Origin of the sequence: Dorea sp. MB18-49, from assembly GCF_023669465.1 — a bacterium.
GTDB lineage: Bacteria > Bacillota > Clostridia > Lachnospirales > Lachnospiraceae > Dorea_A > Dorea_A longicatena.
This window is the reverse complement of the sequence record NZ_JAMOYX010000009.1, coordinates 1-57,671: the sequence shown is the minus strand read 5'-3', so window position 1 is coordinate 57,671 and position 57,671 is coordinate 1. Positions and strand designations below refer to the sequence as shown.

Annotated in this window: 53 protein-coding genes and 1 pseudogene (1 of these 54 running past the window's edge); 5 read left to right on the top strand and 49 right to left on the bottom strand. The window is 41.1% G+C overall.

Translation table 11 applies throughout. The features are described from left to right. From NCY30_RS04750 to NCY30_RS04715, 8 genes are all read right to left on the bottom strand, one after another. On the bottom strand, window positions 1-374 hold the 5' end (the start) of the coding sequence (locus tag NCY30_RS04750; protein ID WP_195388411.1) for an FtsK/SpoIIIE domain-containing protein. Its footprint begins 1,021 nt before the window's first position; the window shows 374 of its 1,395 coding nt (coding positions 1-374); it begins with the start codon at window positions 372-374; its stop codon lies beyond the left edge, outside the window. Between the two features lie 71 nt (window positions 375-445). Further along, window positions 446-1,336, bottom strand: a complete 891-nt coding sequence (locus tag NCY30_RS04745) for a sensor histidine kinase (RefSeq protein ID WP_442873329.1) — start codon at window positions 1,334-1,336, stop codon at window positions 446-448. Window positions 1,337-1,347: 11 nt separating this feature from the next. Continuing rightward, entirely contained in the window at window positions 1,348-2,175 is an 828-nt protein-coding gene (locus NCY30_RS04740; protein WP_021739604.1) for an ABC transporter permease subunit, read from the bottom strand. Continuing rightward, complete coding sequence (locus tag NCY30_RS04735) at window positions 2,168-3,082, bottom strand: ATP-binding cassette domain-containing protein (protein WP_250818525.1); 915 nt, start codon at window positions 3,080-3,082, stop codon at window positions 2,168-2,170. The genes NCY30_RS04740 and NCY30_RS04735 overlap by 8 nt, the downstream gene beginning before the upstream one ends. A gap of 89 nt (window positions 3,083-3,171) precedes the next feature. Further along, window positions 3,172-3,834 carry a response regulator transcription factor gene (locus NCY30_RS04730; RefSeq protein ID WP_028088146.1) on the bottom strand — a complete coding sequence of 221 codons (663 nt, stop codon included), beginning with the start codon at window positions 3,832-3,834 and terminating at the stop codon, window positions 3,172-3,174. Window positions 3,835-3,916: 82 nt separating this feature from the next. After that, entirely contained in the window at window positions 3,917-4,300 is a 384-nt protein-coding gene (locus NCY30_RS04725; RefSeq protein WP_055297303.1) for a YdcP family protein, read from the bottom strand. A gap of 15 nt (window positions 4,301-4,315) precedes the next feature. Next, complete coding sequence (locus NCY30_RS04720; RefSeq protein WP_042741781.1) at window positions 4,316-4,642, bottom strand: YdcP family protein; 327 nt, start codon at window positions 4,640-4,642, stop codon at window positions 4,316-4,318. Between the two features lie 238 nt (window positions 4,643-4,880). Further along, entirely contained in the window at window positions 4,881-7,934 is a 3,054-nt protein-coding gene (locus NCY30_RS04715) for an SrtB-anchored collagen-binding adhesin (protein WP_250818524.1), read from the bottom strand. Between the two features lie 415 nt (window positions 7,935-8,349). Between NCY30_RS04715 and NCY30_RS04710 the strand changes: the two genes are divergently transcribed. After that, window positions 8,350-8,547, top strand: coding sequence for a cold-shock protein (locus NCY30_RS04710; protein ID WP_006428932.1), 198 nt, complete (start codon window positions 8,350-8,352; stop codon window positions 8,545-8,547). Window positions 8,548-8,751: 204 nt separating this feature from the next. Here the strand turns inward: NCY30_RS04710 and NCY30_RS04705 are convergent, their stop codons facing one another. From NCY30_RS04705 to NCY30_RS04655, 11 genes are all read right to left on the bottom strand, one after another. After that, window positions 8,752-9,492, bottom strand: coding sequence for an SseB family protein (locus tag NCY30_RS04705; RefSeq protein ID WP_055214686.1), 741 nt, complete (start codon window positions 9,490-9,492; stop codon window positions 8,752-8,754). 18 nt (window positions 9,493-9,510) lie between these two features. After that, window positions 9,511-9,954 carry a hypothetical protein gene (locus tag NCY30_RS04700; protein ID WP_006428934.1) on the bottom strand — a complete coding sequence of 148 codons (444 nt, stop codon included), beginning with the start codon at window positions 9,952-9,954 and terminating at the stop codon, window positions 9,511-9,513. A gap of 15 nt (window positions 9,955-9,969) precedes the next feature. Further along, a complete protein-coding gene (locus NCY30_RS04695) occupies window positions 9,970-11,301 on the bottom strand; it encodes a phenylacetate--CoA ligase family protein (protein ID WP_055180131.1) in 1,332 nt (443 codons plus the stop codon). A gap of 18 nt (window positions 11,302-11,319) precedes the next feature. Beyond that, a complete protein-coding gene (locus NCY30_RS04690; protein ID WP_055180130.1) occupies window positions 11,320-11,889 on the bottom strand; it encodes an indolepyruvate oxidoreductase subunit beta in 570 nt (189 codons plus the stop codon). Then, window positions 11,889-13,637 (bottom strand): indolepyruvate ferredoxin oxidoreductase subunit alpha, encoded by a 1,749-nt coding sequence (gene iorA, locus NCY30_RS04685; RefSeq protein ID WP_006428937.1) that lies wholly within the window; start codon window positions 13,635-13,637, stop codon window positions 11,889-11,891. The genes NCY30_RS04690 and iorA overlap by 1 nt, the downstream gene beginning before the upstream one ends. A 110-nt stretch (window positions 13,638-13,747) precedes the next feature. After that, window positions 13,748-14,224 carry a pyridoxamine 5'-phosphate oxidase family protein gene (locus NCY30_RS04680; RefSeq protein WP_243117864.1) on the bottom strand — a complete coding sequence of 159 codons (477 nt, stop codon included), beginning with the start codon at window positions 14,222-14,224 and terminating at the stop codon, window positions 13,748-13,750. Window positions 14,225-14,277: 53 nt separating this feature from the next. Then, complete coding sequence (locus NCY30_RS04675) at window positions 14,278-14,841, bottom strand: tRNA (mnm(5)s(2)U34)-methyltransferase (protein WP_139009810.1); 564 nt, start codon at window positions 14,839-14,841, stop codon at window positions 14,278-14,280. 46 nt (window positions 14,842-14,887) lie between these two features. Further along, complete coding sequence (locus NCY30_RS04670) at window positions 14,888-19,429, bottom strand: PolC-type DNA polymerase III (protein WP_250818523.1); 4,542 nt, start codon at window positions 19,427-19,429, stop codon at window positions 14,888-14,890. Then, on the bottom strand, window positions 19,422-20,483 hold the full coding sequence (gene ispG / locus NCY30_RS04665; protein ID WP_006428941.1) for a flavodoxin-dependent (E)-4-hydroxy-3-methylbut-2-enyl-diphosphate synthase: 1,062 nt from the start codon (window positions 20,481-20,483) through the stop codon (window positions 19,422-19,424). Before ispG ends, NCY30_RS04670 begins: the two co-directional genes overlap by 8 nt. 159 nt (window positions 20,484-20,642) lie before the next feature. Then, window positions 20,643-21,101, bottom strand: a complete 459-nt coding sequence (locus NCY30_RS04660) for a hypothetical protein (protein ID WP_006428942.1) — start codon at window positions 21,099-21,101, stop codon at window positions 20,643-20,645. Between the two features lie 113 nt (window positions 21,102-21,214). Continuing rightward, entirely contained in the window at window positions 21,215-21,448 is a 234-nt protein-coding gene (locus NCY30_RS04655) for a hypothetical protein (protein WP_022415359.1), read from the bottom strand. Between the two features lie 180 nt (window positions 21,449-21,628). Here NCY30_RS04655 and NCY30_RS04650 point away from each other — a divergent pair, with 180 nt between their 5' ends. Beyond that, window positions 21,629-21,988, top strand: a complete 360-nt coding sequence (locus NCY30_RS04650; RefSeq protein WP_139009449.1) for a helix-turn-helix domain-containing protein — start codon at window positions 21,629-21,631, stop codon at window positions 21,986-21,988. A 7-nt stretch (window positions 21,989-21,995) separates the two neighbouring features. On the opposite strand, the gene NCY30_RS04645 is transcribed toward NCY30_RS04650, so the two are convergent. The 13 genes and pseudogenes from NCY30_RS04645 to rho all read right to left on the bottom strand — a co-directional run bounded on the left by NCY30_RS04645 (window position 21,996) and on the right by rho (window position 34,886). Continuing rightward, on the bottom strand, window positions 21,996-22,712 hold the full coding sequence (locus tag NCY30_RS04645) for a type 1 glutamine amidotransferase (RefSeq protein ID WP_055180428.1): 717 nt from the start codon (window positions 22,710-22,712) through the stop codon (window positions 21,996-21,998). 14 nt (window positions 22,713-22,726) lie between these two features. After that, entirely contained in the window at window positions 22,727-24,067 is a 1,341-nt protein-coding gene (locus NCY30_RS04640; protein WP_250818522.1) for a MurT ligase domain-containing protein, read from the bottom strand. Between the two features lie 6 nt (window positions 24,068-24,073). Next, a complete protein-coding gene (locus tag NCY30_RS04635; RefSeq protein ID WP_006428947.1) occupies window positions 24,074-25,033 on the bottom strand; it encodes a carbohydrate kinase family protein in 960 nt (319 codons plus the stop codon). A gap of 404 nt (window positions 25,034-25,437) precedes the next feature. After that, a pseudogene (locus tag NCY30_RS04630) lies at window positions 25,438-26,478 on the bottom strand (3-deoxy-7-phosphoheptulonate synthase); the annotation flags it as partial. 7 nt (window positions 26,479-26,485) lie between these two features. Continuing rightward, a complete protein-coding gene (locus NCY30_RS04625) occupies window positions 26,486-26,998 on the bottom strand; it encodes a COG2426 family protein (protein ID WP_173792489.1) in 513 nt (170 codons plus the stop codon). A 12-nt stretch (window positions 26,999-27,010) separates the two neighbouring features. Further along, window positions 27,011-28,066 (bottom strand): histidinol-phosphate transaminase, encoded by a 1,056-nt coding sequence (gene hisC / locus NCY30_RS04620; RefSeq protein WP_173733656.1) that lies wholly within the window; start codon window positions 28,064-28,066, stop codon window positions 27,011-27,013. A 9-nt stretch (window positions 28,067-28,075) separates the two neighbouring features. Next, the gene (locus NCY30_RS04615; protein ID WP_250818521.1) at window positions 28,076-29,263 is read right to left on the bottom strand and encodes a pyridoxal phosphate-dependent aminotransferase; all 1,188 of its coding nucleotides are present in this window, start codon (window positions 29,261-29,263) and stop codon (window positions 28,076-28,078) included. Between the two features lie 42 nt (window positions 29,264-29,305). After that, complete coding sequence (locus tag NCY30_RS04610; protein WP_006428952.1) at window positions 29,306-30,217, bottom strand: DUF2156 domain-containing protein; 912 nt, start codon at window positions 30,215-30,217, stop codon at window positions 29,306-29,308. Between the two features lie 60 nt (window positions 30,218-30,277). After that, window positions 30,278-31,354 carry a peptide chain release factor 1 gene (prfA, locus tag NCY30_RS04605; protein ID WP_006428954.1) on the bottom strand — a complete coding sequence of 359 codons (1,077 nt, stop codon included), beginning with the start codon at window positions 31,352-31,354 and terminating at the stop codon, window positions 30,278-30,280. An 18-nt stretch (window positions 31,355-31,372) separates the two neighbouring features. Next, on the bottom strand, window positions 31,373-32,236 hold the full coding sequence (prmC, locus tag NCY30_RS04600) for a peptide chain release factor N(5)-glutamine methyltransferase (RefSeq protein ID WP_250818520.1): 864 nt from the start codon (window positions 32,234-32,236) through the stop codon (window positions 31,373-31,375). Further along, window positions 32,208-33,134, bottom strand: a complete 927-nt coding sequence (locus tag NCY30_RS04595; protein WP_006428956.1) for a DUF1385 domain-containing protein — start codon at window positions 33,132-33,134, stop codon at window positions 32,208-32,210. Before NCY30_RS04595 ends, prmC begins: the two co-directional genes overlap by 29 nt. Before the next feature lie 110 nt (window positions 33,135-33,244). Further along, on the bottom strand, window positions 33,245-33,448 hold the full coding sequence (rpmE, locus tag NCY30_RS04590; protein WP_022415351.1) for a 50S ribosomal protein L31: 204 nt from the start codon (window positions 33,446-33,448) through the stop codon (window positions 33,245-33,247). A 100-nt stretch (window positions 33,449-33,548) separates the two neighbouring features. Beyond that, window positions 33,549-34,886 carry a transcription termination factor Rho gene (gene rho / locus NCY30_RS04585; protein ID WP_055180426.1) on the bottom strand — a complete coding sequence of 446 codons (1,338 nt, stop codon included), beginning with the start codon at window positions 34,884-34,886 and terminating at the stop codon, window positions 33,549-33,551. Window positions 34,887-35,150: 264 nt separating this feature from the next. Between rho and NCY30_RS04580 the strand changes: the two genes are divergently transcribed. Genes NCY30_RS04580 through NCY30_RS04570 form a run of 3 tightly spaced genes read left to right on the top strand, consistent with a single transcriptional unit; the run spans window position 35,151 to window position 37,739 of the window. Then, entirely contained in the window at window positions 35,151-36,299 is a 1,149-nt protein-coding gene (locus tag NCY30_RS04580) for an NAD(P)-dependent malic enzyme (protein ID WP_006428959.1), read from the top strand. 1 nt (window position 36,300) lies between these two features. Then, complete coding sequence (locus NCY30_RS04575) at window positions 36,301-37,224, top strand: TIGR01212 family radical SAM protein (protein ID WP_173792488.1); 924 nt, start codon at window positions 36,301-36,303, stop codon at window positions 37,222-37,224. A 2-nt stretch (window positions 37,225-37,226) separates the two neighbouring features. After that, window positions 37,227-37,739 carry a DUF4364 family protein gene (locus tag NCY30_RS04570; protein WP_022415348.1) on the top strand — a complete coding sequence of 171 codons (513 nt, stop codon included), beginning with the start codon at window positions 37,227-37,229 and terminating at the stop codon, window positions 37,737-37,739. A 169-nt stretch (window positions 37,740-37,908) separates the two neighbouring features. On the opposite strand, the gene hemW is transcribed toward NCY30_RS04570, so the two are convergent. From hemW to NCY30_RS04485, 17 genes are all read right to left on the bottom strand, one after another. Further along, on the bottom strand, window positions 37,909-39,015 hold the full coding sequence (hemW, locus tag NCY30_RS04565) for a radical SAM family heme chaperone HemW (protein ID WP_006428962.1): 1,107 nt from the start codon (window positions 39,013-39,015) through the stop codon (window positions 37,909-37,911). After that, window positions 39,015-40,829 carry a translation elongation factor 4 gene (gene lepA, locus NCY30_RS04560; RefSeq protein WP_022415347.1) on the bottom strand — a complete coding sequence of 605 codons (1,815 nt, stop codon included), beginning with the start codon at window positions 40,827-40,829 and terminating at the stop codon, window positions 39,015-39,017. The genes hemW and lepA overlap by 1 nt, the downstream gene beginning before the upstream one ends. A gap of 42 nt (window positions 40,830-40,871) precedes the next feature. After that, window positions 40,872-41,852: a DNA polymerase III subunit delta gene (holA, locus tag NCY30_RS04555; protein ID WP_250818519.1), complete on the bottom strand. Its 981-nt coding sequence runs from the start codon at window positions 41,850-41,852 to the stop codon at window positions 40,872-40,874. Between the two features lie 56 nt (window positions 41,853-41,908). Then, window positions 41,909-44,101, bottom strand: coding sequence for a DNA internalization-related competence protein ComEC/Rec2 (locus tag NCY30_RS04550; protein ID WP_250818518.1), 2,193 nt, complete (start codon window positions 44,099-44,101; stop codon window positions 41,909-41,911). A 3-nt stretch (window positions 44,102-44,104) separates the two neighbouring features. Beyond that, complete coding sequence (locus tag NCY30_RS04545; RefSeq protein ID WP_237998688.1) at window positions 44,105-45,025, bottom strand: GerMN domain-containing protein; 921 nt, start codon at window positions 45,023-45,025, stop codon at window positions 44,105-44,107. A gap of 16 nt (window positions 45,026-45,041) precedes the next feature. Beyond that, a complete protein-coding gene (locus NCY30_RS04540; RefSeq protein ID WP_055214708.1) occupies window positions 45,042-46,505 on the bottom strand; it encodes a sensor histidine kinase in 1,464 nt (487 codons plus the stop codon). Then, a complete protein-coding gene (locus tag NCY30_RS04535; RefSeq protein ID WP_006428968.1) occupies window positions 46,462-47,151 on the bottom strand; it encodes a response regulator transcription factor in 690 nt (229 codons plus the stop codon). Before NCY30_RS04535 ends, NCY30_RS04540 begins: the two co-directional genes overlap by 44 nt. Before the next feature lie 15 nt (window positions 47,152-47,166). After that, entirely contained in the window at window positions 47,167-47,934 is a 768-nt protein-coding gene (locus tag NCY30_RS04530; protein WP_250818517.1) for a helix-hairpin-helix domain-containing protein, read from the bottom strand. Window positions 47,935-47,998: 64 nt separating this feature from the next. Beyond that, window positions 47,999-48,430: a DMT family transporter gene (locus NCY30_RS04525; RefSeq protein WP_055195049.1), complete on the bottom strand. Its 432-nt coding sequence runs from the start codon at window positions 48,428-48,430 to the stop codon at window positions 47,999-48,001. Window positions 48,431-48,501: 71 nt separating this feature from the next. Continuing rightward, window positions 48,502-49,677: an aspartate aminotransferase family protein gene (locus NCY30_RS04520; protein ID WP_250818516.1), complete on the bottom strand. Its 1,176-nt coding sequence runs from the start codon at window positions 49,675-49,677 to the stop codon at window positions 48,502-48,504. A gap of 3 nt (window positions 49,678-49,680) precedes the next feature. Then, on the bottom strand, window positions 49,681-50,580 hold the full coding sequence (gene argB / locus NCY30_RS04515; protein ID WP_022415339.1) for an acetylglutamate kinase: 900 nt from the start codon (window positions 50,578-50,580) through the stop codon (window positions 49,681-49,683). A 70-nt stretch (window positions 50,581-50,650) separates the two neighbouring features. After that, window positions 50,651-51,874 (bottom strand): bifunctional glutamate N-acetyltransferase/amino-acid acetyltransferase ArgJ, encoded by a 1,224-nt coding sequence (argJ, locus tag NCY30_RS04510; RefSeq protein ID WP_022415338.1) that lies wholly within the window; start codon window positions 51,872-51,874, stop codon window positions 50,651-50,653. A gap of 120 nt (window positions 51,875-51,994) precedes the next feature. Then, window positions 51,995-52,441 (bottom strand): GNAT family N-acetyltransferase, encoded by a 447-nt coding sequence (locus NCY30_RS04505; RefSeq protein WP_022415337.1) that lies wholly within the window; start codon window positions 52,439-52,441, stop codon window positions 51,995-51,997. Between the two features lie 93 nt (window positions 52,442-52,534). Next, complete coding sequence (argC, locus tag NCY30_RS04500) at window positions 52,535-53,575, bottom strand: N-acetyl-gamma-glutamyl-phosphate reductase (RefSeq protein WP_006428975.1); 1,041 nt, start codon at window positions 53,573-53,575, stop codon at window positions 52,535-52,537. A gap of 414 nt (window positions 53,576-53,989) precedes the next feature. Beyond that, window positions 53,990-55,372 (bottom strand): permease prefix domain 1-containing protein, encoded by a 1,383-nt coding sequence (locus NCY30_RS04495; RefSeq protein ID WP_250818515.1) that lies wholly within the window; start codon window positions 55,370-55,372, stop codon window positions 53,990-53,992. Then, window positions 55,365-55,700, bottom strand: a complete 336-nt coding sequence (locus tag NCY30_RS04490) for a PadR family transcriptional regulator (protein ID WP_022415335.1) — start codon at window positions 55,698-55,700, stop codon at window positions 55,365-55,367. The genes NCY30_RS04495 and NCY30_RS04490 overlap by 8 nt, the downstream gene beginning before the upstream one ends. Before the next feature lie 280 nt (window positions 55,701-55,980). Further along, window positions 55,981-57,351 carry an NAD(P)/FAD-dependent oxidoreductase gene (locus NCY30_RS04485; RefSeq protein WP_250818514.1) on the bottom strand — a complete coding sequence of 457 codons (1,371 nt, stop codon included), beginning with the start codon at window positions 57,349-57,351 and terminating at the stop codon, window positions 55,981-55,983. Window positions 57,352-57,671 lie beyond the last annotated feature (320 nt).

The following is a 57,671-nucleotide window of genomic DNA, read 5'->3' as shown; positions in this document are numbered from 1 at the left end:
CTTTGCAGGTCAGTAAAAAAACCGCTGTCTTGTACGGTATCGGCTTCATACCACTTATTTTCCAACACCATTCTTGCCAGCTTTTGACGGTGCAGGAGCTTCTTGAAACTGTCGTAACAGAAGCGGTAATACAGAAAAGCGACCAATACACAAGCACCAGTCGCTATCAGTATGGTTATGAAGTTGTAAGGGGAGAGTGTCAAGCCATTCTCTAACAAGCTGAAATGCTCCCAATCGGTACGCATGAGCTGTTTCATATTCAGTAGCAGGAGAACCGCCACAAATATAAACAGAAGCGTTCCTATGGAAAAATGGTAAACAAGGTGCTTGTCGCTGGCTCTGATACGGTGTCCTTTATTCCAAATCTTACGCATAAATCAATCACTCCTTTCTGGGTACGAAAAAAGCAGTCAATCATAAGACTAACTGCTATAAAAAGTTATTTTCACAAATCAAACACAATGCAAATATTAAGCATTTCATTGTTATACTCGGCTGAAATTGTACCATTCATCTTTTCAACTAATGCTTTTGAAATAGACAATCCCAGTCCAGTTGAATTTCTAGCATTATTAACTGTATAAAATCGGTCAAATAATTTTCCAACTTCTATTTCAGTCAAATTTGAAGCATGGTTTATAAAATGAATTTCTCCATTTTCAAATAATGTAACTTCTAAATCACCATTACTGTACTTGACCACATTATTCAATAAATTTGCAAATATTCTTGATAATGCGGAACGGTCAAGATTACGAACTATCTTTTTCTGTGGAATGATAATCTTAGGAGAAATTTGCTTTTCTTTTAAAATTGTATAAAATGAAGCGATACTTTCCTCTAATACATTGTTAATAGTAATAGGTTCAATTTTTAAATCTTCTTCTGAAGTTAAAATCACAGAATAACGAAATAATTCTTCTGTTAGTTGTTTTAGCATTTCTGTACGATTTTTTATGACAGCAATATATCTATTCACTTTTTCACTTTTTTCTTCTTGTTCAAGTAAATCCAAATAGCCATATATTGCGGTTAGCGGTGTGCGTAAATCGTGAGAAACATTTGTAACAGCATTTTTTAATTCTATATCGCCTTTTTGAAATTTTCTGCGTTCAGCTCGGAGCTTTCGTAGCTGGATATTTATTTCATTTGCTAAATGACACATATATTTATCGTTGCTTGAAATATCAATCAGAGTATTACTATCGGTTATGAGCTTTTCAGCGAATGAACATTCTATTTCTTTTGCAGATTTTCGTAATAAATGTATCTTGATAAGTAACAAGACAATCACTAAAATCAGTCCACTTATGAAAATCCATAACCATAGCATAATTTTTCACTCCTTTACTTTAAATCTTTTTTCTTGAAAATCCAAACACCTGCACCAGTTGTAAGTATAACGATTACTAAGGAATATATAGGCAATCGTGTTAAATTAACAACTTGCATTGTTGAACATTGAATTGCTTGACCGCCTGGATTTACATCATAAATGAATTGCACAATTTCTCGTTTTGTTCCGTCTAAATATTTTGGATTTTCCATTTCTTGAGCTGTGTTTTCTCCATTTTCTCCTATCGAATAAGCTGGAATAGTTTTTGGAGCGTCCAACATTCTATTACACATTGCACCAGCAAACAAAAGCCCAAATGAAAATAGAATACAAGCTACTGCAATAATAGCTTTATTTTGAGAGAGCATTGCTACAAGTGTGAAAAGAGAAGCAAATGTAACTGATAAAACCAAGACAGTTATTCCTATCATTACAATCATTTTCATATCAGCAACAAAAAATCCAAGTAAAGGAATTCCAACGCTGAGATACGGAACAAAAAACACAATACACATTGTAATTGCAATAATAGAACAAGTTACCATATTTGATAAATAAATAGTTTCTCTTTTCTGTCCTACGATAATTTTGTTTCTGATTGTTCCGTCATTATGTTCTGTACCGATAAAAAGACTACAAAATACAGCAAGAATAATTCCTATGAACAATGCACACATGAAAAATCCATTGTCAAGATTATTGATATATCCAGACTGTTTCATATCCCTATATCTCAATAGTGGGCTAGCTATTCCAATCACAAACATAAAAGCTAATGAACCCCTAAAACATTTATTTTTCCTTAATCGAAAGAAATTAGCAGATAATAATTTATTCATGTCTTGCACCCCCTACCAAGCTAACAAAATAACTTTCTAAACTTTCATCATGTTCATGTATCGAAATAACTTCACAATCTTTTTTGGATAATTCTGTCGTTAATTTTGAAATATTAACTTTTTCAAAAATATCCGCTTCTGTATTAGAAGGTATTTTATATTCAATGTTCATAGTGTCTAAAACATAAGCAAGGGTTTTTGTGCTTGATACTTTTAAATGAGTACATTTTCGGCATTTACTTTCCAATTCAATAGAGCTAATCTGTTTTATCATTTTACCATTGTCAATAAAGCCATAGTATGTTGCCAGTTTTGATAGCTCGTCTAATATATGACTAGAAATCAAAACGGTAATTCCATGTTCTTGATTGAGCTTCAAGATCAATTCCCTAATTTCTATAATTCCTTGTGGGTCAAGTCCATTGACTGGCTCATCAAGAACGAGAAAATCTGGCGAACCTGCAAGAGCAACCGCAATACCTAGTCTTTGACGCATACCAAGAGAAAAATTTTTTGTTTTTTTATTTCCCGTATTTTCAAGACCAACTAATTTTAATATTTCGGAAATTCCATCATCAGAGGGAATACCTAATACTTTGTATTGCTCCTTTAAATTTTCATACGCTGTTAAATCAACATAAATTGACGGTGTTTCTACGATTGCTCCCATTCTGCGACGAGATTTTGTAATGTCCTTATCTATGTGCTTTTTGCCATAAAGAACATAGTCGCCAGATGTAGGCTCTTGTAAACCACATATCAACCGTATAAGAGTTGTTTTGCCTGCTCCGTTTTTGCCGATAAGACCATAAATCGAACCTTTAGGCACATTCATTGATAAGCCGTTGAGTGCTTTAAAATGCCCGTAGTTCTTACATAAAGAATTTGTTTTAAGAACATATTCCATGATTTTTACCTCCTGTTTTCTGATATAGTTATTCTATCTTGTAAGAGTAAAGAAAACGGTAAAGAAAACAGTAAAGAAACAGTAAAGATTTATTCTGTTCTCATTTTAAATCCAATTCCCCAAACAGCTTCAATATAATCTTTTCCACTTATATCACGAAGTTTTTTTCTTAAATTACTAATGTGCATTTTTAATGAGCTTTCAGTACAGTCTGGTGTGTCCTCACTAATTTTTTCTAAAAGAAATGACTTTACAATAACTTGCTTCGGATTTTGTATTAACAATTTCAAAATAGCATATTCCGTTCTCGTCAGTTTTACTTTTTTGTCCTCTATGAACACTTCATAAGTAAATGTATCCAATGTAATATCTTCAAATTCTAATGTTCTGTTTAATGAGGGTGTTTTAACTCTAAGTGCAACAGTAATTCTTGCCAATAATTCTTTTGTATCAAAAGGCTTAGTAACATAATCAACTGCACCACCAAGTAAAAGAGATACCTTATCTTCAACATCTACTTTTGCACTCATAACAATAATGGGAATATCTGATATTTGTGGTAATAATTCTTCCCCAGACAATCCCGGTAACATTAAGTCTAGCAAAATCAAATCTGGTTTTGTATCTGCTAAAAATAATAATGCTTCTGTACCAGAGTAAGCATGGGAAACCATATATCTTTCATGTACTAAAACTTCGTCCAACATTTTGTTTATATGAATATCATCATCAACAATTAAGATATGCTTCATTTTCATCACTCCATTATATTTGATATGAAATAATTATACCGTTATGCAGTATGCTCTACAATATAATTTTTACTCGGCAATCCTATTTTTTCTGTTGTCCCTGCGGTGTAGGGTTCTGTGGATTACCTGCGTTCTGATTGCCTTTATTCTTCAACACAATATCCTCTGCCTTTACATACCAGTCCACATCTGCACCTGTATAGGTTTTTCGTGATACCGTATCGGCTACTGGATTGACAAGTTCCACAACTGCATTGTACGGAAATTCCCTTAACGGTACTTCTGGCGGTACGGACACGGGGATAATTCCACCATGCAGACTGCACTTCAAATCATAGATACGCTTTTTAAGCTGGGTACTCGGTGTCCCGTCCTCATTCTGCAAGAACACATCACGCACCGCTGTAAATTTTAATTCTCCAAATGTTTTCTCTTTGTCAATAACAAACCCGTTTGATAATCTCATAAATGCTTCACTCCTTTACTTTTCTTCAACTGCTACAATATCATCAGCAAGCAACACATAATCGGTATGTCCCATATCCCCGATTGCGTAACCTCTGCCGTATAACTTCGGATTGACAAGTTTTACTTTCTGTTCATACTTGAAATGCTTTTCGCCAGCCTGCACGGGAATTTCCACCACAACATTTTCCCCTCTCTGCACATCTGAATAAAGGTTATAGCTTCTTCTTGCGAAAAATCTGCGGTTATCTTTATCTCTCTCAAAAACATGGTCGCTTTCGCCTGCAAATTCAAGAGTTCCAAAAGACTGTGCCATATCTGGCACGACATATTTCATTTCCATAGTGTTTTACCTCGTTTCTTTCTATATTTGATAAGTTTTTTGATTGTGATTTCTTATTCTGGCGGTTAGGGAAGTACCAGCAATCCCACAGATAGTAAAGGGTAAAATAAATGCTTACGCACCCTTGACTATCCGTGTTCTTGCAGGTTGTTGGCAGACAAGCCAGAATAAGCGGAAGTCTGCCGTTTGACAGCTTCGGCGGAGAGCGTGATTTTCCTTTTCTCATACCATTACCGCCTTATGATTTCTTCATTTTACGGCGTTTGTAGAAGAAGATACCTGCCAGTCCAGCACCAGAAGTTAAAAGAAGTACAAGCAGTTCGTAAAGGTTGGTGTTATCGCCCGTTTTGGGACTGTCGCTAGGTCTGCTAGGCTTTTCTGGTGTCTGTGGTGTTTCGGGTTTCTCTGGTTCTTTTGGGACTTCTGGTTTTTCCTTAAAGGTAATCGTCTGTCCCTTATCCTCAATATCCTTATGCTCGGTAACTTTCTTCGGCTCGTCTGGATTGCTTAAATCGTACAATTCTTCAAAAGTTACAAGCTGTTTTCCGTTAAAAGAAGTAGCGTCAAAAGTAAAGGCAACTTCTACTTTCATGTTTTCGCTGTCAGCGGTAAAAGTGTAATCACTTTCCACACGCTTTCCATTGATAAGAAGTTCTGCATTTTCTTTTTTCAACATCTGCCAGCCCTTTAACTGATATTTTGTGCCGACTTCTAAGCCCTCTAAAGTAACCGTATCAATGATTGTAACGTCTTTTCCAGCTTCAAGCTCTTTGTTGCCGTCCTTATCGGTAGCAGTCGTATGAATTTTGATGATACGCTCTGTGATAAGTACCGTCTGCCCGTCGTCCTCAATGTCTTTGTGTTCCGCAACTTTTACGGGTTCGTCTGGATTGCTGAAATTATACAATTCTTCAAAGGTAACAAGGTTCTTGCCACCTAAAGCAGACGCATTGAATGTATAAGTAATTTCCACTTTCATTTCCTCATCATCAGCGATAAAGGTATAGTCGTTTTCTACACGTTTCCCGTCAATGATAAGCTCGGTGTTTTCTTCCTTTAACATCTGCCAGCCTTTGAGCTGATATTTTGTGCCTTTTGTAAGTCCGTCCAATTTGACTGTATCAACGATTGTTACCTCTTTTCCTGCAAGGATAGTCTTTTCGCCGTCCTTGCTGGTCGCTGTGGTATGGATAGAGATTTCTTTTTCGTATTCATCAGTCAGCGTCCCTAAATCAACCACAAGGTTATTTCTTGATACCACGATTTCAAAAGGTGGGATAAGTTCAAAGCCTTTGTTACTGTCACAACGCATTTCTTCAATGATATAGGTATCATAAGGTAATGCACCCTTGCTGTCGTCTGGTTCAGAAATCCCAAACCACACACCGTCCTCGCTGGTCTTGCCTGCGTTTGTATTGTGCTTATGAGAAGCCCAGTCAGCAGAAGTGGAGAATTGCCCGTTATCATCAGTTACCACGACATGATTTTCGCCCGTCGTCTTGCTTGTGATCCTAAAAGGAACATCAGCAAGACGCTTGTGTGTGCCTGCACCGATTTTCACGCCCTCAATATCCCCACGCTTAATCTGATTGTAGATAGAATGGGCTTTGTCGGTTAAGTCCACAATTTTTCCATTTTCTGTGATTGTAAAATCAATCGGTTTTGCACCGTCAGTCAAATATCCGTTTGGAGCTTCACTTTCAACGATACGAAACTTTCCATAAGGTAAAAGGTCGGCAGAAGTAGAAGCGACACCCTCAATATCGGTACGAATTGTCTTTACCACTTCATTTTTTTTGTATAGCTTGCCCTCAACCAATACTGCATTATCTTTTAAGGAAATGATGTCAAAGGCAGTATCTTTCAAAGTGGCACTTCCTTGTGGCTTTGTATCGCCCGTTTCTAAATCTCGTTTCTGAATTTTGACACCGCCACGGATAACCTTGTCAGAAACGGAAAACTGGTTACTTCCAGATAATACGGCAAGGTCGCCGTCCTCGGTAATCTGTGTTACATATAAGCCCTTAATCTGTTCGGACTTATCGCCAGCCTGCATATATGCACCGTCAAGTAAGTAGCCATTTGGAGCTTTCGTTTCTTCAACGGTTAGTGTTCCAAGTGGAAAAACGGCTTTACCGTCTTGCATATAGAAGCTGTCGCCAGACACCTTGTATGCGTCCGCTAATTTTGTGATGTAGTGGGTTGTCCCGTCGCTGTCTGTTTCAGCGATTGTCTTTGTAACCCATGTACGAGTAGCTTCGGCAGGGAGATTGTCTTTAGTATAGAAGCCTGCATAATACTTCCATGTAAATTCCGCACCTGCTAGAGAAGCGTTTCCTTGCGGATTGTCTTTCTGTGTTTCCATGTCAATCTTGAAAAGCTCAATCAAAGTGTCCGTTACTTTTGGCGTATCAGATACGTTCAATGTCGCTGTCTTTCCAGCTTCAATCTTTAAGGAATATACAGTTTTATCTACTTTATATCCTGCTGGTGCGGATAATTCCTTGATATAGACTGTGCCTGCTTTTACCTCTACAACATCTGTATTTCCGTTTTCATCAGTCGTAAGGGTGGCAAGCTGTTTCGTGCAGTCCTTATCAGAAAAGACACCGTAGATTGCACCAGCGACAGAGTAATTCCCGTTACCGTTTGTAATGCTGGTATTACTGGAAGTCTTTTGTAGTTTCGCATTTCCGACATTCAGTTTCGCCCAGAATTGTCCTAATTCCTGCCCCTCGCCAGAGTAGATATAACCGCCACATTCATAGCGTCCTTTATTCTCTTTGACAAAGGCTTTTGCACCAGAGAAAACTTCGTCCTGTGTTGCCTTTGGAATTTCATCATAAGAAGCTCGCACGTTATCACATTGCCAGCCAAGATGTACGCTCAATCTCTGCCAGACAACACATTGTTCCAACAGATAGACTTGCTTGTAATTCAGTTCCTTGTGAGCTTCGCCATACTGTTTGACATACTCTAAGGATAACGCCACATCTGAAATCTGGTCGGCACTCATGCGTGAGCTTGCGTCAGCTCTGGTCTTGTAACCATTTTTGAAATCTGTATTGATGTCAATACAATAGGCAGTTTCGCCCTCAACTTTCATCATGCCCTCATTGAATGTAGAACCGATAGAACCGTCATTCATTACTTTTTCAATGATACCGACACGCTCTGCACTTTCCGTCCAGTATTGCTTACTTTCTGCATGAACGGGTGTACTCGGTAAAGCAGTAACGACAGTTGCAAGAGCTAAGAAGCCCGTACACAATCGCTTTAATATCTTTTTCATAAGTCTAATGCTCCTTTCGTTTTGAGTAATAAAATAGCCGTCCAATAAGAACGGCTGGAAATAGAAAAGGAACGTCATGTTAGGCGTTCCATAGTCTATGAAATATTAAATTTTTCTTGTTTCAATACTGATGTGCTGTACCATATCTTTGCATATCTAAGAAAACTAGCGTATCAAGGCTCATTCGTTAGTAGTAAATAAGTAGTAAATTGATGTGTTTGTTTCCTTGAAAATGCTGATAGATACTGTGTTTTAGCGGATAATCAGATTTTTATTGTGTTTTTTGTATAAAAACACAAAAACATTCCTTAAATTCATTGACGTCTTTATCAATATATGCTAATCTGACAACAGTGCAATTCATAGAATACTTTTATAAATTGCACGATTTAATAATTTTTATGGAGGTATAATCATGAAAGGTACTGTAAAATGGTTTAACAACCAAAAAGGCTACGGTTTCATTTCTGACGCTGAGGGTCATGATGTATTTGTTCATTATTCAGGACTGAATATGGAAGGATTCAAGACACTTGAAGAAGGTCAGGAAGTGGAATACGAAGTTACAGAAGGTGCTAAGGGCCCACAGGCTGTTAACGTAACACCACTCTAATCGCAACAATCTAAGTTTTTAATGTACCTTTTATATATTAAAATATATCTATTTCGGATTTAAATATTTAAAAGTAATACATGACTTAATGAGAGAGGATTATGAGAAAAAGCCAGATAACTGCAGTTATCTGGCTTTTATCATATCTGCCAAACCGGTCATCTGAAGATACACAGATGACCGGTTCTTCTGTATTATTCAGTATTATTTCTGTGGTCTTGAAACATTCAGCTGAAGATCAATTCCAAATGGATTAACCACAACTCCCGTAACTTCCGAGCCCATTGCTTCCGGAATTCTGGCTGCTTCGACAACTCCCATTGTATACTTCATATCTCTGTTCTCATTCTGGAATTTCAGGAATTCCTGAACGTCTGTAAAGATCGGCATCAGTACCTGTCCGTCATCTTTATTCAAAATCGGCATTTTTTTATCTTCACTGATTGCCGTGATATATCTGCCCCTCTGATAATGTGCCATCAGTTCTTCCTGCAGTTCCTTTGTTTCATCCGTGAGTTTTAATTCTTTCTGGCTTCTTACCTTCTGCATAAAATACATTGCAGTAATCTGAAGTTCCGGATTCTCAATCGGTTCTTCGCCCGGCTTCTGTTCCGGTCTTCTAACCAGTTCCCCTAACTGAATCGCAATCTCTTCTTCTGTTCCTTTACCGATTACCATACAGTTCACCCCGATTGGGAATAAACTGCTATAGAAAGGAAGCAGGTATTTTTTTTCAATATTAAAAATTTTTAACGGATTATTCGCCTTCAGGAATTCCTGTCCTCCGCGCATTGCATCTTCTTCTGAAAAGAATATAAACACTTCATCATCATACGTCTCCGGATCACATACCACGAAAGGCATTCTTGTACAATCAGACATCAATACATAGATGGCATCCGATTCCCGTAACTTTTTTAAAACGCTGCTTTTGTCTACACTCATACTGTTCCTCTTTCACTTCTATTGATTAGCACGATATGCCTCGTCCGCGCTATACACGTCGAAACCACTACCTTTAAGAATATCGATCACCCTTCCAGGATCATCACTCTTTAATACAGCTGCTGCATCTGCTCCATTTGCAAATGCATACATATATTCAATATTCACTTCTCCATCTACAATCTGATGCATTGCTTTATTCAATGAACCGGTTGCATGTGGTACACGAAGTGCTACAACATCTGTCAGCATTGCTGTAATTCCAGCTTCTTTTAATGCTGCACGTCCTTTGTGCGGGTCAGAGACGATCAGACGAAGCATTCCATAATCTGATGTATCCGCAAGACTCAGTGCAACAATATTCACACCTTTTTTTGCCAGTACATCCAATACTTCTTCCAGACGTCCTTCTCTGTTTTCCAAAAAAACTGATAACTGTTGTACAGTATTACTTACGCCCATGTTATTCCCTCCTGTTTATAAACCTCTGTTATCAATGACACGTTTTGCCTTGCCTTCGCTTCTTTCGATTGTCTTAGGCTCTACAAGTTTTACTCTTACTGCAACACCAAGTGCCTGTTTCAGTACTGCAGCCACTTTGTTCTTCAGTTCATCCAGCTTACGGATCTCATCTGAAAAATATTTTTCATCTACTTCTACCATTACAGTCAGTACATCCAGGTTATTTTCACGATCTACGATCATCATATAATGTGGTGCAACACCGCCTCCGATAGAAAGCAGGGCTGTCTCTACCTGTGTCGGGAATACGTTGACTCCGCGGATAACCTTCATATCATCTGTACGGCCTTTGAACTTGGAAATTCTAGGAAGCGTTCTTCCACACTCACACGTAGAATGATCAATACTTGTAAGATCCTTTGTTCTGTAACGAAGTAACGGCATACCTTCTTTTACAAGTGTGGTAAATACAAGTTCTCCTGTCTCCCCGTCTGCACATGGTGTATGATCTGCCGGATTCAATACTTCCGGATAGAAATAATCTTCATATATATGCATTCCTTTATGATGGATACATTCCAGTGCAACACCCGGACCTGTAATCTCACACAATCCATAGATATCAAAACAGTTAACATTTAACAGTTCTTCAATCTTCAGACGCATCTCTTCTGTCCATGGCTCTGCGCCATTGATTCCTACTTTTAACCGAAGCTTATCTACGATGCCTGCCTCGTTGGCAGCTTCTGCCAGATATAAAGCATAAGATGGAGTACATGCAAATGCAGTCGCACCAAAATCTTCCATACACATCAACTGTCTTTTTGTATTACCTGCTGACATCGGAATAGCCATTGCTCCAAGCTTTCTTGCTCCGAAATCCAGTCCCATTCCTCCTGTAAACAAGCCATATCCATAGCAGATATGCAGACGATCCTCTGCAGTAAGTCCTGCCATCGTAAGTCCTCTTGCCACACATTCTCCCCATACATCTACATCTTTCTGTGTATAAGAAGCAAGAGTCAGCTTACCGGTTGTTCCTGATGTTCCCTGCACTCTGACGATCTTTTCCTGTGGAACAGCCAGAAGTCCGAATGGATAATTCGCTCTTAAATCTTCTTTTGTCGTAAATGGAAGTTTACCGATATCTTCAATCCCCTTGATATCTCCCGGTTCGATTCCTATATCATCCATTTTCTTGCGATAAAATTCTACGTGATCATATACATTCTTAACCTGTTTTACCAGACGTTCACTCTGAAGTGCAGTCATCTCATCCCTGCTCATGCATTCAATCTTAGGATCTCTGATCTGTTCTTTCCAGTCCTTTAATGCTACCTTTGCCATAACCTCTTATGTACCTCCTTATAAATAATAACCAACATCAAATGCCTTTTTATTTATCTCAATAGTTTTCGGAGGAACTGTCTTTTCAATCACCTCATACCATTGTTCTTTTGTAAAGTCCATGTGCTGTGCTGCAACTCCAAGCACAATCAGATTGAATACTCTGGAATTACCGATTTTTTTTGCTTCTTCTGTTGCATTTACTGTATATACTTTGTGATCTTTCCCCAGTGTTTCAATAATGTCTTCCGGGTATTCTGCTGCCCCGATCACAACCGGCATCGGATCAATTCTCCAGTCATTGATGATCAATGCTCCGTCTTTTTTCAGGAAATGTGCATATCTCAGTGCTTCCAGACGTTCAAATGCGATAATCACATCTGCCTGCCCTTCTTCTACGATTGGTTCTGCCACCTGGTCTCCGTACCTTACAAATGTTACAACGCTTCCTCCACGCTGAGCCATTCCATGTACTTCGGAAAGTTTTACGTCATATCCGCCGGTAATGGCAAGTCCTCCTAAGATTCTGCTGGTAAGCAGTGTTCCCTGTCCGCCGACTCCGACAATCATAATATTCTTTGTTGCCATTATCTGTCACCTTCCTTTACTAACTCAATCGCATCGAATTTACACAGGCTTGCACAAAGTCCGCATCCAGTACACATCGTATCATCGATGGACACTGTTCCGTCAGCATTTTTTGTCATTGCAGGACATCCAGGTTTCATGCACATACCACACTTCTTACATTTATCTGTATGCGTCTGATATAACGGTTTCTTTGATTTGTCCAGAAGTACACATGGTGTCTTCGTAATGATCACGGATACTTCATCTTTGGCAATCTCTTCTTTTACAGCCTTTTCCACAGCCTGAATATCTCTTGCATTGACTTCTACCACATTCTTAACACCTATTGCACGACATAATGCCGGAATATCAATTGCATATGTCGGATCTCCCTGCAGTGTCTTTCCTGTTGCCGCATGATCCTGATGTCCGGTCATACCGGTTGTAGAGTTATCCAAGATGATGACGGTTCCTGTTGCTTTGTTATACATCATATTCATCAGAGAATTGACACCCGTATGTAAGAATGTAGAATCGCCAATCACAGCAACCCAGTTCTTAATATATTCTTTTCCTTTTGCCTTTTCCATACCATGAAGGCTTGAAATACTTGCTCCCATACAGATGGTTGTATCCACAACACTAAGTGGTGCTACTGCGCCCAGTGTATAACAGCCAATGTCACCTGCCGCATGAATCTTTAACTTGTTCAGTACATAGTACACACCTCTGTGTGGACATCCCGGACATAAGATTGGTGGTCTTCCCGGTGCCTGCGCAGGCTTACTGATATCAAGTTCTTCTTTCAGAATTGCCTCACGGAGCATATTGGCACTGTATTCCCCCTGTACCGTGAAGATTTCTTTTCCGATCGCTTTGATGCCCCAGGATTTAACCTGTGTCTCAATCACCGGGTCCAGTTCTTCTACAACATATAAGGTATCTACTTTTGAAGCAAATTCTTCGATCAGCTTTCTTGGAAGCGGATTTACCATACCAAGTTTTAATACAGATGCTTCCGGAAGTGCTTCCTTTACATACTGGTATGGAATACCGCTGGTGATTACACCGATCTTTGTGTCATTCATCTCTACTTTGTTGATTGGAAGTGTATTAGCAGCTTCCGCAAGTTCGAGATTGCGCTTTTCAATCTCTACGTGGCGGAGTTTTGCATTTCCCGGCATCATAACATTCTTGCGGATATTCTTCTCATATGGTTTATCTTCTATTTCTTTGCGTTCGTTTAATTCTACAAGTCCCTGGGAATGTGCCAGTCTTGTTGTTGTACGGTAAACAAACGGACGGTCAAATTTCTCACTCAGATCAAATGCTACTTTGATAAATTCTTTTGCTTCTGAACTGTCTGAAGGCTCGATAACAGGGAGCTGTGCCGCACGTGCTACCATTCTTGTATCCTGCTCATTCTGAGAACTGTAAAGTCCCGGATCATCCGCAACAACAATGACAAGTCCTCCGTTTACACCCATATAAGAAACTGTATATGTAGGGTCTGCTGCCACATTAAATCCAACGTGCTTCATACAGGACATCGCACGTACCCCCGCTACAGATGCACCGATCGCTACTTCTGTCGCAACTTTTTCATTCGGTGACCACTCGCAGTATAAACTGTCTTTATATTTGACCAGGTTCTCACTGATCTCTGTACTAGGCGTACCTGGATATGCTGCCGAAACCTTTACTCCGGCCTCATATGCACCTCTGGCAATCGCCTCGTTTCCAAGCATAATTACTTTTTCTGACATACTTCTTTTCCATCCTTTCGTGTAAGCGGCATTCCATTTACGCCACCTTGTAATAGTATAACACAATACTTTCGCGAGTTAAAGCATTAATTTGGCAGAAACATGGTTTTTTATATATGTTTCTTGCAGCTATACTCATTCAGGTCTATACGAATGATTGCTACCGCTTTTTCAAGATTTGGATTTTTCTGGAATTCATCAAATGTTCTGCCGGTCTGGTGCTTCATGATAACATTCAGGGCCTTTAGCTTTTCTCTTGGATTATCGATAATACTTGCAGCTCCTTTTCCGATGATACTTGCATAGTAATAACTGTACTGACATGCGGTATCTCCTTCCACCAGTTCATGTCTGTAATCAATTTCAACTCCGACATTTGCATTTTTTCTGATCAGATCGATCTTTTTTCCTTCTCTTGCACCATGGATATAAAGGATCACTTTTCCTTCTTCCCTTACGTATCCATAGTTCACCGGCACAATATACGGCCCGTTCTCATCCATGATCCCGATTCTGCACACCTTGCATTCATCAAAAATCTGTTGGATTTCTTCCATCTCTGTTACTTCTCTGTCTTTTCTTCTCATCTGCATACCCTCATTTCTGATTTATCCTTTTCCGATTCCTGTCATCATCCGACTTATTCCTTGAAGATAAATACCGGCATCGGCGGACAGTTCTTCCGGTTATAGTATTCATTGACGATCACGGTATACTCTTTTCCCGGAAGTGCTTTCACATATTCCAGGATTTTTTCTTTCTCTTCAAACCCGGTATCTCCGCCGCTGTAAATGCACAGGCTCATCATACCACCGTGTTTCAATATGCCAAGGCCTTTTCCGATTGCCTCAATACTGGTCCTGTATGTGGTTGCAAGATTATGATCGCCTCCCGGAAGATATCCGAAATTAAAGCAGATCACGTCTGCACTCTCTTTTCCGGCATACCGGTCCATATGTTCATGACCATCCAGAATTAATTCTGCCTGCATTTCTTTTCCATGCGTTTTCAGTAATTCTTTCGTCACATCCAGAGCTTCCTGTTGAATATCAAATGCAAGTACCTTTCCTTTTTCTCCGGCAAGCTCACACAGGAACAGGGTATCATTCCCCTTTCCCATGGTCGCATCGATATAATATCCGCCTTCTTCTGCCTGCGAGCGGATGATCTCGTGACACCAGTATGTGATCTGTGACTGTTTCATTCTTCCCATCTGTTATCTTTCTCCTGCTTTTTTGCTATCTGGCACTCTAAAAATCAAACAATGACAGCTGGTTCGATGCCGGAAGATCTGCAAGGATCCCAAGCTCTACCATCGTGTCAATAACGGTCTTACTTGCTTTTGTTCTCTGTCTGAAGTCATCCAGTGACAGATAAGTTCCGTCTTTAGATGCTTCTGCAACTGCCTCGGCAGCTTTTTCTCCCATACCGTCGATACTCGAAAGTGGCGGCATCAGCTTGCCGTTTACGATCAGGAACTTTGTCGCCTGTGCTTTGTAGATATCAAGCGGCTCAAATTCGAATCCTCTTGCATACATCTCCTGCACAATCTTCATATCCTTCATCGTATCCTGTTCTTTTTTACTGAGTGTCGCAGAACGGCGGTTGTAATCATCAATATAGTACTGAAGCTTTTCCTTCCCCTGGCACATGATCTCGTAAGAAAATGCATCTGCACGGATTCCAAAATACGCCCCATAATATGCCAGTGGATAGTTGATCTTACAGTATGCAATACGGTATGCCATCATAACGTATGCTGCCGCATGCGCTTTCGGGAACATGTATTTGATCTGTTCACAGGACCAGACATACCAGTCGGGTACATTGTGTTCTGCCATGTCTTTTTTGAACTCCGGCCATTCTTTACATTTTCCTTTTGCAACGGTTCCCTTACGGACACGCTCCATAATGGTAAATGATTCCTCACTGTCCATCCCCTTGTTGATCAGATAGGTCATGATATCATCACGGGTACAGATTGCCGTGGAAATGGTTGCCTTTCCGCTCCGGATCAGTTCCTGTGCATTATTCAGCCACACGTCCGTTCCATGTGACAGACCGGAGATACGGATCAGATCCGAAATTGTATTCGGCTTTGTATCCACTACCATCTGGATAACGAAATCAGTTCCAAATTCCGGGATCCCAAGGCATCCGACCGGACATCCGCCGATATCATCCGGCTTGATACCAAGTGCCGATGTATCATGAAACAAAGAAATTACCCCCGGATCATCCAGTGGGATCTTCGTAGCATCAAAACGGTTATCCGTCTCATTGTATTCGTTGTCCATCGCCGGGGAACTGATATATTCCTCCAGTGTCTTGATCATAGTCGGATCATCATGTCCGAGAATATCAAGCTTTAACAGGTTGTGGTCTATCGAATGGTAATCGAAATGTGTGGTGACGATATCCGTCGTCATATCATTCGCCGGATGCTGTACCGGTGTAAAAGAGTTGATCTCTTCGCCAAGCGGAAGTACAATGATTCCTCCCGGATGCTGTCCGGTACTTCGGCGGATTCCCGTACACCCCTGTACGATACGGTCAATCTCACATTTTCTTTTACCCTGTCCATGTTCTTCGTAATAATTCTTTACATAACCGAATGCGGTCTTGTCCGCCAGTGTACCTACCGTTCCGGCACGGAATGTCTGACCCGCACCAAAGATAACCTCTGTATACTTATGCGCATTACTCTGATAATCTCCCGAGAAGTTCAGGTCAATATCCGGCTCTTTATTTCCCTTGAATCCAAGGAAAGTCTCGAACGGAATATCAAATCCATCTTTTATAAGCTTCTCTCCACATACCGGACATACACGGTCCGGCATATCCCATCCGCAGCCTCCGGCAAATTTTCTGACTTCTTCCGAATCAAAATCACTGTAATGACATTTCTTACAGTAATAGTGCGGACTTAATGGGTTAACCTCTGTGATTCCCGCCATGGTCGCTACAAAAGAAGATCCTACGGAACCACGTGAACCTACCAGATATCCGTCTTCCACTGATTTCCATACCAGTTTCTGTGCAATAATATACATAACGGCAAAACCATTGGATATGATTGAATTCAGTTCTCGCTCCAGACGCTCGGTAACAATCTCCGGAAGATTCTCTCCGTACATGGAATGTGCTTTATTATAACAGATATCACGGAGCATCTTGTCCGAATCCGGGATAACCGGCGGACACTTGTCCGGACGCACCGGCGTGATCTTTTCGACCATCTCCGCGATCTTCACCGGATTCTCGATGACAATCTCTCTTGCCTTTGCAGACCCCAGATATTCGAATTCTTCCAGCATCTCATCCGTGGTCCTCAGATACAGCGGCGGCTGATTGTCCGCATCACCAAAGCCCTTTCCTGCCATGATGATTCTTCTGTATACCTCATCTTCCGGATTCATGAAATGCACGTCACAAGTTCCGACAACCGGCTTATTGAACCGTTCACCAAGTGCGACGATCTTCCTGTTGATTTCTTTTAAGTCTTCCTCTTTCTGTACCTTCGTGATCTTCGGGCTTTCAATCATAAACTGGTTGTTTCCAAGCGGCTGAATCTCCAGATAATCATAAAAGTTGGCGATCTTTGCAATGCGTTCTTCTGATTTGTCATTCAGTATTGCCTGATAAAGTTCTCCTGCCTCACAGGCACTTCCCACCAGAAGTCCTTCTCTGTATTTCGACAGTTCACTCTTTGGAATTCTCGGTCTTCTCGCATAATATTTCAGATGTGACATCGAGATCAGCGTATACAGATTCACGCGTCCCACTTCATTCAGTGCCAGAATGATCACATGGTATGATGGAAGCTTGCGGACAGCATCCGCATTATTTTCGCCGAACTGATTCAGTTTTGCCAGGTCATAAATCCCCCTGTCTTTTAACATTTCTACAAATTTCACAAATATCTCTGCTGTTGCCCCGGCATCATCAACAGCCCTGTGATGATTTTCCAGCGAAATATGCAGTGCATTCGCCACTACATTCAGCTTGTACTTTGAAAGTGTCGGCAGAAGAATACGCGCCATCGCCACGGTGTCCACCGATGTGAAATCCGGCTGGATATCCTGATATCTGCAATTTTGTTCAATAAAGCTTACATCAAAGGATGCATTGTGTGCGACCAGTGCCGCATCACCGATAAATTCCAGGAATTGTGGAAGAACTGTCTCGATATCCGGTGCTCCTATAACCATCTGATCTGTAATACTGGTAAGCTGTGTGATCTGAAATGGAATCGGTACTTTCGGATTAACGAATGTGCTGAACTTATCAGTAATCTCTCCATGTTCTACCTTCACCGCACCAATCTCAATAATCTTATCCTTAATTGGACTGAACCCTGTCGTCTCAAGGTCAAATACTACATAAGTATCATCCAGTGGCTGTCCCTTTTCATTCACTGCCACATCAGTCAGGTCGTCCACCAGGTAGCCTTCCACACCGTAAATCACTTTAAACGGATCATCCTTATCCAGCGACTCAATATAATGGTTCGCATCTGTAAACGCCTGAACGACACCGTGATCTGTAATCGCCATCGCCGGATGCCCCCAGTCATGCGCCTGTTTCAGCAATGTTGTTACATCAGTTACCGCATCCATATCGCTCATCTTTGTATGGCAGTGAAGCTCCACACGCTTTTCCGGTGCCGTATCCACTCTGGATTCTGTAAAATCACTGATCTTTTTGATTCCGACTACCGACTGGATATTCAGTTCCGAATCAAAACGGTCAACCGTTGTCACACCTTTTAATTTCAGAAATGCGCCATTCTTAATATCCCCCAGGATATCTGCCAGCTGATCATTCCGCACAAACATTTTCACCATAATAGAATCCGTAAAATCCGTAACTGCAAACATAATGATCGTCTTCTCGTTACGTATCTCTCTGGTCTCCATGCTGATGACTTTTCCGCGGATGGTAATCTCTCCCATCTCTCCCAGGACATTCTTAAGTTCTATCGTCTCATCGTCAAAATCACGTCCGTAGATAAGGTTTGGATCATCGGTAGCTTTACGTACAAAGGAATATCCACCTTTTCCGAATGAGCCGCCCTTCTTAAATCCACCTGAACTTCTTCCGCCACTTTTGGTATTGTTCCCGCTTTCTCCTGCTGAGTTGCTTTTTGCTTTGGTCTTTTCGTCTTTCTTCTCTTCTTTTTGTTCCAGTTCCTGTGCTTTCTTTGCTTTTACGGCCTGCGACTGTTCTCTGATTGCTTCGATTTCCTGCTCTAATTTCGCCTCGTTGTATTTCAGCTTGCTGTCTTTTGCTTTTTCATAAAGAACACGGATCTCCACAGGCCTGTGAAACCGTTCTTCAAACACATCTGAAAGATATGTAGATAGCGAATCCTTTTTTCCCTGTGCAACAATGGTATCAGTCAGTGTCAGACAGAGGATATTTCCGTTTTCAAATTCATAACTTGCATTCTGCAGCATATTCCGCTCTACTACGCTTCTTTGATCCAGTTCCATCAGGAAGCTGTCATAATATTCATTCATCAGATTTTCCGGTGTATACTGTTCTGAAAGATCATACTGCTCTTTTACCGACACCTGGATATGACTTCTGGCAAACAGCTGCTGTTTTAGCAGGCGTTCTACTTCGTAAATATGTTTTTTCTGGATCAGATGTCTGCTGTAAAGGCTGACACGGATAAAATCCCTTGTTGAATTGGTAGAAACTTTCGTCACTTCCACACCCTGAAACATCATCTGTATATCATCTTTTACTTTTAATGTCGGAAATACCTCAAAAAACGGTTTACTCATTCCAGTGTAACAACTCCTGTCTTAACGTTTCCAATAATTCTTCTTCTTTTACTTTTTTGACAATTTCACCTTTCTTGATTAAAAGACCTTCTCCGCATCCTCCGGCAATTCCGATATCTGCTTCTTTTGCTTCTCCAGGTCCGTTTACCACACATCCCATAACAGCAACTTTTATATCCAGTGGAATATCCGCCACCATATCCTGCACCTGATTTGCGAGTCCGATCAGATCAATCTTGGTTCTTCCACAGGTCGGGCAGGATACTACTTCTATTCCACCCTTTCTAAGTCCCAGTGTCTTTAAGATCAGCTTGGCCGATTTGATCTCTTCTACCGGGTCTCCGGTAAGAGATACACGAATCGTATCTCCAATCCCCTGACTTAAGATCAGTCCGAGTCCGATCGATGATTTTATATTTCCTGCAAGTAATGTTCCTGACTCTGTAATACCGACATGCAGCGGGTATGGACATTGCGGTGCAAGCAATTCATGCGCTTTTACACACATCATCACATCTGAAGATTTGATACTTACTACAAGATTATCATATCCCATATTTTCGATCAGATGCACTTTATCCAGTGCACTTTCTACCAGTCCTTCTGCTGTCACTCCATGGTATTTCTCTACCAGATGTTTTTCAAGCGATCCACTGTTCACTCCGACACGTATCGGTATATGATATTCTTTTGCTTTTTCTACCACTGCTCTGACTCTTTTTTCATCTCCGATATTTCCCGGATTGATACGGATCTTATCCGCTCCGTTTTCGATTGCTGCAATTGCCAGACGATAATCAAAATGTATATCCGCCACCAGTGGAATATGGATCTGCTTTTTAATCTTGCTGATACTTTCTGCCGCTTCCATCGTTGGCACTGCCACACGAATGATATCACATCCTGCTTTTTCAAGTCTTAAAATCTGTGCCACACATGCTTCTACATCTTCCGTCTTTGTATTTGTCATAGACTGGATCGCAATTTTTTCTCCACCACCGATGCATACATCCCCAATTTGTACTTTTCTGGTTTTATTCCTGTAGTTATCCATTTATTTTCCTCCTTTTTCCATATCCATGCAGAGAACTTGCCACTGGCAACTTCTCTTGCATACTTTGGTATCTACATAATCTGCCACTGGCAGCTTCTATTTCATACTTTGGTATGTATAACAAACACCCCTCTATACACTGCATAGAGGGGCCCTCATCTATTTTTTATTGAACATCATCTGCTCACCATATTCACGTTCTGTCAATGTCATTGTTCCGCCATCAATACTGTATTCAAATGTCGTTCCTATCGACTGCACTGCATTCTTTAACGTCTCTTCTGTATACTGACCATTTGATTTTTCTGCAATTTCCTGAATCTTATTATCATCCTCCTGAATGGATATCGTCTTGGATTCCTTACTGAGCGTATATGTCATCGGGACTTGCGTTTCTTCTCCATCCCCGGATGCCGGAAGTATAACTGTCATCTGTCCGTTCCGACCGATCTTAAGATCCATATTACCGTCTTCATCTGTCCATGATCCCTCCAGTGGGTTTCCTGTAAACATCTTCATTAAAAGAAAGATTGCTATAATTACGATCAGGACAGATGTAACAGCCGTAACGACTGTCCATATCTTACTTCTTTTTGCCTCATCATTGTTTGCTATCATCTATCCATTTCCTTTCTTTAATAATTCTATTTTTTAGTATTACCATCATATTAAATTATATGTGGTTTTTACTTTCATGTCAACGACGGGGTGATCGTTTGTTTCTTCTTTCATTACTCATCAATCTCTACTAACAGATAAAATCCTCTGTCTGTCTGTTCGATTTTCTGTATTTTTCCCTTTCTTGACTTTATTCTCTGTCTTGTACGATAAATTCCTGACATCGCAATGGATGGCTCTACAAGATAAGTGTACTGACCTGTCACAGCACTTCTTTCACTGATCTCAACTTCCTGTCCTTCCGTTACCAGTCCTTCTCTTTCCATTTTAAAACGTTCTACTCTCACTTTATCTGCTCCCTTCTCTTAATATTCACTTCAATCTGTTTGTTCTCCACTTATGCACTTTCGCCTCTTTTTGTTCCATTTCGGCACATCTGCGACACATTTCGTTGAGAATCGACACTTTCCGTGTTCCGAAGTGCAACCCTTGGTAAAATATACCAATCAATTTAGGAGGTATCCGACATGCCATTTTCTGAAAAACTAAAAAAATTACGTGAAGAAAATCATTATACCCAGAAATATGTTGCAAAACATCTCAATGTTGCACGTTCTACCATTGCCGGGTATGAAACAAAGAATCGTCAGCCTTCTCACGAAAAACTGACGATTCTTGCTGAGCTTTTTCATGTTTCAGTTGATTATCTGCTGGACGATGATATCAGTGAAATCACACTTTCCGATAAATCAACGGCTCAAAAATCAGAGCACTATCTTCTCACCCATTTTCACCGCTTATCTAATTCTTCTAAAAAAGAATTGTTAAACTTTCTTCAATACCTGGAACAGCGGGATGAATCCACACGCAGCAAATCAGCTCTTTAATCCTGCATTATTTCACAAAACGGTGATAAATATAATCATTTGCTTCTTTTTCCTGACTGTCATCCAGAGGCATTAACTGAACTTCCCCGTACTTTCTTTCGAGCGCTTTCTGGATCAGATAGTCACTCACCTGTGGATTCTTTGGAAGCAACGGACCATGCAGATAAGTACCGATTACATTTTTGTAAACTACACCTTCATAGCCGCTTTTCCCGTCATTTCCCGCTCCGTATAATACTTTTCCAAATGGTTTATTTCCATTGAGGTATGTTCTTCCCCCATGATTTTCAAATCCAACCACCGGCATATCTACAAGATCACTGTCCAGTACAATATTATCTATGAGACGTCCCTCTTCCTGTTCCGTATAAATGTCAACCAGATTCAGTCCCTCGATCATTCCGGCATCTGTCTTATAATATTTTCCAAGAAGCTGATATCCTCCGCATACTGCAATAACAACTCCTCCGTCTTCCACATAATCCTTGAATTCACTTTGAATCTCAAGAAGACTTTTACATACGATTGCCTGTTCACGGTCTGAACCTCCGCCTAACAGTACAATATCCAATTTTGAAAAATCAATCTGATCCCCTGTATTAAACTCTATCGTCTCTGCTTCAATTCCACGCCAGATACATCGTTTCATCAGACATGCGATATTCCCTCTGTCGCCGTACAGATTCAAAAGATCTGGATACAGATGCCCTATCGTAATTTTCATATCTTTTGTATCCATTATCTTTCTTCCTCCATCTTTTTCAATACATTTCTGGTACTGAACAGAGCCGTATAATTCACCAGTACATACAGGTTGCCACAGCCATCTTCAACCCTTTCCCGGATTGCCTTTTCAACATCTGCTTCCAGCATAGATGGGATGTCCACATACTTCATACGAAGTCTCATATCCTGACAACGGATACCGCTTACTGTAATCGAATTCACATTAGCACCCTTAAATCTGTCAAAGTCCACATCCCAAAGCCACGAAACATCCGTTCCATCCTGTGCATTGTCATTGATCACAATGATCACATCCTTCATGGAATCATCCTGCATAACCGCTGAGATATTCTGATTGAATCCTGCCGGATTCTTCGCAAGATTCAGCACGATCTTTGTGCCTTTTACCTCAAACTGCTCCATACGTCCGTTTTCCGGGTTGAAATCTGTAAGCATATCCTGAAAATGCTCCAGCCCAAGCCCTTCGGTTCTTCCAGCCGCGTAGGCTGCCAGAATATTATATACATTATAGAAGCCTTTATAATTGGCCTCCAGGCGTCTGCCATCTACCGTAAACGCAAGATGGTCGCTGACTGCCACATCCGATGCATCATATTCAATTGCCGGACGCTTAAAATCACAGCCTGTACATGCATAATCGCCAAGCTGGCTGTAGTGATAGAAATTATATTTTAACGGTGCTCCGCATTTCTTACAGAAACGTCCCTCTCTAATCTCATGGGAATCCTTATCATCCACTACCTTTTCACTAATTCCGTAAGTTACATACGGATTACCGCTTTCCATTGCAAGGTAAGCAGACAATGCATCATCCCCGTTCACGATCACCTTCATCTTTGGTGCACTCTGCATCACTTCTTTTAAGATATTCATTGTAATGTCGATCTCACCGTAACGGTCAAGCTGGTCACGGAACAGATTCGTCAGTACCATATAATCCGGCTTAAAGTGTGGAAATACCCTTCTTGTCGAAGCTTCATCAATCTCGATACATGCATAATCCGCATCCAGATTACCACTTAAACCCGCACCTAATACAAAGGCTGCCACAACACCATTCAACATGTTGGAACCGGTATGGTTACAGATTACTTTATAACCTTCCTTCTCGATTGCTGCACAGAGCATATTGTTGGTTGTCGTCTTTCCATTGGTTCCACATACAATAAAAATGTCTTTTCTGACTTGTCCCGCAAGATCATGCAGGATGCTTGGATCAATCTTCAGTGCAATCTTTCCCGCCCAGGTCACGCCCTGGCGGTGAAAGATATGTACACTTGCTTTTTCACTTATCTTCGCTGCCCATACGGCCAGCATTCTGCGTACTCCCATAATTACCTATTTCCCGATCAGTTCTTTGATATTTTCCGGTTCCGGCATCGAACGGATCGCACCTTTTTTCATTGTGATCAGTGCTGCACCTGCATTCGCATATGTCAGAATCTCTTTTAATTTTGCCTCATCCAGATTATCCAGACCGTACTTTAATACACCGTTGATCGAACATCCGCAGAATGTATCTCCTGCTCCTGTTGTCTCAATTGCTTTCACAGTAAATCCCGGCTGCTCTACACGAAAGTTTTTATAGTAGGCTCTGCTTCCTTCTTTTCCCATCGTCAGGAAGATAAGAGGAATCTGATACTTTTCCTGAAGATACTTAATTCCTTCATCATAATCTTCTTTTCCTGATACAAACTGGATCTCATTGTCAGAGATCTTCAGTACGTCACAATTTTCGAAGCCATATTCCATCTGTGCTTTCGCTTCATCCAGAGTCTTCCACAGCGGCGGACGTAAGTTCGGATCAAATGTGATCATGCAGCCTGCTTCTTTAGCGACTGCAAGTGCCTTCTTTGTTGCACTCTTCACCGGCTCATCTGTCATAGAAAGTGTTCCAAAGTGAAATACCTTTGACTGGCGGATCAGATCATAATCTACTTCCTCTTCCTTCAGCATCATATCAGCTCCCGGTTTGCGGTAAAAAGAAAATTCTCTGTCACCATCCGGGAAAGTATGTACAAAAGCCAGTGTCGTGTGGATATCCTGATCCATCACAAGTCCTTTTGCTTCTATTCCGATATTTGTAATCGTATCTCTTAACAGTTTACCAAACTGGTCATCCCCAACTTTTCCAATGAATGCGGTTTTTCTTCCAAGTTTGTTCAACATTGCAAGCACATTACACGGCGCACCACCCGGGCAGGCTTCAAACAACTGATTTCCCTGCTCACTTTCCCCATTCACTGCAAAGTCGATCAGCATTTCTCCAAGTGCTGTTACGTCATATATCTTTTCCATCCTGAAATCTCCTTATCCTAAATCTTACACTTGTTTCATATTTTATTTTATCATAGAATTTTACATTTTTAAAGACACAGGCTCTTAAAGTGCATATTTGCCAATTCTTACAAAAATTCCGTTATTTTTTTGTCATTTTGCCTATTTACGAATCCGAAAATGATTGATAAAATAATAACAAATAATACAGTTACCTGATGTATTATTTTATTATGTGAAACGACGATTTCGCAAATTGTTCGTGTTTGGATGGTACTACCCCTCCCACGAACCCTCTCTTGATAGCGTTTTGTAAGAAAGTCACATGAGAAGTTTCCGCCAAAACTTTTCATGTGACTTTCTTCATTTATTGTCTACAGAACTTGCCACTGGCAGGTTCTGTAGATAATTCTTCTGTTTTTATTTTAACATTCTTCAGCAATTTTATAGATCAGCTTTTCTGTATCTTCCCATCCAATACATGGATCTGTGATCGATTTTCCATAGATCATATCAGCCGATATATCCTGTCTGCCTTCTTCCAGGTAACTTTCTACCATAACTCCTTTAATCATCTTCTTAAGATCCGGGTTATATCTGCGCGAATGCAGTACCTCACTTACAATACGGATCTGTTCTTTATATTTCTTGTTTGAATTCGAATGATTCACATCAATCACTGCTGCCGGATTCTTAAGATCTTTTTTCTGATATAATTCCCAGAGTCTTACACATTCTTCATAATGGTAATTTGGTATGCACTGTCCGTACTTGTCAACTCCGCCACGAAGGATCGTGTGTGCAAGCGGATTACCAGACGTCGTTACATCCATCGTTCTGTAAATGAACCGGTGTCCCATCTGTGCTGCTACGATCGAGTTGAGCATTACAGAAAGATCTCCACTGGTCGGATTTTTCATTCCAACCGGAATATCCATACCACTTGCCGTCAGCCGGTGCTGCTGATTCTCCACCGATCTTGCACCCACTGCCTCATAGGAAAGGATATCATCCAGATAACTTCTGTTTTCCGGATATAACATTTCATCCGCTGCTGTCAGTCCGCTTTCTTTCATTGCACGAATATGCATCTTACGGATTGCCATAATTCCAGCATACAGATCCGGAGCTTTATCCGGATCCGGCTGATGAAGCATTCCCTTATATCCTTCACCGGTCGTCCTTGGCTTATTGGTATAGATTCTCGGAATCAATACCAGGCGGTCTTTTACCTTTTCATTTACCTTCGCCAGACGGCATACATATTCACATACAGAATCTTCATTATCTGCCGAACAAGGTCCGATGATCACTGCGAATTTATCGGATTTTCCGGTAAAAATATCACGTATTTCTGCGTCTCGTTCTTTCTTTAACTGAATCAGTTTCTCTGACAGCGGATATTCTTCTTTCAGTTCTGCCGGTGATGGCAGAACTTTATTTACTTTCATAGACATATCTTTTCCCTTATCTTTATCCTAACAGATGTACCCCTCCAAGAAGTACATACGATATAAACCACATAATTACAGTTGCCATACAAATTCCAATGATAACAGCCGGAAATGCTTTCTTAAATTTCATTCCCAAAAGTGCTGCAATCAGAGACCCTGTCCATGCGCCGGTTCCCGGAAGAGGGATTCCCACGAATAACACCAGTCCCCAGAATTCATATTTTTCAATCTGGTCCTTCTGCCGCATCGCCTTGGATTCCAGTTTATCCACCAGCGGCTTGAATGTTTTTGTTCCCTTCATCCAGTTAAATACCGGTGTGATCAGAAGCAAAATAAATGGAACCGGAATGATATTTCCGATAATGCAAATTGGAATCGCAGTCGATACCTTTACTCCAAGGATCGGTCCTGCAACAAGCAGCGCCCCGCGAAGTTCAAGGATCGGGATCATCGAGATCAGAAATACGATCACTTCTTTACTCACACTTCCGCTTAACGCATCAATAATCCCATGTATTAACGTATTGGTCATAAGAAACTCCTCTTATTTATTCATATATTTTTTCAGAAATGCAAACATTGCTTCCATCTCTTCTCTGGTTCCCACAGTGATACGCATATACTGTTCAATTCTTTCACTGCCCCAGAAACGCACATAGATGTCATTCTCTTTCAGTGCTTCAAATAATTCTTTTGCATCATAATCCGGATGCATGGCAAAGATGAAGTTCGATTTGGAATCCAGACAGTGGAATCCGAGATTCTTTAACTCTTCTTTCGCCCATTCCCGTGTCTCGATAATCTTATTCACACATTCTTCAAAATATGCCTTATCTTTCACCGCTTCCACACCGCATACCAGTGATGTCTGATTCATGGTGTAAGAGTTGAAAGAATACTTTGCATCATTCAGGTACTTGATCAGTGTCGGATTACTGATTGCGTAACCAATACGCATTCCTGCCATTGATCTTGCTTTTGAAAACGTCTGAACGATGATCAGATTTTCATATTTATCGATCAGTTCCATTGCGGAACGTCCTGCGAAATCAACGTAAGCTTCATCCACGATCACAATTACATCCTGATTGTGTGCGATAATATCTTCTACATCAACCAGATCTTCATAAAGTCCTGTCGGTGCATTCGGATTTGGGAAGATCACACCACCATTTTCTTTGTAGTAATCTTCTTTTATAATCTTAAAGTTCTCGTCAAGCTTCTGGCATTCATACGGAATACGGTACAGATCTGCCCATACCTTATAGAAAGAATAGGTGATATCCGGAAAAAAGATTGGTTTCTCTGAGTTAAAAAATGTCAGGAAACACATGGATAACACATCATCCGATCCTACTCCTACGAATACCTGATCCGGATTCACATGATAAAAATCAGCCAGCGCATTTACGAGTGGTGCCGCCGTCGGATCCGGATACAGACGCAGACGGTCTGTATTCATCTCCTCCAACGCCTTTGTCACGCCCGGTGCAGGTGCGTATGGGTTTTCATTGGTATTCAACTTGATTACTTTGCGCTGTGGCTGCTCGCCCGGCACATACGGTTCTACTTTTCGAATGTTCTTTTCAAATGCTTTCATGCTGCTCTCCTAGAAATATTCTTTCGCCAGTTCTTTGAATTTTGGAAGGGAATTCACGATTGTCTCATGTGATACGCAGTACGCAAGTCTTACATATCCAGGGCATGCAAACGAACTTCCCGGCACGATCAGAATATTATATTTCTTTGCAGCCTCACAGAATTCCTTCTCATTCGGAACCGGTGATTTCACAAACAAATAAAATGCTCCCTGTGGCTTAATGCACTCAAATCCGCACTCTTTCAGTCCGTTATACAGATCTTCTCTGTTGCGATCATAGAAAGAAAGGTCTGTCTTTTCATTCAGGCATTTTTCTACTACCTTCTGCTGCAGTGTCGGTGCATTAACAAATCCGAGGATACGTGTTGCGACATTGGCTGCGGAAAGTACTTCTTCACTGTCTTTTAATTCATCCGGAATAACCAAGTATCCGATACGTTCTCCTGGAAGTGACAATGATTTGCTGTAGGAGTATCCCACTACGGTATTGTCATAATATTTTGTGAGATACGGAACTTCTACTCCGTCATAAGCCAGCTCACGATAAGGCTCGTCGGAGATCAGAACGATGTCTGTTCCGAATTCTTTCTGCTTTGCCTCCATGATAGCGGCGAGCTTTTTGATCGTCTCTTCGGAATATACAACACCAGTCGGGTTGTTCGGATTATTGACGATAACGGCTTTTGTCTTTGGTGTGATCTTTTGTTCAAATTCATCCAGTTTTGGCTGGAAGTCAACGGTATTCGGTGAGATTTCTACCAGTACACCATCGTAGTTGTTCGTATAAGAACGATATTCTCCAAAATATGGTGCAAATGCGATCACTTCATCTCCCGGATTGATCAGCGCTTTCAAGATAACATTTAATCCACCGGCTGCACCAACCGTCATGACAATATTTTTGCCTTCAAAATGCGTATCAAAACGCTTATTTAAAGAATCAGCTACTGCCTCTCTTACATCTGCATATCCGCAGTTGCTGTTGGTATATCCGTGAAGTACGATTGGATCTTCCTCACTTACAATCTCAATGATCGCATTCTTCACGGCCTCCGGTGCCGGCACGTTCGGATTGCCCAGACTGAAATCAAATACATTCTCAGCTCCGTAAATTCTTGCCAGACGGTTACCTTCCTCAAACATTGCACGGATAGCCGAACTGTTGGCTACCATATTTTTCATCTTATCCGCTATCATTTTGTTGCTCCTTTCTCACTACAAGTCTTTCATTTGTAAGTCTTAGCCCTGCGCTTTCTCTGTCACATCACCCTTTTCTACCATAAAAGCTGGACGGTAAGAAAGCTTTGCCTTTCTAAGGCCTTCTGCTCCGGTATCATCTTCCCGGTTTACATATTTATAGTTCATGCATTCATGCTCTACAAACTGCTGATTGATCATCGTATATGCGCCCTGTACATCGGCATATGCTTTTTCAATATGCACGACATAAGTGTCTTCGCATATCGGCTCTCCGATCGTAAATGCAACAACTTTACCATCGATCCTTAAGACTCCTCCCGTCAGATGAAGTTCTTCAAACAGTCTCAGGGAATTCAGTGCTACGCACATCTCTCCCCTTTTTTCATCATCATCTTCACAGTCATTCTCTGTCCGCCACTTAAGTGCCATCTGGAAACATTCTTCCAGATTATCCTTTGTCATACTTTCATAAGACCAGCGGTCTTCGAACAGGCTTTTGAATTTGTTGATATGATTCCGCTTTCCGTGAAGTTTCTTTCCCGAAAGTGTTGCCAGTTTCTCAGATTCATAGACGTAATCTGCAGAATCTCTGTCGTATTCAATCTGGAATCTTCCCGGATACCACTCCTCTAACTGGGCAAAATATTCCGGTGTCACATTGTACATCAGGAATGGCCTGCCCTTCGCTTTGGAATATTCCATCATCTCTTCCAGTGCATTCTTCACATCTTCCGGTGCTCCGGCCGGGTAGGCAAAGGATACGTGATTCTCATCCTCACTTTTGAATACCAGTGCATTCTTGATGATCGCCCATTTTACCGGATACTGTCTGGACCAGAGATACACATTGGCAAATGTTCTCTCACAGCTTCTGCTGGTATGATGTTCAAAGTAATGTGAGATAATCTCCTGATCCTCTAATTCTGCACGTTTAAACTGTGTTGCTCCCATATTCTGTATTTACCTTCTTTAATTTTCCGGATTCTTTCTAAAATCTTATATTCTGGCTTCTTACATTTCTTCATTCATATTTGCAAGTTTTGCTGCCTGATCAGCCGCGATACAAGCATCAATGATCTCCTGAATATCACCGTTCATGATCTTATCCAGTTTGTATAATGTAAGTCCGATACGGTGATCTGTCACACGTCCCTGTGGGAAGTTGTAAGTGCGGATCTTTTCCGATCTGTCTCCGGTACCGATCTGGCTCTTTCTTGCTTCTGCTTCTGCATCATGACGTTTCTGGCATTCCAGATCATATAACTTCGCGCGTAAAAGAGCGAACGCTTTGTCTTTATTCTGTAACTGAGATTTCTCTGTCTGGCTGTAGATTACAATTCCTGTCGGATAATGTGTCAGTCGTACAGCAGAGTCCGTGGTATTGACACACTGTCCACCGTTACCAGATGCACGCATAACATCGATACGGATATCTTTCTCATCAATCTGAATATCTACATCTTCTGCCTCCGGCATCACCGCTACTGTGATCGTAGAGGTATGGATACGTCCACCGGATTCGGTCTCCGGTACACGCTGTACACGGTGTACCCCGGATTCGTATTTCATCTTGGAATAAGCACCTTTACCATCGATCATGAATGTTACATTTTTCATTCCGCCGATACCGATCTCTTCACATTCTACCAGCTCGACTTTCCATCTCTGGCTTTCTGCATAATGCATATACATACGGTAGATCTCTGCCGCAAAAAGTGCAGCCTCATCTCCGCCTGCACCGGCACGGATCTCAACGATAACGTTCTTTTCATCGTTAGGGTCCTTTGGAAGAAGAAGGATCTTCAGTTCCTGTTCCAGTTCTTCTACACGTTTCTTGTTATCATTCAACTCTTCTTTTGCAAGTTCACGCATCTCTTCATCGGACTCTTCCTCTAACATCTCAAGACTGTCCTCAATTGCCTGCTTGCATTCTTTGTATTCATTATACGCCTCTACAATCGGAGTCAGATCATTCTGCTCTTTCATAAGTTTGCGGAAGCGGTTCTGGTCATTTGCCACATCCGGTTCCTGAAGTTCATTTAATATCTCATCCAGACGGATGCGCAGATCTTCTAATTTATCAAACATGGTATTTCCTCCTTAACATTACTCTTTATTGTACCTTCCCATAACTACGCGGTCAAGTCCCGCTAAATCCTTTTTTATCTCGATTTCCTCATATCCTTCATTTTTCAAAAGTTCTGATACATCTTTTCCCTGATCAAAGCCAATCTCGAACAGGATATATCCTCCCTTGTTCAGATATCTTATACTGTCTTTTACGATCAGACGATAAAAATAAAGTCCGTCCTCTTTTCCATCCAGCGCAATCCATGGATCATGAAGTTTTACTTCCTCATCCAGACGACTGATTTCTTCTGTCCTGATATAAGGCGGATTAGACACGATCATATCGTATTTTCCGGTGACAGATTCAAACAGATCACTTTTTATAAATCTTGCATCTGTTCCCAGACGGCTGTTGTTTTCTCGTGCAACTTTCAATGCCTCTTCCGAAATATCGCAGCCGGTTCCTTTCAGATGCATCTGTTTTTTTTCGCCGAATTTCAAAATACTTTCCAGAATACATCCCGAACCGGTACACATGTCCAGGATCTGCATATCTGGTCTGATCCGTTTTAAAGCCTCTTCTACCAGAATCTCTGTATCCTGTCTTGGAACCAGCACATTTTCATTCACTTTAAAATTTAATCCCATGAATTCCTGTTCACCGGTAATATGCTGAAGTGGAATTCTTCTTGCTCTTGTGCAGATATCTTTCTGATAGCTTTCTGCTTTTTCTTCTTCTACTTCTCTGTCCGGGTCTGCAAAAAACACTGCTCTGCTGATTCCGGTCTTATATTCAAGCAGATACCAGGCATCCAGTTTTGCTTCCCGTATCCCTGCCTTTTCAAGTTTTTCTGTTCCACTCTGGTAGAGATTACGAAGTGTGAAAATTTTCCCGTTCATACGCCCTCCAGTCAAATACAGCTTCTACTGCCTGTATCGCTACTTCTATCATATCATCATCCGGTTCACTGGTTGTCATCATCTGAATTGCCATTCCCGGCTTACTTAACAGATTGACCAGGGCATTTTCACTGTTCCCCGCCAGTTTCAACACCTCATAAGAGATTCCGGCGATCACCGGAAGCAGTGCAATACGGACAACCACCCGCATCAAAGGAGATTCCACCCGAATCAGCAACAGTAAAATAATACTGATCGCCAGCACAAAAAACAGAAAACTTGTCCCACATCTTTTATGCTGTCTCGAACTTTTCCTTACATTCTCCACCGTAAGCGGCAGCCCATGTTCAATACAGTTGATACACTTATGCTCCGCACCGTGGTACATAAATGTTCTCTGAATATCCTCCATTCTGGAAATCAGCAAAATATACACAATAAAAATTCCAATCCGGACAACACCTTCTATCACGGTTCTAAGATGATACGACGGAATAACCGGTTTCATAAGTGTCGACAGAAAATACGGCAATATCATAAAGATTGCAACTGCTGCAACAATGGAAAAGGCAACCGTTCCTGCCATCATCAGGTTCTCTTGCTTTTCTTTCTTTTTCAGATCTTTTCCGGAAAGCTCTTTTTCTTCTTCCTCTTCGTAAAAACTCGCCGAAAAAGTCAGCGTCTTGATTCCAAGTACCATGGAATCAATAAAATTAAAAACCCCCCGGACAAAAGGAATCGTAGTCAGTTTTTTCCAATTGCCGGTAATACTGTGAAACGTCTCTGTCTGAACAAAGATCTCTCCGTCCGGTTTTCTGACAGCCACAGCATAACGATCCTGATTCTTCATCATGATTCCCTCTAAAACTGCCTGTCCGCCGATATTTGATGATTTCATATATTCTCCTTATACCACATCTTCTGGAACAAAGACTATCTCTTGCCCGAAGATCTATTGTAATGAAAAAAGGGTTGAGATTCAAAAACCTCAACCCAATACTTGTAATCTTATTTGTCCATTCCGTATTTCTTATTGAACTTATCAACACGGCCACGAGCCTGAGTTGCTTTCTGCTGTCCTGTATAGAATGGATGACATTTAGAACAGATTTCTACGTGGATTTCTTCACTTGTAGATCCTGTTACGAATGTATTTCCACAGTTACAAGTTACAGTTGCCTGATAATAATTTGGATGTATTCCTTCTTTCATGATTTTCACCTCTTCTTTATTTTTTGACACGCACTTAATGTGCAGTAAATTTCTTTTATTTACACAGCTCGTTCATTGTAACACAAGAATCAAGTTTTGTCTAGATAAATTTTGTCTTTTTTACCATTTGTATTAATTCTTCATTATTCCGCGTTCTTGAGAACATATTCAGTATGTTATCTACCGCCTCTTCCGGACGCAGTCCGTTCAGTGCTCTTCTCATACTTTCAACAGCTTCCTGTTCCTCTTTTGAAAGCAGAAGATCTTCTCTTCTTGTTCCTGATTTTAAGATATCAATAGCAGGAAACATTCTTTTTTCGGAAAGCTTGCGGTCCAATACCAGTTCCATATTACCGGTTCCTTTAAATTCTTCATATACAACATCGTCCATCTTGCTTCCCGTATCCACAAGTGCCGTTGCCAGTATTGTAAGACTTCCGCCTTCTCTCATATTTCTCGCCGCACCAAAGAAACGCTTCGGCATGTGAAGTGCTGCAGGATCAAGTCCTCCGGATAATGTTCTTCCTGACGGAGGTACTGTAAGGTTATAAGCTCTTGCCAGTCTTGTAATACTGTCAATCAGGATCATGACATCTTTTTTGTGCTCTACCAGTCGTTTGGCCCGTTCGATCACCATCTCTGATACACGCTTATGGTGCTCAGGAAGCTCATCAAACGTAGAATAGATTACTTCTACATTCGGTCCCTCTATTGATTCACGGATATCCGTTACTTCTTCCGGACGCTCATCGATCAGAAGAATCAAAAGATGTACTTCCGGATTATTCTTTTGTACGGATAATGCAACCTGCTTTAATAAGGTTGTCTTTCCTGCTTTCGGTGGTGAGACGATCATACCTCTCTGTCCTTTTCCGATCGGAGACATCAAATCCATAATGCGCATTGCAGTACTTGTCTTTCCACATTCCAGACTCAGTCTTTCATTCGGAAAGATTGGTGTCATATCTTCAAAATTTTTTCTGTGCATAGCCTTCATAGGATCCATCTCATTGATCTTTGAAAGATATAAAAGTGCACTGAATTTTTCCTGCTGTGTTTTGATTCTTGTATTTCCTTCCAGTATATCTCCTGTTTTCAGATTAAATCTTCGGATCTGAGACGGAGATACATAGACATCGTTTTCCCCCGGCAGATAATTAGCACTTCGGATAAATCCATAACCATCCTGCATAACTTCAAGAATCCCATGTGCCGTAATTCCACTGTCCAGCTTATCTATATCATGTACTTCTTTATCTCCTGTATTAGCAGATAATTCTTTCACGGTTTCTCGTGCCGATTTCTTTTCTTTTTCATCTTCTTCCAGCATACGCTCTATCAGTTCTGCCTTTTTCATGGTGGAAATTCCCTTTAATCCTCTTGCTTTAGCGAGATCTTTTAACGTCGCCAGCGGAAGAGATTCATATTTTTCTCTCATCATATTAGTCCTTTCACATCAAACTGCTTTCATTCTAGTTTCTTCATTTATTAAGTAGCATCTCTTACTTTACTGGAAAATCACGTCAGAAATGACGATACTATTTGAAACATGGAGATATTATACTACATCTTTGTTCTTTTTTAAAGTTCTTTTTCATAACGGTATATCTATTCTACCCAATTCCTCTTTTGTGCGTATATTGACTTGAACTTCTATGAATGATATGATTAAACAAACTTATGAAAAGGTGGTATCCATAAAATGACGAATAGTGAAAAAGCCCTGAAAATGCACGAAGAATGGCATGGAAAGATTGAAACTTGTGCAAAATCCCACGTAAATTCACGTGAAGATCTTGCAATTGCCTATACCCCTGGTGTTGCAGAACCTTGTAAGGTAATCGCAAAAGATCCCGAGGCTGCCTATACTTATACTATGAAATCCAATACTGTAGCTGTTGTTTCTGACGGAAGTGCAGTACTCGGTCTTGGTAATATCGGTGCTCTTGCGGCAATGCCTGTTATGGAAGGAAAGGCTGTTCTTTTTAAAGAATTCGGTGGTGTCAACGCTGTACCGATCTGTCTTGACACACAGGATACTGAAGAGATCATCAAAACAGTTGTAAATATCGCCCCTGCTTTCGGAGGGATCAATCTGGAAGACATCAGTGCTCCAAGATGCTTTGAAATCGAAGAACGACTGAAAGAACTGCTGGATATTCCTGTATTTCATGATGACCAGCACGGAACTGCTATCGTAGTTCTTGCCGGAATCATTAATGCTATGAAAGTAACCGGAAAAGATAAGGAATCTTCCAAAGTTGTCGTAAATGGTGCCGGTTCTGCCGGAGTTGCTATTACCAAACTGCTCCTGACCTACGGCTTTAAACATGTCACCATGTGCGACATAAATGGAATTCTCGGAAAAGATTCCAAAGACCTCAACTGGATGCAGGAGAAGATGGTTGAAGTAACCAACCTGGAACAGAAAACCGGTAAACTCGCCGATGCATTAAAAGGCGCTGATATTTTTGTCGGCGTATCGGCTCCGAATATTGTTACACCGGAAATGGTTGCTTCTATGAACAAAGATGCCATCTTATTTGCCATGGCCAATCCGGTACCTGAGATCATGCCGGATATTGCAAAAGCTGCGGGCGCTAAAGTAGTAGGAACCGGCCGTTCCGACTTCCCGAACCAGGTAAATAACGTGGTTGCTTTCCCTGGTATCTTCAAAGGTGCTCTCGAGGGACGTGCTACTGCCATCACCGAAGATATGAAACTGGCTACTGCAAAAGCAATCGCAGGTCTTGTTCCTGATGAAGAGCTGAATGAAAATAATATTCTTCCTGAAGCATTTGACCCACGTGTTGCAGATGTTGTAAGCCGTGCTGTAAAGGAACTGATCTGATATGACCGTACACTGGGGAGAAAAAAGATACTATTCTCTGGATTATTATCTGAAAAAGACTTATGGTGAAAAGCTCTATAAGATATCTCTCGACGGCGGCATGACATGTCCAAACAGGGATGGTACCCTCGGAACCCACGGTTGCATTTTCTGCAGCCATGGAGGTTCCGGCGATTTTGCCGCCAGTCGTACTCTGTCTGTCACAGAGCAGATTGAAGCCGGGAAGCAGCAGTCTGCAAAAAAATATACCGGATCATCTTACATTGCTTATTTTCAGGCATATACCAACACTTATGCTTCTTTAGAATATCTGGAAACATTATATATGGAAGCAATTACACATCCTGATATCCGGATTCTTTCCATAGCTACCAGACCGGATTGTCTAAGCGAAAAGATTCTGGATCTCCTGGAAAATTTAAACCGGATCAAACCAGTCTGGGTTGAACTTGGTCTTCAGACTATTCATGAAGAAAGCGCCCGATATATCCGCAGAGGTTATGAGCTTCCGGTATTTGAAAATGCAGTATCCGAGCTTCGAAAGCGTGGAATCGATGTTATTGTCCATACAATCCTGTGTCTTCCAAATGAAACCGAACAGGATATACTCAAGACCATAGAATACCTGAACCACCAGGATATTCAGGGCATCAAACTGCAGCTTTTACATGTATTAAAAGATACCGATCTGGCCGACATCTACCTGGCCTCTCCATTCTACATTCCCACACCGGAAGAATACTACCAGCTTCTCGGGATGTGTATCAGCCACTTAAGACCGGACATCGTTATCCACCGATTAACCGGAGACGGACCAAAAAATCTTTTGATCGCCCCTTTATGGACCTGTAACAAAAGGCAAGTTCTGAATCAGTTCCAGTCTTACTTAAAAACACATGACATCTGGCAGGGAAAGGAGTGTTAACCTTGGCCAAATCTTTTACGTTATATAAATTGATCATTTTGTATATGTTGAACGAAGTTGATTTTCCTCTTACCAATTCCCAGATATCAGAATTTATTCTGGATGAAGGATATACAACCTACTTTAAATTACAGCAGGCTTTATCCGAACTTCTGGAATCAGGATTTATTCGTGAAGAATCTACTCATCACCGTACATTTTATCATCTTACGGAAGACGGAGCAGAGACCATCCATTATTTTACAAACGATATCTCTCCTGCAATCCAGCATGATATCGACGAATTTTTAAAAGAGAAACATTACGAATTAAAAAATGAGATGTCCGTAAAAGCGGACTATTTCGAGAATTCCAACATGGAATATTCTGTACGCTGTCAGGTCATCGAACAGGGACTTCCTCTGATCGACCTCACTGTAACAGCCCCGACAGAATCCGAAGCTGCAACCATTGCAAACAACTGGCAGAAACGGAACCAGGAGATTTATGCGTTAGTAATGGCGAAGTTGTTGTAGTAATTATTTTGGTGACTTACCCCGGACCTGAATAAAAGGATAGAAGCCATTTCTGTGCTGATTCAATCATGGAGAAATGGCTTCTATCCTTTTATTCAGTTACGTTTTTGTATGCCATAATAATTATATAATGGAACCTTAACCGTTGTGATATCTTGATTGGAACAATTTAAAATAGAAACTCGCTCATGACATAGTTGCTGACATCAATTCCTTTTTCTGTTAACCGGATGTATTCGCCGGTGTCTTCAAGCAGCTGCTTTTGGTACATATCGATCAGTACTTTTCCATATGCATTTTCAATGCTTCTTCCGAAAGTCTGCCTGAAGTCAGTCTTGGATACTCCTTCGATTTTTCTGAGCCCCAGAAACATATATTCTTCCATCTGATTCTGCAAACTAAGAACTTCGATCTCACCGCCTTCTACGAATCGTTGGTTATTGATAAGAGATGCCGCACCGGTTCCGATTCCCAGATATTCTGTGCGGTTCCAGTATCCAAGGTTATGCCGGCATTCATATCCTTCTTTGGCATAATTAGATATCTCATATCTGTGATAGCCGTAACTCCACAAAATATTTTTTGTAAACTGATACATCATCCGTTCTGTATCTTCATCCGGAAGTTCTCTTCTTCTTCTCGCCTCAGCGCGTTCACCCTCTCCGTACTTTTCATAGAACGGCGTTCCTTCTTCGATGATCAGACTGTATGCGGAGATATGTTCCGGACCAAGTTCTGCCACTTTTTTTAATGTATCTTCCCATCCTCCCAATGTCTGAAATGGAATTCCCGACATCAGATCTACATTGATATTCTGAAATCCCACTTCTCTTGCAAGCGTATAGGTATCCAGGAAGTCTTTATATGTATGAATTCTTCCGAGCATCTTTAATTCCTGATCATCCGTTGACTGTAATCCGATACTCAGACGATTAATCCCGACATTCCGATATGCCATCAATTTCAACTTATCTACTGTCCCCGGGTTCACTTCTACCGTGATCTCCGCGTCCGAATCAATTGGAAATGTAGCACGTATCGCATCGAAGATACTCCTCATCTGCTGAGTTTCTAATATGGACGGTGTACCGCCTCCTATAAAAATACTGCTTACATGGTACATACCGGCAAGATCATAATAAGAACGGATCTTCTGGCACAAGCCCATGACATACTCCTGTCTCGCTTCAGGTGTTGCAGGCGCAGACAGGAAATCACAGTACCGACATTTTTTTACACAAAATGGAATATGGATATATAACTCTAATGGTCTCATTATTTATCATCCAGCTTCAATACACTCATAAATGCTTTCTGCGGAATCTCTACGTTGCCCACCTGACGCATACGTTTCTTTCCTTCTTTCTGTTTTTCCAGAAGCTTTCTCTTACGGCTGATATCTCCACCATAACATTTTGCCAGCACGTCTTTACGCATCGCACGAACTGTTTCACGCGCGATGATCTTACTTCCGATTGCTGCCTGGATTGGAATCTCGAATAACTGTCTCGGGATCTCTTCTTTTAACTTCTCGCACATCTTTCTTCCGCGTTCGTATGCAGTATCTGCATGAATGATAAATGACAATGCATCGACTTCTTCTTTATTGATCAGGATATCCAGTTTGACAAGTTCTGACTTCACATAACCGGCCATCTCATAGTCAAACGAAGCATATCCTCTTGATCTTGATTTTAATGCATCAAAGAAATCATAAATGATTTCATTAAGCGGGAGCTGGTAATGTAATACTGCACGTGTCTCTTCAATATACTCCATACCTTCATATACGCCTCGACGTTCCTGGCACAGATCCATGATCGCACCGATAAACTCCGCTGTCACCATGATCTCTGCTTTTACCATTGGCTCTTCCATATATTCGATCTCTGAAGGATCCGGAAGATTCGATGGATTCGTAAGCTCTATCACATCTCCATTTGTCTTGTGTACTTTATAGATAACCCCCGGCGCAGTTGTTACCAGATCCAGATTATATTCTCTTTCCAGACGTTCCTGAATGATCTCCAGATGCAGAAGTCCAAGGAATCCACAGCGGAATCCGAATCCCAGTGCAATTGAAGTCTCAGGTTCGAACTGCAGTGATGCATCATTTAACTGTAATTTCTCCAACGCATCCCTGAGATCCGGGTATTTTGCGCCATCTGCCGGATATAATCCACAGTAAACCATTGGATTTACTTTCTTATATCCCGGAAGCGGTTCTGCACATGGATGTGCCGCATTGGTTACCGTATCACCCACGCGGGTATCCTTTACGTTCTTAAGACTTGCCGTAATATAGCCTACCATTCCGGCACTCAGTTCCTCACACGGAATAAACTGTCCGGCTCCAAAATAACCAACTTCTACTACTTCTGCCTTAGCTCCTGTCGCCATCATAAGGATCGGTGTTCCTTTTTTTACAGTTCCTTCTTTGATTCTGCAAAATACGATAACACCTTTATACGCATCATATAAGGAATCAAAGATCAACGCCTGAAGCGGTGCTTTCGGATCTCCGGTTGGTGCCGGTATCTTTGCTACGATTTCTTCCAGCACCTGATCTACATTCAGTCCGGTCTTTGCAGAAATCTGCGGCGCATCCTCTGCCTCTATTCCGATCACATCCTCAATCTCTTCAATCACACGTTCCGGATCGGCACTTGGAAGATCGATCTTATTTAATACCGGTACTACATCCAGATCATGATCCAGCGCAAGGTATACATTGGCAAGCGTCTGTGCTTCTACCCCCTGTGCGGCATCCACTACCAGAATTGCCCCGTCACAAGCTGCAAGGCTTCGGGATACTTCATAGTTAAAGTCTACATGCCCCGGCGTATCGATCAGGTTAAAGATATACTCTTCTCCATCCTTTGCCTTATATACCGTTCTGACTGTCTGGGCTTTGATCGTGATTCCTCGTTCTCTTTCCAGCTCCATATTGTCTAACACCTGGGACTGCATCTCACGACTGGTAAGAAGTCCCGTCATCTCAATGATACGGTCCGCCAGTGTTGATTTACCATGGTCAATATGTGCTATAATACAAAAATTTCGAATTTTACTCTGATCTATTCCTGACACTAATATCTTCTCCTTAATTAAATGTTTATCTTATCAATTCTATCATGCAGCACTGTATTTTACAATGAAAAGTTCCACACTCATCACATCATTCAGGCGTCCCGTCTTTACCATCTCTTCGGTATCTACAGCCTCTTCCAGAATGTTCCTTAACTCTTTCTTTTCAAATGTGCGGCATTGCTGCATATATTTTCCCGCCACAAACGGATGAAGTCCGACTGTCTTTGCGATTGATGATTTATCGTAGCGTTTCCCCACCAGATCTTTCACTTCCAAAAGCAGCTTAAACTGTCTCGTCAGAAGGTATAAGATACGCATCGGCGGTTCTTTTAATGCCAGAAGATCATAATAGTAATCAAGCGCCTTATTCTGATTCTTCATTGCAACCGCTTCTACCATATCAAAAATCTTATTTGTAATCTGTGTTGTACAGATTGCTTCTATATCTGATATCTCAATCTCTTCTTTTCCCATACAGTAACAGAAGAGTTTTTCCAGTTCTTTTTCCAGATTCTCCATATCCGTTCCTGTTGTTGACAGAAGATATCTGGCCGTCTGTTCCTTGATCTTGTAGCCTTCTTTTTTTACATTACCTGCAACCCAGTATAATAACGTCTTCTCATCCTGACGCGCCATCTCAACTACGCGTCCTTTACTCTTCACCGCTTTATACATCTTTCCTCGTTTGTCCGCCTCATTTTCCACGAACAAAAAGCATGCCGTATCCGGCATCGTCTTGATATAATCGGCCAGATCCGGTGTTGTATTTTTAAAAAATCCCGAATTTTCTACCACTATCAGACGACGCTTTGCAAAAAACGGCATTGTCTCGGCAAGATCTATGAGTTCACCCGGATTTATCCCTTTGCCTTCATAATATGCATAATTTACCGTATCCCCATCCGGAAATATTGCCTTGGTTATCCGGTCTCTGTATTGCTTTTTCAAATAAGCCTCTTCCCCATACAGGAGATATACCGGCTTAAAATTTCCTGTTTTTATATCTTCATTTAAACTTTTCATCGGTGTTCTCCTATCTTTTTCACCTCTTAAAAGTATACTGAATTCTCCTTTTAAGTTCAACCGTTTCTCCCATGAATCCGCATACTTTTTTTATTTACAGTTATTCCAAACGCACCGTTTTCCTGTGTAGAATATATTTTCGCGCCACTGTTTTCAAGTCTTTCCAAAGTATCTTTATGTGGATGTCCGTAACGATTCTTCCTTCCTGCCGAAATCCATGCATATCTTGGTTTTACATTTTCCAGAAATGCTTCCGTTGTAGAATTCTTTGATCCATGATGTGCAGTCTTTAATACCTCCCATGAAATCTTCTTTTCCTGTAGATAAGAGAGCGTATCTGTCAGACTTTCTTCTCCTTCTTTTTCCACGTCTCCTGTAAAAAGCATGTCAAATCCCTCGTATTCCAGATGTAGGATCATGGATGCTTCATTTCCGGGATTCATATTCTTTTCTTTTGGCCCCAGACAGGTGAATCTCAACTTTCCTTCTCTGATCTGCGTCCCGTTTTCCATTTCCCAGACCGTCGTTCCATTATCTTCTGCTACACTTATAAGCTCTTCTAACTTTTCATCCCGGTACGCTTCTCCTGTCACAACAAGATTCCGTATTTTTATCCCGACCTGCTGCCTTTTCAGCATTTCTTCAATTCCATTCATATGATCTATGTCTCCATGAGATACGAACACATAATCAATACTTCCTATTCCTCTGTACTTTAAAAACGGTTCTATCCGATATTTCCCGACATTTTTTATATCACTGCTGCCTCCATCGATCAGATAAGTCTTATGCTCCGGTCCCTCCACACAGATACAGTCTCCCTGTCCTACATCCAGCATCGTAACCTCTGCTCCGGTTCTTATCCAGGGGCCCGATATCAATATCAGAAATCCAACCGTATAAAGCGTTATACTTATGATATATTTTTTCCCGTTTCTTTTAAATTTTAATATCAAAATCACTGTCATAAGCACCAGATAATAGATAAAGATTCTTCTCTTATCCGGCCTTCCCGCCACCCATCTTGCCATCGGAAGCTTTATTGTAAAAACGCAGCATTTATCATACACCCATAAGATACATCTGCAGATCCACAAAATCCATTTTCCGGGTATCCACCCGGCCATCTTTATAAATGACCCGATCATTCCACAGGTTAAAACTACCGACATCAGCGGAAGTATTATAAGATTCAGCAGTATACTATACACCGGAATCTCAAAAAAATTATATAAGATCACCGGCCACAATAAAACATTGATTCCCAGGCCTGCACACAGGCTCTTACACCGCATCTCATTTTCAAGCACCGGTATCACCGTACAAACTGCAAAAACAGCTCCAAACGACAACCAAAAGCCACCATCGTACAGATAAAGCGGATGGATCCCGACCGTTAGCACAGCTGAAGCCGCAAGTGCCGTCGGCATATCATAATGTCTACCGGTAATATCCGCACCTATCCGAAATACGAACATCACCCACGCCCGGATCACCGACACGGTCATTCCGATCATCATCACATACAGACACAACAGAATCCCTCCCGTGATTCCACCTGCCTTGTATGAACCTGTCATTCTCCTTGCTATCCGGTATACTCCAAGTCCCGCAAACGATAGATGAAGTCCGGAAATCGCTAGGATATGTCCAATCCCGTTTACCTGATATAATTCTTTCATTTCCTGATCCATACCGCTTTTTTCACCAAGGAGTATTGCCGCAAGTGCTGAACCATCCCGTTCTCCCATCTCGCGTTGCAGCATTTTCTGCCAGTTCATCCGGAATTTTTCAAGTCTGTCTTTTAATTTGTTTCGTTTGTAATCCGTAATCTGTATATCATCCGATCGGACTTTCCCATGGATTCCCTGTTTTTGATAATAAAATTTCTGATCAAAATTTCCCGGATTTCTGGCCTCTTCATAAAATGATACCTTTCCACACACTTTAATCTGGTTTCCTATATGTAATTTTTGGCTGGAATTTGTATAAATGATAATTTTCGATTCTTGAAATTTTTTTGAGTTTGAATAAATAGAATTTTCTTTCAGATAGATCATCCGGCAGTTCTCTTTTTGCTCTTGCCTGTATATTTTGCCGCAAATGGTAATATTATCACCTTCTGCGGCATATCGTTCAATCGGGGAAGGGCGAAGTTCTTTTATGAACCGCTCTCTCCCCCACACAACCATAAAAGCAATGATGCATAGAACCATCAGACACACACTAAGAAGCGGTCTGTTTTTCACATGCTACTCTCCTTCCACAATATTGGGATTTCTGGAAAGAGGTTTTTCCAAATTTATCTTTCCCATATAAGTAATATCTGTTTTTCCGTCAATCAGGATCTGTACTCTGCTGATTGCACTTCCATCTACAATAGAATTCACAATTGCATATACCGGAACTTCCGGATTCATTACATTCGTCGTATCAAGGAATCCGGCGTCCAGATTCACGTAACAGATATGATCTTTTACCGATACACTAAGTACTTTTGTTCCTTCTGGGAGCACTGCTGATTCATTATCCGAATCCGGCCCCTTGATCAGCTGTTCGACCAGTGCTTTTTCTCTGGACACACTGCTACTGTATCTGACATTTACCTTTTCTTTTACAAGACGGGTGCCCTTTTTATTTCCATAATATAAAAGAAATGTCTCATTCTGATAAGCATGCAGACTGGATCCCGTATTCTGTACAAAATCCGATGGCTGCATATATCCTATCTCCTGGCCGTTCTGATCCTCCAGCGGCTCTCCTTCTATCGTAAAGAATACAGCATCTACTCCATCTATCTGTCCAAGCGACTGTACCACCGATGCCCGCAGTACAATTTCTTCCGTTACACTCAGTTTTTGATATGCACGATTAAAATCCACTGTCAGATTTTTGGAATGAAGCGACCAGTTCTTTATCTTTACACCTTTCACAAAGGCACTGCGATAATTAATATTATCTGTATTTTTCTGGACTTTCCCTAACACATAATTAATCTGCGCTTTTTTTGTCTTTCCTTTGATTCTTGTGCCCTTCTCAACCAGTGAAACTCCCTCTGAGTCTGTATAGTAAATCCTGGTGCCGCTAACCTTATCCTCTTTTTTACATCCTGATACTGCTATGATGCAAACAGCTATAAGCAGCAGGATCTTGTAAATTTTTTTCATTTTCATCTTAATCTCCTTCTGCCTAAGATACATAGTTTAACGGAATTCTTACCGTAAAAGTAGTTCCTTCCGATGGCTGACTGAATACTTTGATCGCCCCTCTGTGCATAACCACTGCACTTCTTGCGATTGCCAGACCAAGTCCTGTTCCGCCAATTTCTCTTGAATGGGACTTGTCCACCCGGTAGAATCTCTCAAATATATGTTCCTGTGCTTCAGCAGGTATACCGATTCCCGAATCCGCCACCTCAATATAGCAGTTTTTGTGATCCGCATTTAAAGATACATGCACCCATCCATTTTCCTTATTATACTTGATGGCATTCTCCACCAGATTCGATATTGCCAGAGAGATCTTCATCTCATCTACCTCTGTCGTCACCGGACGAAAACTTTCATAGACCAGTTCGATATTTCTTGTAGCCGCAATCGGACGCAGTCTCTTTAATATCTTTTCTATCAGTTCGTTCATATTTTCTGACTTTATATTCATTGTATTTGCGGTCTTGTCCATCTTGACCAGCGAAAGCAGGTCATTAATAATCTTATTTTCTCTCTCGATTTCTTCCGACATGTCCCCCATAAATTCTTTATAGAGTTCTACCGGTGCATCTTCCTGCAAAAGCAGCGAATCCGCCAGTACTTTCATGGATGTCAGCGGTGTCTTTAACTCATGTGACACATTCGATACGAATTCATTTCTCGAGTCATCCAGAGTCTTCATGCGTCCCGACATCTTATTGAACGCTTCCGATAATTCCATTGTTTCTGTGTACGTATTCTCATGAAGGTAATCATCGTCATAGCCTTCTGTAACCGCAGAAATGGATTCTGTAATGCGTTTAAAAGGTTTTAACATAGCCATTCCCGAAAGCACAGCAATCATAAGGATAACCAGGATCGATGCAAGTGCTGCCACATCTGCTTTGTTTCTTAAAATCTCCAGACTGTCCAGGACAGAATCTGTCGGTGCACTGACAAGCAATACTCCTACAATCGAATCATCTTTTCCTAAAATCGGCGCTGTCACTTCTATATATCTGTTTTTCTTATTATACTCGCTGGTTCCTTTTTCTTTGAAACAACGGATCACATTACCCGATACGATAGTTTTTCCTTCATCCATTTCATATGTATCTTCCTGGATCTTAAAATTACCATCGATTACCATTACCCGGCCGCTGTAGATATTAGATAGCTGAACCAGTTCTGTTCTGATCGTCTCTGACGTATCTCCCGTAAGATAGCCCGAACTGCTCAGCTGATTACTGAGAATGGTACATTGATTCTGTATCTCAGCAGTTCGTACCTCCACTGCTCTTTTCTCATAGCTGGTCAGGAACACCCCTCTCATAATCAATACCGGAACAATCCCTGCCAGTGCCACCAGCAGGATGATCCGGAATTTCATGCTCCTGAATATATTCTTTTTAAAATATTTTTTAACCCCTGAAATAATAACCCACTCCCCATTTCGTATAGACATATTTTGGATCGCTTGGATTCGTTTCAATCTTTTCACGAAGTCTCCGGATATGTACATCCACAGTTCTTGCATCTCCCGGATACTCATATCCCCATACGATATTCAAAAGATTCTCTCTGCTGTAGACTTTACCTGGATTCATGGCAAGCAGTTCCAGAAGATCGAATTCTTTTGCTGTCAGATTGATTTCCTTTTCTCCGATGATCACGCGTCTGCTTTCGCAGTCAATCTTCATCTCGCCTTTTACGATCACTTTTTCATTTTCCTGATTTTTATCACGCTTGCTGACACGGCGCATAATGGCTTTGATCCTTGCCTTCACTTCCAGAATATTGAATGGCTTTGTTATGTAATCATCTGCTCCATAATCCAGTCCCAGGATCTTATCCATATCGTCGCCTTTTGCTGTAAGCATAATGATCGGAACATCCGAATATTCCCGGATCTGCTGACACACTTCAAAACCGTCATATTTCGGAAGCATGACATCCAGAAGAATGATATCATATGCATTCTCCTTTGCCAGTTTCAGTGCCTCTTCTCCGTCATAAGCACAGTCCACATCATATCCATCCTGCTCCAGACTAAACCGGATTCCTTTTACTATCAGTTTTTCATCATCCACAACCAATACTCGTCTGCTCATGTTCCTACTCCCTTGTCAGATCTTAATTTGATCTTTTACTTTCTGAAATACACCGCCTTTAATACCTTCCACTTCCATCAGATCTTCTATCTTCTGAAACTTTCCATGCTCATCTCTGTAACGAATGATCGCGTCAGCCTTCGCCTCTCCGATTCCGGATAGTGTCATCAATTCGTCCTTCCCGGCCGTATTAATATCCACCTTGCCATCTGCCGTACTTCCGGCATCTGTGCTTTTTGTTGCATCTGTCTTTTCATTATCCGCATTCTGTACGAAAGTACCGTTGTTCTCTGTTCCGGCTTTTGCCTCTTCTTTCGTCGGAACATATATTCTGGAACCATCTTCAATCTTTTCTGCCTGATTCAGAGCCTCACCTGCTGCCTCATCCGTAAATCCTCCAGCCATCTGAATAGCTTCATACAAACGACTGTCCGATGTCAGTTCATACACTCCCGGAGACTTCACTGCCCCGCATACATGTACATAACAGATCTGTAGTTTTTCCTGCTTAAGGCCATCTTTTTCTGTCATGTTATCATCCGTTCCCGCTTCTGATCCTTCAGCCTCTTTTGCAGTATTTCCATCTGCTTTTTCCACATCCGGTTCATGCCCGTCCAACGAAATAAGTTCCGTCTGTTCCTGTGATTTTCGGTCTCTGCATCCGGTCAGATTCACGACACATATCATACTCAGTATCATGGTAAAGATCAGCAATATACGGCATATTTCCTTCTGTATTTTTCTCTGTTCTGTTATTCTGTTCTGTCTTTTTTCCCTATGCATAACTTCTCCTTTACAGCCTGTCGAAAACTGTAAATCCCCGCATATGCCTAGTGAAATAATTGTACTATTTCCACTGAAAAATTGCAACACCAATCAGGGCAATGGACATTCCAATAATTTTACGGATTTCCAGTGGTTCTTTGTCTACTCCGAACAATCCGAGAAGTTCTATTACGTACGCTACGATCAACTGCGAGATTACAATCAGAAGTGCTGCCTTCGCCGGTCCCAGTGCCTCCATACTCTTGATCACGGTCCATGTGATCCCTGCACCGATCACTCCTCCGAGGAGTACATATTTGGGCTCTACCTTCCACAAATTCCCGATAGAATCCCGCCCGGCGATCAGCCATGCCGCTGCACACAGCAGAAATGCACTAAACTGCACCCATCCATTACTCACCCACATCCCCGTTGTCTTCGTCACCTGCGTATTAAATACTCCCTGTACACTCATAAGCGCTCCCGACAAAAGCGCAATCAAAAAACCAGTCATCTCCATACCTCCTGCTTATGCAGATAATATGTCCCATGACTGGTTTTTTATGCTGTTAATTTCAAAAAATATTACAGTACCTTCTTTAAAATCCGGATCATCTCATCCACATGCTCTTTTTCAATAATAAGAGGTGGTACAAAACGGATCACATCGTTTCCGGCTCCGATGATCAGAAGTCCTTCTTTTAAGGCCTCTTTCGTAATCTCGGATAATGGCTTTGTCACCTGTATTCCCTGCATCAGTCCTTTTCCTTTAACGGCCTTTACGCAGTCACATTCTGACTTCAGTTCTTCTAGTTTTTCTGTCAGATATGCACCGAGTTCCTGCACATGTGCCACAAGATTCTTTTTCTCAAAAATCTCGATCGTCTTACTTACAGCTGTACATGCCAGAGGATTTCCGCCGTAAGTAGTTCCGTGATCACCTGGCTCCAGTGAATACTTCGCGATCTCTTCTGTCATTGCAAACGCTCCTACCGGAATTCCGCTTCCGATTGCTTTTGCCATAGACATAATATCAGGTCTGATACCATAAGACTGCCATGTGAACATGGAACCGGTTCTTCCCATACCACACTGCACTTCGTCACAAATCATCAGAATTCCTTCTTCATCGCAAAGTTTGCGGATCCCTTTCATAAATTCCTCTGTAGCCAGATTGATGCCGCCTTCTCCTTGAAGCGGCTCCAGGATAATCGCACATGTTTTGTCTGTTACCAGTGCTTTTACACTGTCCAGATCATTATATTCTGCAAATGACACTCCCGGTACAAGTGGCTCAAACGGTGCACGATATGGATCATGACCTGTTACCGATAACGCTCCAAAGCTTCTTCCATGAAAAGATTCCTTCATAGCAATGAATTCATAACGGCCGGTTCCTTTTTTGTATGCATATTTTCTTGCCGCTTTTAAAGTTCCTTCTACCGCTTCTCCGCCACTGTTGGTAAAGAAAATCCGATCCATTCCGGTAATACGTTTCAGATCTTCTGCTGCTTTTCCACATACAGTATTGTAATACAAATTAGATGTGTGAAAAAGCTTGTCAATCTGTGCTTTTAATGCTTCATTCAACTCCTGATTGCCGTATCCCAACGAAGACACCGCATATCCGGCTGCAAAATCCAGATATTTCTTTCCTTCTGTATCATACAGATATACACCTTCACCGTGATCTAACACAACCGGAAACTGGTTATAAGTATGTAACAAAGCTTCGTTTGTTTCTTTCATATATTCATTCATAGCTTATTCTCCGTGATAATATCTTTCTTCTACATCATTTTTGATTGCTGTTCCGATTCCCTTATTCGTAAAGATTTCAAGAAGCAGGCAGTGTGGAATTCTTCCATCCAGAATATGTACTCTGGATACACCGTTTTCGATTGCATCAATACAGTTCTGGATCTTCGGAAGCATACCTCCACCGATATATCCTTCCTCCATCAGTTTCTTCCCTTCGGAAACATTTAACTCTGAAATCAATGTAGACGGGTCATTCGGATCTTTGTATACACCTTCAATATCTGTTAAGAATGCAAGTTTTTCTGCATTGATTGCTTTCGCGATTGCACATGCCGCATCATCCGCATTAATGTTATAAGTATTGTATTCATCATCCAGACCGATCGGTGCAATAATCGGAAGGAAATCTTTTTCCAGAAGATCATAGATGATATCCGCATTCACTTCTTTGACATCGCCGACAAATCCGATATCTTCACCGTCTGCCAGTTTCTTATCCACTTTCAGAAGGCCGCCGTCTTTTCCACTGATACCAATGGCTCTTACACCGAGCTGTTCCACTAACTGAACAAGACTTTTGTTAACTTTACCAAGAACCATCTCTGCGAGTTCCATCGTCTCTGCATCCGTCACACGAAGTCCATTGATAAAATGTGGTTCCATGCCGACTTTTCCAACCCATTTGCTGATCTCCTTGCCACCGCCATGAACGATGATCGGTTTGAATCCAACTAATTTGAGAAGGGTTACATCCTGAATGACTCTTGCTTTTAACTCTTCGTCTACCATGGCACTTCCACCATATTTTACTACAATAACCTTACGGTTAAATCTCTGGATATATGGAAGGGCTTCAATCAGTACTTCTGCTTTGTCCAGGTATTTCTGCATTGCTTTTTCCATCTTTTGATCTCCTGTCTTTTCATTTCTGTCTGTTTGCTGCATCTGTATACTTTAATCTTTGCATTCTGAATTAGCTTCTGTAATCTGCATTAATCTCAATATATCCGTGAGTCAGGTCACATCCCCATGCTGTTGCTGTCTTATCTCCCATCTTCACATCTGCAATTGCTGTAACTTCCGGCTCAGACAGAATTTTAGTTGCCTCTGCTTCGCTGTAATCTACAGCCGTACCATTTTCAATGATCTGGATTTTTCCGGCTTTACTCTCAAAGAACAGGTCAACTTTTTCAGGATCGAACTGTGCTCCGGAATATCCCATTGCGCAGAGAATTCTTCCCCAGTTTGCATCATGTCCTGCAATCGCTGTCTTTGTAAGATTAGAGCATACGATAGATTTTGCAAGTGTCTTTGCCTGTTCTACGCTCTCACAGCCAACTGCCTTGACTTCGAATAATGCAGTTGCACCCTCTCCGTCTCCTGCAATCTTCTTTGCAAGATATTCGTTGATCGTATGTAATGCTTCTGCAAAATTTTTATAATCTTCTGTTCCATATGTGATCTCCGGGTTCTCTGCCAGACCATTTGCCAGCAATACAACGGAATCATTCGTAGAAGTATCTCCGTCTACAGAAATCATGTTGTAGGTATCTCCGACATCTTCGCTTAATGCTTTCTGAAGTGCATCCTTTGTGATCACTGCATCTGTTGTAATAAATGCAAGCATCGTACACATATTCGGATGGATCATTCCGGATCCTTTTGCCATACCTCCGATAGTTACTGTCTTGCCGCCGACTTCGATTGTAACAGCCAGTTCCTTCGGAAATGTATCGGTTGTCATAATTGCTTTAGCTGCTTCTGTTCCATTTTCAAGTGTATCATTCTTCTTTCCTGCCAGCGCTTCGATTCCAGCTGTCAGTTTGTCGATCGGAATCTGTTTTCCGATAACTCCGGTAGAACCGATGAGAACACCGTCTGCGGAAATGTTCAGTGCTTTCGCTGCTGCATCTGCTGTATCTTTACAGTATCCAAATCCTTCTGCTCCGGTGCAGGCATTGGCGATTCCTGAGTTTACAACGACTGCCTGTGCTTTTGCCCCGCTTTTTACAACCTGCTGATCCCATTTGACCGGTGCTGCTTTTACAACATTTGTTGTAAATGTTCCTGCTGCCACGCATGGAACCTGGCTGTATACCAGTGCCATATCCGTTCTGTCTTTATACTTAATTCCTGCTGCTGTACTTGCTGCTTCAAATCCTTTTGCTGCGGTTACTCCGCCTTTTACCTGTTTCATCTGTTCTTCCACCTTTCTTAATTCTCTCATTTTATATTACCGGCTGTTCATTAGTCTCAATTTTCTCGTTTTATCTGCCGGTTCTTTTATATGCTCTTTTATTTTATCTTCCTAATCTGCTTACTGGATAAACGCCGTGATATTTGCTTCATTCAATGTAAAATCATAATAATTCAGATCTTCTCTTTTTGTCCATCCGATTTCTTTCCAGAATGCATTGCCGATATCGTTCTGTGTAAATGCGATCAGAGATACTTTGTTAATACCTTCTTTTTTCAGTGCTTCCATGGTAAATACTACCATAGCCTTCCCGATTCCCTTCATCCTGTGATTTACATCTACACACACATGATACAGACAGCCTCGTCTTCCATCATGCCCGCAGAGAATCGCTCCGACGATTTTTCCGTCTTCTTCGGCAACTACGCTTGTCGTAGGATTTCTTTTTAAAAAGCGTTCTACGCCCTCTTTCGAATCATCCACACTTCGTATTCCGAATCCCTTGATGCTCATCCAAAGCGCGTGCACCTGATCGAAATCTTCAATTGTCATTACTCTTATATTCATATGTATTATTTTTCTCCTCTGCCTGTATTTTCAGATGAACTTAGGATAATGCTCCCTTACATTTCATCTTATCTGCATCCTTTTTCCGAAAATTTATGGGAACATTGGCACCAGTTCCAGACCTTCTGTCTCCGGAAGTCCGAACATCAGGTTCATATTCTGTACTGCCTGTCCTGCCGCACCTTTTACCAGGTTGTCAATGGCTCCCATCATGATGATACGGTTGGTTCTTGGATCGATCTTGAAATTGATGTCTACATAATTACTTCCTTCTACCCATTTTGTCTCCGGGCATACATCCTTTTCCAGAACACGGACGAATTTCTCATCTTTATAATATTTATCATAGATTGCTTTGACTTCTTCGTAGGTCACATCTTTTTTCAATGTTGCATATTCCGTCGCCAGAATTCCTCTGTTCATCGGAACCAGATGTGGCGTGAAGTTGATCAGCACTTTCTCTCCTGATGCATATCCGAGTTGTTCCTCGATCTCAGGTGTATGTCTGTGGCTTGCAACACCGTACGCTTTCATATTCTCATTCACTTCACAGAAAAGGTTCGGCACTTTTGCACCACGTCCTGCTCCGGAAGTTCCGGACTTGGCATCCACGATCAGGGTATTCATATCAATGATTCCTTCTTTTGCCAGTGGATAAGCAGTCAGGATCGAACAGGTTGTATAGCATCCAGGATTGGCTACCAGTCTTGCTTTCTTCACATCTTCTCTGTTGATCTCGCAAAGTCCGTATACCGCTTCTTCGATATACTGTGGGCTCTTGTGTTCAATTCCATACCATTTTTCATAAGTAGCAACGTCTTTGATACGAAAGTCTGCACTTAAGTCGATGATCTTTGTCTCACTTAAAATCTTGTCATTCATCATCGATGCGCAGAATCCCTGTGGCGTTGCAGTAAAGATCACGTCTGCCTGCTTTGCCAGTTCTTCCATATTATCATCCAGACATTTCGCATCTACGATCTGGAACATATTCTGATATACATCTGCATATTTCTTATCTATATAGCTTCTGGAACCGTACCATACAATCTCAGCATCTTTATGTCCGGCGAGAATTCTTACCAGTTCTCCCCCGGCATATCCAGTTGCTCCAATAATTCCAACTTTAATCATCTATATAACACCCTTTCCGATATTGAATTTTTATAAATTATCGTACGTTTTATAGTACCCCAATTTCCTGTAATTGTCTAGTTTGGTCGGATTGTTTTTTCAAAATCCATTTATTTACTTTTGTGTGGTAAAAGAGGAACTTGCATAATTATACATCTATAGTGTATATTATGCAAGTCCTTTTTAATTATATTTCTGTTTAGTTCATCATCATGGCTTACCCCGGTCCATGAGAAACTGCCAGCGACAGATTATCAGATTATATAGATACACTTCCGGTCTCACAACGGTTACGGTTCAGCTGTTTAATTATTATAGCATGCGATAACGCGAGGAAGAAAAGGAAGAGAGTCCAGCTGCACGCAGCTGGACTCTCTTCCTTTTCTTCCGGCCGGGTATCAGCCGTTTAATAGATTAAACAGAAATCTCCTTCTTCTTCACCTCCGGATCCACCAACACATTCTGATACCGGTAAATACTAAGTAATATTCCAAACATAATATAACTGATCATCATCCCACTTCCCCCGGTCGTCAGAAACAGGCAATAATTATTTGAAAGTGGAAAATATCCAAGATTTTCTAATACATATCCAATGAACTGAATAAGCAGGACCACCACACATCCGGTTCCCATAATCATGCCGAGTTGATTTTTCTGGTGTCCTGTCTTTTGCAGGAACCATATCAGAATGCCTCCTACAATAGCAATTATCAGAACCGCTGCAAATATTCCATAATAATGTATAATAAAGGTCAGCATATAATCTCTGTTAAAGAACTTTATTTTTTCACAATCTCCACGTCCGGCAAGATGTGCTCCGGAGATCATATTTCTTATCATTCCCCCTAAGGTTCCGTCATTGCTTTCCGGATGGATAAAAGCGGATAGTCTTGCCATCTGATAATTTGCTACAGAGTCCAGTTTTACGAACACCCCAATTCCTGCTGCCGGGAGCAGAATTACCAGACTCCACAGTGTAATCAATGTTCTTTTTCTATTCACCTCAAACCATTCTTTCCAAACTGCAATTGATAACAGAATCATAAATGTAACTTCTACGCTGATTGCCATGGACAGATTCGGAATGCGTAAGATGATCCACACCGGCAGTATCTGCCACAGTATTGCCTTTACAACACCGGAATAACCAGATTTTTTTCTTCGCATGCTATACAATGTTGCCGCATATGCAGGAACAATCAGATATAAAAATGGACGCAGCGGTAATACCCGGCCAAATAAAAACAGGATCCCGTAAGCAGCTCCATTGATATATACTGCACCCATGAACAGGCTCAGTCCCATAACCACGATCCAGCCTCCGGTTAACAACTTGCCATACTTTCCTATTCTGCTGTAATCAAAATAACAGATTCCTATCATACAAGCCAGACCAATGATCGTCCACATAACACTTTTCAGATAGTTGATATTACCACCAATTCCCGATGCGATCCATTCTACATCTCCCGGATTATTTCCTGCATCTGCCAGGATGCTTGTTCTTATGAGATACATTAGTACAATTCCTGCCAGATTCAAAATCGCGATCAGTCCGATCATCTTCCAGGCCATCTTCGGTCGATGGATACGGTCCATCTCAACACCAACCTCTACCGGATCACCCATTTCCAGAACTGCCGCTTCTTCTGCTTCTTCGACATTCATTCCTGCTTTCATATAATCACTTTTCTGATCTTCGATGTGTCCTTCCAGTTCTTTTGTTACCAGCGGAAGTGCCCGCTTACACCGGATCTGTTCTGTTACCGTCTGTATATATTTCTTTTTATCCAAAGCACACACCACCCATCACATCCAGAACCGCTTTTGAATACTCTTTCCATTCTTCTGACTTCTTTTTTAATTCTTTTTTTCCAGATCTTGTAATATGATAATATTTTCGGATCTTTCCGACTGCTTCTTTCTCATAAGACTCTACGAATCCTTTTTCTTCCAGACCATGCAAAAGCGGATACAAAGTTCCTGCTTTTAACTCAAATACATTCTTTGATTTTCCCCGGAGGGTATCGATCATTTCATATCCGTACATGTCCTTTTCTTCTAATAATTTTAACACCAGCATCGTAGTACTTCCTGATACCAGACTTTTGTCTACTGCCATCTTCTCTTACCTCCTTTTTATAATCCAGTATGTAGATTATCTACATACTATATCGTTCGTCTATATATTATATCGGCAATCTACACAAGTCAAGATTTTTATTATTTTTTTACAAATTTCCTTACGAATGCATTGCAACAAAAAAATTCCGTGTCCTACTCAGCTATCAACTGAATAAAACACAGAATTTCTTATACTATTCTTGCTTTATACTGTTTTTTCTGTCAGCTCTTGCCGTCCTTCCGTTTCGGATGTCAGCCAGTTCACAACCGAACTTGTTCTAAGCTTCTTCAATAATATGTCTTGCTACATACACCCCACTTGCAGATGCATGCGAAAGTGAATGTGTCACACCACTTCCATCTCCGATCACATACAGTCCTTTATGACAACTTTCCAGATTTTCATCAATATCTACTTCCATGTTGTAGAATTTAACCTCCACACCATACAGAAGTGTATCATCATTAGCTGTTCCCGGTGCAACTTTATCCAGCGCATAGATCATCTCAACAATACCATCCAGGATTCGTTTTGGAAGTACAAGACTTAAATCTCCCGGTGTTGCTGATAAAGTCGGTGTTACCAGGCCCTCTTCGATACGTTTCTCTGTACTTCTTCTTCCACGTACCAGATCACCAAAACGCTGTACGATAACCCCTCCGCCAAGCATATTGGAAAGTCTTGCGATACTTTCTCCATATCCGTTACTGTCTTTGAACGGCTCTGAGAAATGCTTTGCAACCAGAAGGGCAAAGTTTGTATTATCTGTCTTTTTCTCGTTTCCTTCATAGCTGTGTCCATTTACCGTGATGATTCCGTTAGTATTTTCATTTACAACAATTCCGTTTGGATTCATACAGAATGTACGTACATTATCTTCGAATTTTTCTGTTCGATATACGATTTTGCTTTCGTAAAGTTCATCTGTCAGATGTGAGAATATAACAGCCGGAAGCTCTACTCGAACACCGATATCTACACGGTTGGATTTTGTAGGGATTTCCAGATCCTTACATACCTTTTCCATCCATTTACTTCCGCTTCGTCCTACAGATACAATACATTTTTCACATTCATAACTGCCTTTTTCACATACAACTTTGTAGCCATTTTCAATCTTTTCAATTGTGTCTACCGGTGTATCAAAATAGAAATCCATATGGTCTTTCATCTGATTATACAGATTCTGAAGTACCACATAGTTGATATCTGTTCCAAGATGACGAACCGATGCATCCAGAAGATTTAACTTATTCTGCAGACAGAGTTTTTTGAATTTGGTTCCTGCCGTAGAATAGAGCTTTGTTCCTTCTCCACCGTTCTCCATGTTGATCTCATCCACATATTTCATCAGTTCTACTGCCTGTTTCTTTCCGATATACTCGAACAGAGTTCCACCGAAGTCATTCGTAATGTTGTATTTTCCATCCGAAAATGCTCCGGCTCCTCCAAATCCGCACATGATCGAGCAGCGCTTACAATTGATACAGCTCTTGATCTTATCTCCGTCAATTGGACATTTTCTCTTTTCAAGCGGATAGCCTTCTTCAAATACAGCAATCTTACATCCCGGTTTCTTTTTCATCAACTCATATGCCGCAAAGATTCCTCCGGGACCTGCTCCAATAATAATTACGTCATAATTCATACGTATCTTTCTCCTTTTATATATAAAAATATTATTTCGAAATTTTTTCTTGCGCTGATATTTTCTTAATTTATTTTTTGCGCAAATTGCCGGATATATTTTACGTTGTCGTCATGGATTCGTCAAGCATTTTTCGCAAGATCTTTCATCATTTCTTAACTATGTTTTTTAATCGAATTATGTAAACTTATCTAATCCCCTTTTAATTTTCCATTTATTATATTCAAATATTCATCCATCATACACTTCCCCTTTATTTTATGCATATTTTTGCATATTTTTTAATTATTTTCACTTTTTTATCATTTTTTCTTGCATAA

Coding starts and splice junctions, on each gene's coding strand:
- NCY30_RS04740 (WP_021739604.1), bottom strand. CDS start 2,175: ATGAATAAATTATTATCTGCTAATTTCTTTCGATTAAGGAAAAATAAA.
- prmC (WP_250818520.1), bottom strand. CDS start 32,236: ATGAACGGGAAAATTTTCACACTTCGTAATCTCTACCAGAGTGGAACA.
- NCY30_RS04680 (WP_243117864.1), bottom strand. CDS start 14,224: ATGAGAAGAAAAGACAGAGAAGTAACAGAGATGGAAGAAATCCAACAG.
- NCY30_RS04485 (WP_250818514.1), bottom strand. CDS start 57,351: ATGAATTATGACGTAATTATTATTGGAGCAGGTCCCGGAGGAATCTTT.
- holA (WP_250818519.1), bottom strand. CDS start 41,852: ATGAAAAGTTTAAATGAAGATATAAAAACAGGAAATTTTAAGCCGGTA.
- argJ (WP_022415338.1), bottom strand. CDS start 51,874: ATGAAACAGGTAAAAGGCGGAGTAACCGCAGCAAAAGGATTTGAAGCA.
- NCY30_RS04625 (WP_173792489.1), bottom strand. CDS start 26,998: ATGACCAATACGTTAATACATGGGATTATTGATGCGTTAAGCGGAAGT.
- NCY30_RS04610 (WP_006428952.1), bottom strand. CDS start 30,217: ATGGGAGCAACACAGTTTAAACGTGCAGAATTAGAGGATCAGGAGATT.
- argB (WP_022415339.1), bottom strand. CDS start 50,580: ATGGAAAAAGCAATGCAGAAATACCTGGACAAAGCAGAAGTACTGATT.
- rpmE (WP_022415351.1), bottom strand. CDS start 33,448: ATGAAAGAAGGAATACATCCAAATTATTATCAGGCAACTGTAACTTGT.
- argC (WP_006428975.1), bottom strand. CDS start 53,575: ATGATTAAAGTTGGAATTATTGGAGCAACTGGATATGCCGGGGGAGAA.
- NCY30_RS04640 (WP_250818522.1), bottom strand. CDS start 24,067: ATGGGAGTACGCAGAATGCTGGCCGTATGGGCAGCGAAGATAAGTGAA.
- iorA (WP_006428937.1), bottom strand. CDS start 13,637: ATGTCAGAAAAAGTAATTATGCTTGGAAACGAGGCGATTGCCAGAGGT.
- NCY30_RS04690 (WP_055180130.1), bottom strand. CDS start 11,889: ATGGCAACAAAGAATATTATGATTGTCGGAGTCGGCGGACAGGGAACA.
- NCY30_RS04545 (WP_237998688.1), bottom strand. CDS start 45,025: ATGAAAATGAAAAAAATTTACAAGATCCTGCTGCTTATAGCTGTTTGC.
- NCY30_RS04670 (WP_250818523.1), bottom strand. CDS start 19,429: ATGAGTAAACCGTTTTTTGAGGTATTTCCGACATTAAAAGTAAAAGAT.
- NCY30_RS04580 (WP_006428959.1), top strand. CDS start 35,151: ATGACGAATAGTGAAAAAGCCCTGAAAATGCACGAAGAATGGCATGGA.
- NCY30_RS04715 (WP_250818524.1), bottom strand. CDS start 7,934: ATGAAAAAGATATTAAAGCGATTGTGTACGGGCTTCTTAGCTCTTGCA.
- NCY30_RS04720 (WP_042741781.1), bottom strand. CDS start 4,642: ATGGAAATGAAATATGTCGTGCCAGATATGGCACAGTCTTTTGGAACT.
- hisC (WP_173733656.1), bottom strand. CDS start 28,066: ATGAAAGCATTTGAAAAGAACATTCGAAAAGTAGAACCGTATGTGCCG.
- NCY30_RS04575 (WP_173792488.1), top strand. CDS start 36,301: ATGACCGTACACTGGGGAGAAAAAAGATACTATTCTCTGGATTATTAT.
- ispG (WP_006428941.1), bottom strand. CDS start 20,483: ATGGATAACTACAGGAATAAAACCAGAAAAGTACAAATTGGGGATGTA.
- NCY30_RS04540 (WP_055214708.1), bottom strand. CDS start 46,505: ATGTCTATACGAAATGGGGAGTGGGTTATTATTTCAGGGGTTAAAAAA.
- NCY30_RS04595 (WP_006428956.1), bottom strand. CDS start 33,134: ATGAAATCATCAAATATCGGCGGACAGGCAGTTTTAGAGGGAATCATG.
- NCY30_RS04730 (WP_028088146.1), bottom strand. CDS start 3,834: ATGAAGCATATCTTAATTGTTGATGATGATATTCATATAAACAAAATG.
- hemW (WP_006428962.1), bottom strand. CDS start 39,015: ATGAGACCATTAGAGTTATATATCCATATTCCATTTTGTGTAAAAAAA.
- NCY30_RS04695 (WP_055180131.1), bottom strand. CDS start 11,301: ATGGCAAAGGTAGCATTAAAGGACTGGAAAGAACAGATCAGAGATCCT.
- NCY30_RS04705 (WP_055214686.1), bottom strand. CDS start 9,492: ATGAGTGTAGACAAAAGCAGCGTTTTAAAAAAGTTACGGGAATCGGAT.
- NCY30_RS04700 (WP_006428934.1), bottom strand. CDS start 9,954: ATGGGCGTAAGTAATACTGTACAACAGTTATCAGTTTTTTTGGAAAAC.
- NCY30_RS04650 (WP_139009449.1), top strand. CDS start 21,629: ATGCCATTTTCTGAAAAACTAAAAAAATTACGTGAAGAAAATCATTAT.
- NCY30_RS04635 (WP_006428947.1), bottom strand. CDS start 25,033: ATGGAAAAGATATATGACGTAACAGCACTTGGAGAAATGCTGATCGAC.
- NCY30_RS04535 (WP_006428968.1), bottom strand. CDS start 47,151: ATGAGCAGACGAGTATTGGTTGTGGATGATGAAAAACTGATAGTAAAA.
- prfA (WP_006428954.1), bottom strand. CDS start 31,354: ATGTTTGATAAATTAGAAGATCTGCGCATCCGTCTGGATGAGATATTA.
- NCY30_RS04675 (WP_139009810.1), bottom strand. CDS start 14,841: ATGAAACAGTCACAGATCACATACTGGTGTCACGAGATCATCCGCTCG.
- NCY30_RS04530 (WP_250818517.1), bottom strand. CDS start 47,934: ATGCATAGGGAAAAAAGACAGAACAGAATAACAGAACAGAGAAAAATA.
- NCY30_RS04490 (WP_022415335.1), bottom strand. CDS start 55,700: ATGGCAGTAGACAAAAGTCTGGTATCAGGAAGTACTACGATGCTGGTG.
- NCY30_RS04615 (WP_250818521.1), bottom strand. CDS start 29,263: ATGATAGCGGATAAGATGAAAAATATGGTAGCCAACAGTTCGGCTATC.
- NCY30_RS04645 (WP_055180428.1), bottom strand. CDS start 22,712: ATGAAAATTACGATAGGGCATCTGTATCCAGATCTTTTGAATCTGTAC.
- NCY30_RS04505 (WP_022415337.1), bottom strand. CDS start 52,441: ATGAATATAAGAGTAATGACAATTGAAGATTTCGATCAGGTGCACGCG.
- NCY30_RS04520 (WP_250818516.1), bottom strand. CDS start 49,677: ATGAATGAATATATGAAAGAAACAAACGAAGCTTTGTTACATACTTAT.
- NCY30_RS04710 (WP_006428932.1), top strand. CDS start 8,350: ATGAAAGGTACTGTAAAATGGTTTAACAACCAAAAAGGCTACGGTTTC.
- NCY30_RS04525 (WP_055195049.1), bottom strand. CDS start 48,430: ATGACTGGTTTTTTGATTGCGCTTTTGTCGGGAGCGCTTATGAGTGTA.
- NCY30_RS04660 (WP_006428942.1), bottom strand. CDS start 21,101: ATGATAGCAAACAATGATGAGGCAAAAAGAAGTAAGATATGGACAGTC.
- rho (WP_055180426.1), bottom strand. CDS start 34,886: ATGAGAGAAAAATATGAATCTCTTCCGCTGGCGACGTTAAAAGATCTC.
- NCY30_RS04735 (WP_250818525.1), bottom strand. CDS start 3,082: ATGGAATATGTTCTTAAAACAAATTCTTTATGTAAGAACTACGGGCAT.
- NCY30_RS04725 (WP_055297303.1), bottom strand. CDS start 4,300: ATGAGATTATCAAACGGGTTTGTTATTGACAAAGAGAAAACATTTGGA.